At 55.6% G+C, this 56,437-nt stretch carries 55 protein-coding genes and 4 tRNA genes (2 of these 59 only partly in view); 22 read left to right on the top strand and 37 right to left on the bottom strand.

Annotation, left to right across the window (positions count from 1 at the left end; translation table 11 throughout):
- The 3 genes in view from ACZYTD_RS09070 to vnfD are tightly spaced (at most 50 nt apart) and all read right to left on the bottom strand, a layout consistent with a single transcriptional unit that may run on beyond the window.
- A protein-coding gene (locus ACZYTD_RS09070) for a nitrogenase component 1 (protein ID WP_463891415.1) crosses the window boundary here: on the bottom strand, window positions 1–535 show its start. It extends 881 nt beyond the left edge of the window; 535 of the gene's 1,416 nt are visible here — the first part of the coding sequence; the start codon lies at window positions 533–535; its stop codon lies off the left edge, out of view.
- A gap of 50 nt (window positions 536–585) precedes the next feature.
- Complete coding sequence (gene vnfG / locus ACZYTD_RS09065; RefSeq protein WP_463891413.1) at window positions 586–924, bottom strand: V-containing nitrogenase subunit delta; 339 nt, start codon at window positions 922–924, stop codon at window positions 586–588.
- Window positions 925–2,343, bottom strand: coding sequence for a nitrogenase vanadium-iron protein, alpha chain (vnfD, locus tag ACZYTD_RS09060; protein ID WP_463891411.1), 1,419 nt, complete (start codon window positions 2,341–2,343; stop codon window positions 925–927).
- Window positions 2,344–2,884: 541 nt separating this feature from the next.
- Here vnfD and ACZYTD_RS09055 point away from each other — a divergent pair.
- The 6 genes from ACZYTD_RS09055 (at window position 2,885) to nifH (ending at window position 10,195) form a co-directional block, all read left to right on the top strand.
- Window positions 2,885–3,313, top strand: a complete 429-nt coding sequence (locus tag ACZYTD_RS09055) for a TOBE domain-containing protein (protein WP_463891410.1) — start codon at window positions 2,885–2,887, stop codon at window positions 3,311–3,313.
- A gap of 356 nt (window positions 3,314–3,669) precedes the next feature.
- Entirely contained in the window at window positions 3,670–5,316 is a 1,647-nt protein-coding gene (locus ACZYTD_RS09050; protein WP_463891409.1) for a sigma-54 interaction domain-containing protein, read from the top strand.
- A 300-nt stretch (window positions 5,317–5,616) separates the two neighbouring features.
- The gene (gene nifE / locus ACZYTD_RS09045; protein WP_463891408.1) at window positions 5,617–7,035 is read left to right on the top strand and encodes a nitrogenase iron-molybdenum cofactor biosynthesis protein NifE; all 1,419 of its coding nucleotides are present in this window, start codon (window positions 5,617–5,619) and stop codon (window positions 7,033–7,035) included.
- Between the two features lie 11 nt (window positions 7,036–7,046).
- On the top strand, window positions 7,047–8,468 hold the full coding sequence (nifN, locus tag ACZYTD_RS09040) for a nitrogenase iron-molybdenum cofactor biosynthesis protein NifN (RefSeq protein ID WP_463891406.1): 1,422 nt from the start codon (window positions 7,047–7,049) through the stop codon (window positions 8,466–8,468).
- Window positions 8,462–9,013, top strand: a complete 552-nt coding sequence (locus tag ACZYTD_RS09035; RefSeq protein WP_463891405.1) for a NifB/NifX family molybdenum-iron cluster-binding protein — start codon at window positions 8,462–8,464, stop codon at window positions 9,011–9,013. Before nifN ends, ACZYTD_RS09035 begins: the two co-directional genes overlap by 7 nt.
- A gap of 306 nt (window positions 9,014–9,319) precedes the next feature.
- Window positions 9,320–10,195, top strand: coding sequence for a nitrogenase iron protein (gene nifH / locus ACZYTD_RS09030; protein WP_463891404.1), 876 nt, complete (start codon window positions 9,320–9,322; stop codon window positions 10,193–10,195).
- Window positions 10,196–10,341: 146 nt separating this feature from the next.
- Here nifH and ACZYTD_RS09025 read toward each other — a convergent pair.
- From ACZYTD_RS09025 to ACZYTD_RS09010, 4 genes are all read right to left on the bottom strand, one after another.
- A tRNA-Leu gene (locus tag ACZYTD_RS09025) sits at window positions 10,342–10,424 on the bottom strand.
- 55 nt (window positions 10,425–10,479) lie between these two features.
- Window positions 10,480–10,555, bottom strand: a tRNA-His gene (locus ACZYTD_RS09020).
- 45 nt (window positions 10,556–10,600) lie between these two features.
- A tRNA-Arg gene (locus tag ACZYTD_RS09015) sits at window positions 10,601–10,677 on the bottom strand.
- A 16-nt stretch (window positions 10,678–10,693) separates the two neighbouring features.
- Window positions 10,694–10,770, bottom strand: a tRNA-Pro gene (locus ACZYTD_RS09010).
- A 205-nt stretch (window positions 10,771–10,975) separates the two neighbouring features.
- Between ACZYTD_RS09010 and folD the strand changes: the two genes are divergently transcribed.
- Window positions 10,976–11,830 (top strand): bifunctional methylenetetrahydrofolate dehydrogenase/methenyltetrahydrofolate cyclohydrolase FolD, encoded by an 855-nt coding sequence (gene folD / locus ACZYTD_RS09005; protein WP_463891402.1) that lies wholly within the window; start codon window positions 10,976–10,978, stop codon window positions 11,828–11,830.
- A 75-nt stretch (window positions 11,831–11,905) separates the two neighbouring features.
- On the opposite strand, the gene hutZ is transcribed toward folD, so the two are convergent.
- From hutZ to ACZYTD_RS08985, 4 genes are read right to left on the bottom strand one after another with little or no spacing between them, the layout of a single operon-like run.
- The gene (hutZ, locus tag ACZYTD_RS09000; protein ID WP_463891400.1) at window positions 11,906–12,433 is read right to left on the bottom strand and encodes a heme utilization protein HutZ; all 528 of its coding nucleotides are present in this window, start codon (window positions 12,431–12,433) and stop codon (window positions 11,906–11,908) included.
- A 27-nt stretch (window positions 12,434–12,460) separates the two neighbouring features.
- Window positions 12,461–12,973: a heme utilization cystosolic carrier protein HutX gene (gene hutX / locus ACZYTD_RS08995; protein WP_463891399.1), complete on the bottom strand. Its 513-nt coding sequence runs from the start codon at window positions 12,971–12,973 to the stop codon at window positions 12,461–12,463.
- Entirely contained in the window at window positions 12,960–14,369 is a 1,410-nt protein-coding gene (hutW, locus tag ACZYTD_RS08990; protein ID WP_463891397.1) for a heme anaerobic degradation radical SAM methyltransferase ChuW/HutW, read from the bottom strand. The genes hutX and hutW overlap by 14 nt, the downstream gene beginning before the upstream one ends.
- Before the next feature lie 37 nt (window positions 14,370–14,406).
- Window positions 14,407–16,416 carry a TonB-dependent hemoglobin/transferrin/lactoferrin family receptor gene (locus tag ACZYTD_RS08985; protein WP_463891395.1) on the bottom strand — a complete coding sequence of 670 codons (2,010 nt, stop codon included), beginning with the start codon at window positions 16,414–16,416 and terminating at the stop codon, window positions 14,407–14,409.
- A gap of 173 nt (window positions 16,417–16,589) precedes the next feature.
- Between ACZYTD_RS08985 and ACZYTD_RS08980 the strand changes: the two genes are divergently transcribed.
- The 4 genes from ACZYTD_RS08980 to ACZYTD_RS08965 all read left to right on the top strand — a co-directional run bounded on the left by ACZYTD_RS08980 (window position 16,590) and on the right by ACZYTD_RS08965 (window position 20,030).
- The gene (locus tag ACZYTD_RS08980; protein WP_463891394.1) at window positions 16,590–17,333 is read left to right on the top strand and encodes an energy transducer TonB; all 744 of its coding nucleotides are present in this window, start codon (window positions 16,590–16,592) and stop codon (window positions 17,331–17,333) included.
- A gap of 69 nt (window positions 17,334–17,402) precedes the next feature.
- Window positions 17,403–18,257, top strand: a complete 855-nt coding sequence (locus ACZYTD_RS08975; protein ID WP_463891392.1) for a heme/hemin ABC transporter substrate-binding protein — start codon at window positions 17,403–17,405, stop codon at window positions 18,255–18,257.
- 4 nt (window positions 18,258–18,261) lie between these two features.
- Window positions 18,262–19,272: a FecCD family ABC transporter permease gene (locus ACZYTD_RS08970; protein ID WP_463891390.1), complete on the top strand. Its 1,011-nt coding sequence runs from the start codon at window positions 18,262–18,264 to the stop codon at window positions 19,270–19,272.
- Window positions 19,269–20,030: a heme ABC transporter ATP-binding protein gene (locus ACZYTD_RS08965; protein ID WP_463891388.1), complete on the top strand. Its 762-nt coding sequence runs from the start codon at window positions 19,269–19,271 to the stop codon at window positions 20,028–20,030. Before ACZYTD_RS08970 ends, ACZYTD_RS08965 begins: the two co-directional genes overlap by 4 nt.
- A 149-nt stretch (window positions 20,031–20,179) precedes the next feature.
- On the opposite strand, the gene pmrB is transcribed toward ACZYTD_RS08965, so the two are convergent.
- The 7 genes from pmrB to ACZYTD_RS08930 are packed head-to-tail and all read right to left on the bottom strand — an operon-like array spanning window position 20,180 to window position 26,317.
- Window positions 20,180–21,280, bottom strand: coding sequence for a two-component system sensor histidine kinase PmrB (pmrB, locus tag ACZYTD_RS08960; RefSeq protein WP_463891386.1), 1,101 nt, complete (start codon window positions 21,278–21,280; stop codon window positions 20,180–20,182).
- Window positions 21,281–22,024, bottom strand: a complete 744-nt coding sequence (locus ACZYTD_RS08955; protein WP_463891385.1) for a response regulator — start codon at window positions 22,022–22,024, stop codon at window positions 21,281–21,283.
- Complete coding sequence (locus tag ACZYTD_RS08950) at window positions 22,021–22,686, bottom strand: hypothetical protein (RefSeq protein WP_463891384.1); 666 nt, start codon at window positions 22,684–22,686, stop codon at window positions 22,021–22,023. The genes ACZYTD_RS08955 and ACZYTD_RS08950 overlap by 4 nt, the downstream gene beginning before the upstream one ends.
- Window positions 22,683–23,561 (bottom strand): SDR family oxidoreductase, encoded by an 879-nt coding sequence (locus tag ACZYTD_RS08945; protein WP_463891383.1) that lies wholly within the window; start codon window positions 23,559–23,561, stop codon window positions 22,683–22,685. Before ACZYTD_RS08945 ends, ACZYTD_RS08950 begins: the two co-directional genes overlap by 4 nt.
- On the bottom strand, window positions 23,551–24,249 hold the full coding sequence (locus ACZYTD_RS08940; protein WP_463891382.1) for a TenA family transcriptional regulator: 699 nt from the start codon (window positions 24,247–24,249) through the stop codon (window positions 23,551–23,553). The genes ACZYTD_RS08945 and ACZYTD_RS08940 overlap by 11 nt, the downstream gene beginning before the upstream one ends.
- Window positions 24,246–25,676 carry an AMP-binding protein gene (locus tag ACZYTD_RS08935; protein ID WP_463891380.1) on the bottom strand — a complete coding sequence of 477 codons (1,431 nt, stop codon included), beginning with the start codon at window positions 25,674–25,676 and terminating at the stop codon, window positions 24,246–24,248. The genes ACZYTD_RS08940 and ACZYTD_RS08935 overlap by 4 nt, the downstream gene beginning before the upstream one ends.
- Window positions 25,673–26,317, bottom strand: coding sequence for a thermostable hemolysin (locus ACZYTD_RS08930; protein WP_463891379.1), 645 nt, complete (start codon window positions 26,315–26,317; stop codon window positions 25,673–25,675). Before ACZYTD_RS08930 ends, ACZYTD_RS08935 begins: the two co-directional genes overlap by 4 nt.
- A gap of 356 nt (window positions 26,318–26,673) precedes the next feature.
- Between ACZYTD_RS08930 and ACZYTD_RS08925 the strand changes: the two genes are divergently transcribed.
- Complete coding sequence (locus ACZYTD_RS08925; protein ID WP_463891377.1) at window positions 26,674–27,426, top strand: substrate-binding periplasmic protein; 753 nt, start codon at window positions 26,674–26,676, stop codon at window positions 27,424–27,426.
- Between the two features lie 66 nt (window positions 27,427–27,492).
- Here the strand turns inward: ACZYTD_RS08925 and cysS are convergent, their stop codons facing one another.
- The 3 genes from cysS to ACZYTD_RS08910 form a co-directional block, all read right to left on the bottom strand.
- Window positions 27,493–28,872, bottom strand: coding sequence for a cysteine--tRNA ligase (gene cysS / locus ACZYTD_RS08920; protein ID WP_463891375.1), 1,380 nt, complete (start codon window positions 28,870–28,872; stop codon window positions 27,493–27,495).
- Between the two features lie 115 nt (window positions 28,873–28,987).
- Window positions 28,988–29,188 (bottom strand): hypothetical protein, encoded by a 201-nt coding sequence (locus ACZYTD_RS08915; RefSeq protein WP_463891373.1) that lies wholly within the window; start codon window positions 29,186–29,188, stop codon window positions 28,988–28,990.
- Window positions 29,189–29,267: 79 nt separating this feature from the next.
- Entirely contained in the window at window positions 29,268–29,468 is a 201-nt protein-coding gene (locus tag ACZYTD_RS08910) for a hypothetical protein (protein ID WP_463891372.1), read from the bottom strand.
- Between the two features lie 604 nt (window positions 29,469–30,072).
- On the opposite strand from ACZYTD_RS08910, the gene ACZYTD_RS08905 reads away from it, so the two are divergent.
- A complete protein-coding gene (locus ACZYTD_RS08905) occupies window positions 30,073–30,564 on the top strand; it encodes a peptidylprolyl isomerase (protein WP_463891371.1) in 492 nt (163 codons plus the stop codon).
- Between the two features lie 74 nt (window positions 30,565–30,638).
- Window positions 30,639–31,379, top strand: coding sequence for a UDP-2,3-diacylglucosamine diphosphatase (locus ACZYTD_RS08900; protein WP_463891369.1), 741 nt, complete (start codon window positions 30,639–30,641; stop codon window positions 31,377–31,379).
- A 51-nt stretch (window positions 31,380–31,430) separates the two neighbouring features.
- Here the strand turns inward: ACZYTD_RS08900 and tyrR are convergent, their stop codons facing one another.
- Entirely contained in the window at window positions 31,431–32,984 is a 1,554-nt protein-coding gene (gene tyrR / locus ACZYTD_RS08895; RefSeq protein ID WP_463891366.1) for a transcriptional regulator TyrR, read from the bottom strand.
- Between the two features lie 294 nt (window positions 32,985–33,278).
- Here tyrR and rsxA point away from each other — a divergent pair, with 294 nt between their 5' ends.
- The 7 genes from rsxA to nth are packed head-to-tail and all read left to right on the top strand — an operon-like array spanning window position 33,279 to window position 39,538.
- The gene (gene rsxA, locus ACZYTD_RS08890; RefSeq protein WP_463891364.1) at window positions 33,279–33,860 is read left to right on the top strand and encodes an electron transport complex subunit RsxA; all 582 of its coding nucleotides are present in this window, start codon (window positions 33,279–33,281) and stop codon (window positions 33,858–33,860) included.
- Window position 33,861: 1 nt separating this feature from the next.
- Window positions 33,862–34,413, top strand: a complete 552-nt coding sequence (gene rsxB, locus ACZYTD_RS08885) for an electron transport complex subunit RsxB (RefSeq protein WP_463891362.1) — start codon at window positions 33,862–33,864, stop codon at window positions 34,411–34,413.
- A complete protein-coding gene (gene rsxC, locus ACZYTD_RS08880) occupies window positions 34,410–36,431 on the top strand; it encodes an electron transport complex subunit RsxC (RefSeq protein ID WP_463891360.1) in 2,022 nt (673 codons plus the stop codon). Before rsxB ends, rsxC begins: the two co-directional genes overlap by 4 nt.
- A 6-nt stretch (window positions 36,432–36,437) precedes the next feature.
- On the top strand, window positions 36,438–37,523 hold the full coding sequence (gene rsxD / locus ACZYTD_RS08875) for an electron transport complex subunit RsxD (protein WP_463891359.1): 1,086 nt from the start codon (window positions 36,438–36,440) through the stop codon (window positions 37,521–37,523).
- Window position 37,524: 1 nt separating this feature from the next.
- The gene (rsxG, locus tag ACZYTD_RS08870; protein ID WP_463891357.1) at window positions 37,525–38,157 is read left to right on the top strand and encodes an electron transport complex subunit RsxG; all 633 of its coding nucleotides are present in this window, start codon (window positions 37,525–37,527) and stop codon (window positions 38,155–38,157) included.
- Between the two features lie 44 nt (window positions 38,158–38,201).
- The gene (locus ACZYTD_RS08865) at window positions 38,202–38,882 is read left to right on the top strand and encodes an electron transport complex subunit E (protein ID WP_463891522.1); all 681 of its coding nucleotides are present in this window, start codon (window positions 38,202–38,204) and stop codon (window positions 38,880–38,882) included.
- Between the two features lie 20 nt (window positions 38,883–38,902).
- Window positions 38,903–39,538 carry an endonuclease III gene (nth, locus tag ACZYTD_RS08860; RefSeq protein WP_463891356.1) on the top strand — a complete coding sequence of 212 codons (636 nt, stop codon included), beginning with the start codon at window positions 38,903–38,905 and terminating at the stop codon, window positions 39,536–39,538.
- Window positions 39,539–39,610: 72 nt separating this feature from the next.
- Here nth and bioD read toward each other — a convergent pair whose 3' ends face one another.
- From bioD to bioB, 4 genes are read right to left on the bottom strand one after another with little or no spacing between them, the layout of a single operon-like run.
- Window positions 39,611–40,294 (bottom strand): dethiobiotin synthase, encoded by a 684-nt coding sequence (gene bioD / locus ACZYTD_RS08855; protein WP_463891354.1) that lies wholly within the window; start codon window positions 40,292–40,294, stop codon window positions 39,611–39,613.
- On the bottom strand, window positions 40,291–41,073 hold the full coding sequence (gene bioC, locus ACZYTD_RS08850; RefSeq protein ID WP_463891353.1) for a malonyl-ACP O-methyltransferase BioC: 783 nt from the start codon (window positions 41,071–41,073) through the stop codon (window positions 40,291–40,293). The genes bioD and bioC overlap by 4 nt, the downstream gene beginning before the upstream one ends.
- Before the next feature lie 3 nt (window positions 41,074–41,076).
- Window positions 41,077–42,270 carry an 8-amino-7-oxononanoate synthase gene (gene bioF, locus ACZYTD_RS08845; protein ID WP_463891351.1) on the bottom strand — a complete coding sequence of 398 codons (1,194 nt, stop codon included), beginning with the start codon at window positions 42,268–42,270 and terminating at the stop codon, window positions 41,077–41,079.
- Complete coding sequence (gene bioB / locus ACZYTD_RS08840; RefSeq protein WP_463891350.1) at window positions 42,263–43,339, bottom strand: biotin synthase BioB; 1,077 nt, start codon at window positions 43,337–43,339, stop codon at window positions 42,263–42,265. Before bioB ends, bioF begins: the two co-directional genes overlap by 8 nt.
- A gap of 100 nt (window positions 43,340–43,439) precedes the next feature.
- Here bioB and bioA point away from each other — a divergent pair, with 100 nt between their 5' ends.
- Window positions 43,440–44,699, top strand: a complete 1,260-nt coding sequence (gene bioA, locus ACZYTD_RS08835) for an adenosylmethionine--8-amino-7-oxononanoate transaminase (protein ID WP_463891520.1) — start codon at window positions 43,440–43,442, stop codon at window positions 44,697–44,699.
- A gap of 91 nt (window positions 44,700–44,790) precedes the next feature.
- Here bioA and ACZYTD_RS08830 read toward each other — a convergent pair whose 3' ends face one another.
- From ACZYTD_RS08830 to ACZYTD_RS08780, 11 genes are all read right to left on the bottom strand, one after another.
- On the bottom strand, window positions 44,791–46,218 hold the full coding sequence (locus ACZYTD_RS08830) for a phosphomannomutase (protein ID WP_463891348.1): 1,428 nt from the start codon (window positions 46,216–46,218) through the stop codon (window positions 44,791–44,793).
- A 174-nt stretch (window positions 46,219–46,392) separates the two neighbouring features.
- On the bottom strand, window positions 46,393–47,133 hold the full coding sequence (locus ACZYTD_RS08825) for a glycosyltransferase family 2 protein (RefSeq protein ID WP_463891347.1): 741 nt from the start codon (window positions 47,131–47,133) through the stop codon (window positions 46,393–46,395).
- Between the two features lie 2 nt (window positions 47,134–47,135).
- Complete coding sequence (locus ACZYTD_RS08820; RefSeq protein WP_463891346.1) at window positions 47,136–48,173, bottom strand: glycosyltransferase family 4 protein; 1,038 nt, start codon at window positions 48,171–48,173, stop codon at window positions 47,136–47,138.
- Window positions 48,174–48,212: 39 nt separating this feature from the next.
- Entirely contained in the window at window positions 48,213–49,253 is a 1,041-nt protein-coding gene (locus ACZYTD_RS08815; protein WP_463891345.1) for an EpsG family protein, read from the bottom strand.
- An 80-nt stretch (window positions 49,254–49,333) separates the two neighbouring features.
- Window positions 49,334–50,308, bottom strand: a complete 975-nt coding sequence (locus ACZYTD_RS08810; RefSeq protein WP_463891343.1) for a glycosyltransferase family 52 — start codon at window positions 50,306–50,308, stop codon at window positions 49,334–49,336.
- Between the two features lie 414 nt (window positions 50,309–50,722).
- Window positions 50,723–51,859 carry a UDP-N-acetylglucosamine 2-epimerase gene (neuC, locus tag ACZYTD_RS08805; RefSeq protein WP_463891342.1) on the bottom strand — a complete coding sequence of 379 codons (1,137 nt, stop codon included), beginning with the start codon at window positions 51,857–51,859 and terminating at the stop codon, window positions 50,723–50,725.
- 1 nt (window position 51,860) lies between these two features.
- Window positions 51,861–52,907 carry an N-acetylneuraminate synthase family protein gene (locus tag ACZYTD_RS08800; RefSeq protein WP_463891340.1) on the bottom strand — a complete coding sequence of 349 codons (1,047 nt, stop codon included), beginning with the start codon at window positions 52,905–52,907 and terminating at the stop codon, window positions 51,861–51,863.
- Window positions 52,904–53,587 carry an acylneuraminate cytidylyltransferase family protein gene (locus tag ACZYTD_RS08795; RefSeq protein ID WP_463891338.1) on the bottom strand — a complete coding sequence of 228 codons (684 nt, stop codon included), beginning with the start codon at window positions 53,585–53,587 and terminating at the stop codon, window positions 52,904–52,906. Before ACZYTD_RS08795 ends, ACZYTD_RS08800 begins: the two co-directional genes overlap by 4 nt.
- A 4-nt stretch (window positions 53,588–53,591) precedes the next feature.
- Window positions 53,592–54,515, bottom strand: coding sequence for a glycosyltransferase family 2 protein (locus ACZYTD_RS08790; protein WP_463891337.1), 924 nt, complete (start codon window positions 54,513–54,515; stop codon window positions 53,592–53,594).
- Entirely contained in the window at window positions 54,505–55,857 is a 1,353-nt protein-coding gene (locus tag ACZYTD_RS08785) for a lipopolysaccharide biosynthesis protein (RefSeq protein ID WP_463891335.1), read from the bottom strand. Before ACZYTD_RS08785 ends, ACZYTD_RS08790 begins: the two co-directional genes overlap by 11 nt.
- Window positions 55,847–56,437, bottom strand: partial view of an NAD-dependent epimerase/dehydratase family protein gene (locus tag ACZYTD_RS08780; protein WP_463891333.1) — the 3' portion only. The gene runs 438 nt beyond the window's last position; the window shows 591 of its 1,029 coding nt (coding positions 439–1,029); its start codon lies beyond the right edge, outside the window; its stop codon occupies window positions 55,847–55,849. The genes ACZYTD_RS08785 and ACZYTD_RS08780 overlap by 11 nt, the downstream gene beginning before the upstream one ends.

The raw sequence follows: 56,437 nt of genomic DNA, 5'->3' as shown, positions 1-56,437 counted from the left end.
TCGGCTTGCCCTTCTTGGCCAGCGTCTTCACCAGTGAACTCATCGCCTCGTGGTAACCGCTGACATGGCTGCCCTTGAAGCTGGGGGTATGCACCGCCACCAGATGGATCTCCCGCTCCGGGAACTCCTCTTTGAGGGCCTTGTTGGCCATGCGGATGGTGCCTTCGATGTCATCCCCAATGACCTCGGTAGAGCAGGTGGTGATGATGGGGATGATGCGCAGCTCGGGGTAACGTTTGGCCAACACCATGACGCCATCCATGATGCGCTGGGTGCCCCCGAATACCGCCGACTCCTCATGCAGGGATGAAGAGGCAATGTCGAAGTTCTCCTTGAAGTGCTGCGCAAACAGTAGACGGACGAACATGCAGCAGCCCTGGCCACCGTGTACCAGCGGGATACAATCCTTGATGCCGATACAGGCGAACTGGGCGCCCGCGGGCTGGCAGTCGAGCATGGGGTTGATCACCCCGGAGCGCTCCTTCTTCAGAACCTTGACCTCTGCGGCCGATTTTTCTGCAATCTCACAAGACATATTCTGTTCCTTATCTTGATGGGTGTCGGGGCTGAACCCCGCACCGGGAATTAATAGAGGCGGTCGCGTAATTCACGATTCTTGGAGTGGGTGATGGTGGTATCCACCAACTCCGCCTTCAGACCCGCCAGCAGAGCCTTGATCTCTTCGAGACTCGACTCCTTGATCCAGGGAAAGCGACTGCGAAAGTCGGCCACCAAGCTCTTGGCGTCTGCCAAATGGCAGCGGTCGGCTGGCGTGTCATCCTTGGGCGCCAGACCAGCAAACAGCTCTTCGGCCTTGGCCAGGATGCCGTTGATGTTTTCCTCGCGATCCCAGTTCCGCGAGAAGAATTGCCACAGGCAGCGCTCTTGCACATAGCCGTAGAGTTCTTTGATACGAGCGTCCATTTACACAGCCTCCTTCAATGCGGGCTTGGCGCTGAGCTCACGGATATCCTGAGCCGCCAGTTTGTGGATCGGGCTACGACGAGCGTTGAAGATGTCGCGAGCCATGTTGACGAACCCTTCAAAGCCCATGTAGGGGCCATTGTGGTAGGCGTGGCCGTTGATATAGGGAATGTGCAGTTTCTTCACCAACTCACCCACGCGCGGGCCGGTGAAGATGATGTCCGGCTTGGTCAACTCGATGATTTCGAAGAACTCCAGCTCGTTGGCATCATCCAGGTAGTAGGTACCTTCACGACCACGGGCCACCACCTTCTCGAAGTCCTCTTCGTGACCGAACTTGGAGGACATGGCCACCACCTCGATCCCCATGTCATCCTCCACCGACTTGGTCCAGTGCCACAGACGGGGCCCCCCGGTCCAGATGGCCATCTTGGTGCCCTTGAGCTGCTCCTTGTACCAATCCAGCTGCGGCTTCCACTTGGCCTCCTCCTCGGCGATAAGCTCCTCGCCCTTCTCTTCAATCCCGAAGAAGGCACACACCTTGCGGATCCCTTCGGCCATGTAGTTGAAGCCCCAGGTATCGATATCCAGACGCGGGATGCCGTAGCGCTTCTTCAACTCGTTGGCGATGTAACCGGCAGAGCGGGCGCAGTTGACTACGTTGAGCTGAGCCTTGTGCATGGCACGCAGCGAGTCGTAGGTGGAGTTACCGGTAAAGTGGGCTATGACCTGGATGCCCAGGCGATCCCAGTACTTCTGCAGCAGTTGGGTATCGCCCTGGATGTTGTAGTCACCGATGAAGTTGATGGTGTAGGGGCTGGTGATCTCGGGTTCAACCTGACCCACCTTCTCATCCACCCAGCCGATGTTGAGCACATGGTGTCCCTTGGACTGGCTGACGCCGGAGAAACCGGGGCACTCCACGGTAAAGATGTCCACATCGGGCCGCTCTCTCATCACCTTCTTGGCTACGGCCTTGACGTCATCGCCGATGAGCGCGGTCGGGCAAGTGGTATAGAGGAACATGCTCTTGAGTTCCGGCATGGCATCGAAGGCCTCGTGGATGCTCTCCTCCAGGCGCTTCTCACCACCGAAGACGATATGGCTCTCCTTCATGTCGGTGGACCAGACATACTTGAGCGGGAAATGGCCGTTATCGGTGGGATAACGCTTGGTGTGCCAGGTGTCATAGGCACAGCCGATGGGGCCGTGGATCATCTGGATGGCGTCTTTGACCACGCCACCGATCACCAGCTTGGCACCACAGAAGGCACAACCCCGCTCGGAGAGGGTGCCAGGTATGGTGGCCACGTTGGCAATAGGCAGATACTCTTTGGTGCTCTCCTCAGGGGCTTTGAGGTACACATGTTTCTGCCGCTCGGGAATATCCTTGTCACAATTCAATAGAACCATTGGCATTTTGTCAGACTCCTCTAGTGAGTTGGCCAGTCTGGCAACTGGCTTAGCTTCAACCCGGTAAATTTTTGGATTGCCGAAGCCACTAGAGCATCCCTTGTGCCAACTCCATTTCACGCTGACAAAACGGAACTCACCCAAAGCTAAAATTGTTATTTTTCAATTTGTTATCTATTTACCCTCCAGAAGCCCCACCTCGAAAGTCTCGCCAACAAGTGGTCTAAGCCGTACCGCAATGTACAGATGACGAGTGAATGTACTCGCCGGTGCAGTGAGCCAAGGCTGACGCTGATAGCCAGATCCCATTCGATGGTGAGAGGTAACGAAGGGCAGATACGCCCTCCCCTTTCTCCATGCGTGCGGGGGCGGGCTGTACTTGGCGCTGAGAGTTTCGTGCAAAAACTCCATTTACCTTGTCGCTATGGTTGCAATGCTACAGCGCGCGGAAGTAGATTCGATTGGAGTTAGCCCTGGCGTTATGCCGTTACGCTTATAGCGCAGGCAAGCCATTTTACGGATCCCCCTCGATAACAAGGAAAAGAGCATGAAAGTCAGTACCCTGAACGTCTTTGAAGGCACCATCTCTGCCCTGATCAACGGCGCAGTCAATAGTGAAGTAGAATTGACCCTGGCCGGTGGCGACAAGCTGGTCGCTATCGTCACCGAAGGCAGCACCAAAGCCCTGGAGCTGGCCGTGGGTAAGCCCGCCACCGCCCTGGTTAAAGCCCCTTGGGTCATAGTGCTGGCGGGTGAGAGCAGCATGAAGTTCAGCGCCCGTAACCAGTTGAGCGGCAAGGTAAAGAGCATCACCCCAGGCGCGGTGAACACTGAGGTAGCTATCGAATTGCCAGGTGGCAGCCTGGTCTACGCCGTGATCACTAATGACGCGGCCAGCGAACTGCAACTGAGCCTAGGCGCCCCCGCCTCGGCGCTGATCAAGGCCAGCCATGTGGTACTGGGCGTCCCCGCCTAAGAGGCCCCTTTGAAAATCGAAACACCACGTTCTAAATCAAAACGCCAACCCTGGGTTGGCGTTTTTGTTGTCCCGTGATAAACACAATGGCCCCAGCCTGACCCTCCCACCTTATCAAGCTACTCCTCACTCCCAACCCTCACCCCTTGAGCCTCATGCATGCCCTGGCGCCAATTTTGCATTGACTCAGCCATGTAGATGTCATGGGTTCAGTGCACCACGCGCTATATAGCAACAGATACAGCGACTCTTTACTCATCGCTGTATAGCGATAGATATAGCGGTGCACGCAAAATGCGCAACTTGCTCTTCATCAGCGCACGAACTGCATGGATGCCCACGCTTAAGGAGAAGATATGACCCAGATGCTGCAACTTACCAGTGCACTAGCCACAGAGATGCGTCCAGCCTATGGCCGGGATCGCGAGCCAGTCTGTCGCTGCTCTCTGGGCGAATGCCGAACCGAGCTGTTGCCCCTGCTATCGGAAGTGAGCAAAGCCGTGAGCCGGGGGGGGGATCTCCCCTCAACCCTGAATCTGGTGCTACGCCTGATGCAAAAACACATGCAGGTATTGCGGGGTATGGTCTCCCTCTACGATCCCGGTACAGGCCATATCTTTATCCATGAAGGGCTGGGCCTCAGTGAGGAGGAGATAGCCCGAGGCATCTATCAGCCAGGGGAAGGGATCACGGGACGGGTGGTAGAGAGCGGTAAGCCGGTGGTTGTACCCTCCATTGCCGATGAGCCCGCCTTTTTGAATCGTACCGGCAGTTGGAGCAAAGAGGATCAGCCGCTGGCGTTTATCTGTGTCCCCATCATCCGCAGCCAGAAAGTGATGGGCACCATCAGCGTTGAACGCTGTTACGACAACCCCTCCCTGCTGGAACTGGATCGGGAGATACTGGGCATACTGGCGGCCGTCATAGCCCAGGTGGTGGAGCTACACCTGCTAGAGCGGATCCACAAGAGTGCCCTGCTGGATGAAAACCGTCGGCTACGTCATGCCCTGAAGGAAAAATTCAAACCTGGCAACATCATAGGCAACTCCCGGACCATGCAGGAGGTCTACAAGCTGATCGAGAAGGTCAGCCGCTCCAAGACAACCGTGCTGATCCTGGGGGAGAGCGGCGTCGGCAAAGAGCGCGTGGCCAGTGCCATCCACTACCATAGTCCGCAAGCCAGCGGCGCCTTCGTCAAGTTCAACTGTGCCTCGCTGCCGGAGAGCGTCATCGAGAGTGAACTCTTTGGTCACGAGAAGGGGTCGTTTACCGGCGCCACGGCTCGCCGTGCCGGACGCTTCGAAGAGGCCCATGGTGGCACCATATTCCTCGATGAGGTGGGGGAGCTCTCTTTGCCAATGCAGGCCAAACTGCTGCGGGTGTTGCAGGAGCGCAGTTTCGAGCGCGTCGGCAGCAACACCACAATCCGGGTCGATCTGCGTATTCTCGCCGCCACCAACCGCAACTTGCCGGAGATGGTGGCCAAGGGGCTATTTCGCGAGGATCTCTACTATCGCCTCAATGTCTTCCCTATCACTATTCCCCCGCTGCGCGAGCGCGGCAATGACATAGTGACCCTGGCCGATCACTTCGTCGCCCGCTTTGCCCAGGAGCAGGAGGTGGATGTCCCGCGCATCACCACGCCGGCGCTTAACCTGCTGCAGGCCTATCACTGGCCGGGGAATGTGCGCGAGCTGGAGAACCTGATGGAGCGGGCGGTCTTGCTGGCCGAAGAGGGGGTGATCCACGCCTATCATCTGCCCGCCAATCTGCAACCGGCCGTGCTCGATGAGATCACCGCTCAGGGAGGCATGGATGCGCGCATCTCCCAGGTGGAATATGAGCTGATCGTCGAAGCGCTGACCCAGTATCAGGGCAATGTCAGCGAGACAGCCAATCATCTGGGCATGACCCGGCGCATCCTGGGCCTACGCATGAACAAGTACCAGCTTAACTATAAAAACTTCCGCACGCCCGGCGCCGGGCATCAGGGCAAGCCCTAAAAAAGCACGCCAGGGAACAGCCCCGGCGCACTCTGTACCCCCAAGTACAGAATGCGCCAGGGCATACCCCCTCCCCGCCACTCGACTCACGCTCCCCCCTGATTTTTTGGCGCCATTTCCCTGCGCCATGGGCCTATGTCACGCCCGTTTTCCCCGCTTCCATGCGGCAATCACCGGCTTGCGCCGCTATTCGGCCGCGGGAGAGCACATCTGGTACGCCCCTTGCGAGGCAGGGGTAGGCATCAATCAGCAGCAGGCTACCTAGCTCGCCTCAGAGCCAAATGCCGTGAAGGAGTGGATATGGATAAACAGACACTAGACGCCTTACAAAACGAACCGGCCTGTCGCCACAATCAGGGAGGCAAGAGTGGCTGTGCCCGCGCCAAGCCAGGGGCCACCCAGGGGGGGTGTTTCTTCGATGGCGCGCGCAATGCCCTGCTGCCCATTGCCGATGTGGCTCATCTGGTTCATGGCCCCATCAGCTGTGCCGGAAGCTCCTGGGACAGTCGCGGCTCCCGCTCGTCTGGCCCGCTTCTCTATCGCCAGGGCTTCACCACGGATCTGTGCGATATCGACATCATAATGGGACGCGGTGAGGAGCGACTCTTCTTCGCCATAGGCCAGATAGTGGCGCACTACCAACCCGCCGCCGTCTTCATCTACACCACCTGCATCCCCGCCCTGCATGGGGATGATGTGGCCGCCGTAGCCCGCGCCGCCGAGCAGCGCTGGGGCACCCCCGTCATCGCCATCGATTGTGCCGGCTACTATGGCAGCAAGAATCTGGGCAATCGCCAGGGAGGCGAAGTGCTGCTCAATCAGGTGATTGGCCGCCGGGAGCCTGAGCCCTGTCGTTGGACGCCACCCGGCGTCACTCAGGTGCATGACATCGGCATCATTGGTGAGTGGAATGTGGGGGGCGAGTACTGGCAGTTGTTACCCCTGCTCGACGAGCTGGGGTTGCGGGTGCTGGCGACTGTGAGCGGTGATGGGCGCTTTGCGCGGATCCAGACCCTGCACCGGGCCGAGGCCAATCTGCTCATCTGCAGTAAGGCGCTGCTCAATGTGGCGCGCGGGCTGCAGAGCCGTTATGGCACCCCCTATGTGGAGGGGAGCTATTACGGCATGCACAATACCTCCAACGTACTGCGCGCCTTGGCTGGGCTGCTGGCAGATGAGGATCTCCAACAGCGTACCGAGCAGTTAGTGCAGCGCGAAGAGCAGGCACTCCAGCAGGAGCTGGCCCCCACCCTGCCCCTGTTGCAGGGCAAGCGGGTACTCATCTTCAGCGGGGGGTTCAAATCCTGGTCCCTGGTGGCCGCCATGCAGGAGTTGGGGCTGACCGTTGTGGCCACAGGCACCGAAAAATCCACCGAAGAGGATAAGGCCCGGATCCAGGAGTTGATGGGCGAGGCCGCCATTACCCTGGCGGATAACGATCAGCAGGCCATCATAGCGGCCTTCAGCCATTACCAGGCCGATATTCTCATCGCCGGGGATCGCTACATCTACCCCAGTCTCAAGTCCTGCATCCCCTTTTTGGATGTGGACCATGTGCGCCCCCTCGCCTATGCCGGCTACGCTGGCATGCGCGAGCTGGCCTTTCAATTGAGCCGAGCCTTGGCCAACCCGATCTGGCGCCTGGTCCAGGAGCCCGCCCCCTGGGAGCCCAAGCTCCCCGTCCTGGCGCCCGCATCAGACATGAGCCAAGTTGCCTAGAGGAGAAGAAGATGGCCCGTTTGCTTCCATACCATAACCCCTTGAGTATCAACCCGCTGAAGGTAGGTCAGTCTATCGGTGCCTCCCTGGCCTTTCTTGGTCTGGCCGACTGTATGCCACTACAACATGGCGCCCGGGGTTGCACCGCCTTTAACAAGCTCTTCTTCATGCGTCACTTTCGCGACCCCATACCGCTGCAAACCACCGCCATGGAGCTGACGACCGTGGTAATGGGGGCCGATGCCAATGTGGTGGAGGCTCTGCTGACCCTGTGTGAGCGCTACCAGCCTGCGGTGATCGGTCTCTCCACCACGGGCCTCACCGCCACCCAGGGGGCCTCTTTGCAGCACTCGCTTCATCGCTTCCGCCAGGAGTACCCCGAATATGCCCAGATCAGCATCATTCCGGTCGAAACCTGCGATAGCCAGGGGGGGCTGGAAGCGGGGTATGCCCTGGCCCTGCAAGCAATACTGCAGCAGTTGCTGCCCGCCGCCGAGCCGGTGGCCATGGATCCACGCCAGCTCAATGTGCTGATCTCGCCGCTCTTTACCCCAGCCGACGGCGAAGCCCTGCGGGAGTGGATTGAGAGTTTTGGCCTGACGCCTATCATGCTGCCGGATATTAGCCGCTCGCTAGATGGCCACCTACCCCAGCAGGGCTACCAGCCCCTAACCCAAGGCGGCACCACACGCCAGGAGATCGCCCTCATGCGCCGCAGCTGCGCCACCCTGGTGTTGGGTGCCAGCCTGCAGGGGGTCGCCGACTGGCTCAATCAGCAGACCGGCATCCCCGACCACCGTTTTGCCGGTTTGCATGATCTGCAGCAGTGTGATCGCCTGAACCAACTGCTCAGTCGCCTTTCGGGCCAAGCCGTCCCCATCAAACAGCAGCGCCAACGCCGCCAACTGCTGGATGCCATGCTCGATTGCCAATTTCGGCTCGGGGTCTCCCGCATTGCCCTGGCGGCCGAGTGTGATCTGTTGCTGGCGTTGGCGCCCGCCCTAGCGCAAGTGGGGGCTGAGCTGGTCAGTGCCGTCATTCCCACGGCCCCGCCAACGCTGGATCTGACCGCTACCCGCCAAGCCATAGCCCAACTGCCTTGTCCTGAGCTGAGGATCGGCGATCTGGATCTGCTGGCCAGCCAGGCCCGCACCCATCAGGCGGATCTGCTGATCAGCAACTCCCATGCCCTTGAGCTCGCTGATGAGCTGGGTATCGGGCTACTCCCGGCCGGTTATCCCTTACATCGCCATGCTGGGGCTCAGGCACGCCAATGGATAGGTTACTCAGGCTGCCGCCAGTTGCTCTATGACCTGGATAACCTGCTGGCGCGCCATCAGCGCCTACAGACCCCCTATCACTCCCGTTTCTGGCCCGAGCCAGAGACAAGCTTCCAGCCATTACCTGCCTCACAAGGAGAGCGTGTATGTTGAAAATTGCATTTGCCAGTATGGATGGCAACCAGGTGGATCAACACTTCGGGGCCAGTGAACAGTTGATGATCTACTCGGTTCGACCTGGCGAGGCAGATCTGCTGCAGATAGGCCACTTTGAGCAAGCCACCATGAAGGGGGAACACAAAGATAAAGCCCTGGGCCATGAAACCGAGTCGAACCCACTAGAGCCCAGCACAGAGCCTGAGCCAGCCGAGCTGATGAGTGAAGACAAGGTGATCGCCAAGATAGAGTTTATCGGCGAGTGTGCGGCCGTCTATGCCGCCTCCATCGGCACCTCCTCCATCCGTCGCCTGATGCAGGCTGGGATCCAACCCGTGATTGTCGACTATGGCCACGAGGTGGTGGACTTGCTCAATGAGGTGAGTTTTGCCCTGGTCCAGGGCGGCCTCTCCTGGGTCGATCGCGCCAAGGCCAAACAGAAATCACCCGACCGTTTCGATGAGATGGGGCGCCGAGAGTGGCACACGAACCAAGGGGCGGCAACGCCACTACATGCCCTGCTGACCGAGCTTCCCGACTAACCATTAGCTTCACACTGCTGCGAGTTTGGCACCCTTAGCGCTCTTGAGCACGGGGTGCCTTTTTTCGTCTTACCGGCTTTGGCCGCTGGCTCGTCTTGCAACTGGCCCCTCGTTTCCCCGGTTGCTATACAGCGCTTATTACCCAGAGGAACAATTGGCCCGGCTTTGTACTTCCAGGAACGGCCAAACGAAGCAAAAACGGCACATAACGACAGTTTATCTATATAAAACAGCAGGTTAAAAACATGGCACACGCATTGCGTTACTGAATATGGAAACTAATTCCATATCAACAGGAGGTTTATCGTGGCTATTCGTCAATGTGCCATTTATGGCAAGGGTGGGATCGGCAAGTCGACCACCACTCAAAATCTGGTTGCGGCCCTGGCCGAGATGGGTAAAAAGGTAATGATCATCGGTTGCGATCCCAAGGCTGATTCCACTCGCCTGATCCTGCACTCCAAAGCCCAAACCACCGTCATGCATCTGGCCGCGGAAGCCGGCTCGGTGGACGATCTGGAACTCGAACAGGTCATGCAGGTGGGTTACGGCGATGTACGTTGTGTCGAGTCAGGTGGTCCTGAGCCAGGAGTCGGTTGCGCCGGTCGTGGCGTGATCACCGCCATCAACTTCCTGGAAGAGGAAGGTGCCTATGCTCCCGAGCTCGATTTCGTCTTCTACGATGTACTGGGTGACGTGGTCTGTGGTGGCTTCGCCATGCCCATCCGTGAAAACAAGGCTCAGGAGATCTACATAGTCTGCTCTGGCGAAATGATGGCCATGTTTGCCGCCAACAACATCTCCAAGGGGATAGTGAAATACGCCAAGTCCGGTAGTGTGCGCCTGGCGGGTCTGATCTGTAACTCACGTCAAACCGATCGGGAAGATGAACTCATCATAGCCCTAGCCGATAAGCTGGGTACCCAGATGATCCACTTCGTCCCCCGTGACAACATGGTGCAGCATGCCGAGATCCGCCGCATGACCGTCATCGAATACAATCCCAAGTGCACCCAAGCCGATGAATATCGCTCCCTGGCCCGCAAGGTGGTAGACAACAAGATGTTTGTCATCCCCACCCCACTGGAGATGGAAGAGCTCGAAGAGTTGCTGATGGAATTTGGCATCATGGAAAAAGAGGATGAATCCATCATAGGCCAGACCGCTGAGGCGACCGCATAACCCGTTCGGGTTCGTTTGTCTTGTGGTGACAGTTGACGCTTACACCCAAGCACTCTACCCAGCAAAAGCCGGAGCCCAGCTCCGGCTTTTGCTTTCTGATCCAGGTAAAGCAAAAACCCCGGCACTAGGGCCGGGGTTTTGTTTTATGGTGCGGAAGGAGAGACTCGAACTCTCATGCCTAAGCGCCAGAACCTAAATCTGGTGCGTCTACCAATTTCGCCACTTCCGCTAAGAGGGCTTGGTTTTCATCATCTTACATTAAGACAACGCCAACCTGGTAATGATGGGGTGGCTGATGGGGCTCGAACCCACGACAACAGGAATCACAATCCTGGACTCTACCAACTGAGCTACAGCCACCACTGAGTTTTATAACTATTACCGCATGGATAGTCAGTAACAGTATGGTACGCCCTACAGGAATCGAACCTGTGACCCACGGCTTAGAAGGCCGTTGCTCTATCCGACTGAGCTAAGGGCGCATTGCCTTGGGAAGCGTGGTCGGTGATAGAGGATTCGAACCTCTGACCCTCTGGTCCCAAACCAGATGCGCTACCAGACTGCGCTAATCACCGACATGTGTCTAGACGTACCGACAACGGGGCCGAATATTACCTATATGCCCCTGTAGCGTCAAACACTTTTTCCCATCAATGATTCAGTCGCTCACTTCTTATTCGCCCTGCCGACCCCACCCATTTTTCGCCGTGAGCCGGGCTAACGATCCAAGAAAAAAAATGCGACAATGCGCGCCACGACTACGCAAGGTGAGAAGGAAGCATGTCAGCCAAGATTATCGATGGGAAAACGATTGCCCAGTCTGTTCGGACGGAAGTCGCCACCAAGGTTCAGGAACGCATCGCCAAGGGATTGCGTGCTCCCGGCCTGGCCGTTGTGCTGGTAGGTGAAGATGCCGCATCACAGGTGTATGTGGGGAGCAAGCGACGCGCTTGTGAAGAGGTGGGTTTTATCTCCCGCTCCTACGACCTGCCGATCGATACCGATCAAACCACCTTGCTGACCCTTATTGATGAGCTCAATAGCGATGCCAGTGTAGATGGCATTCTGGTGCAGCTCCCCTTGCCTGGTCATATCGATTCGACTCAGGTGATTGAACGCATCCGCCCTGACAAGGATGTGGATGGTTTTCACCCCTACAACGTCGGTCGCCTGGCTCAACGCATTCCGGCACTGCGCCCCTGCACCCCCAAAGGGATCATGACCCTGATCCAGCATACCGGTGTCGATACCTATGGCCTCAACGCCGTAATAGTCGGTGCCTCCAATATCGTTGGTCGCCCCATGACCCTGGAACTGCTGCTGGCTGGCTGCACCACCATCACCACCCACAGATTCACCAAGGATCTGGAATCCTTCGTGCGCCAGGCCGACCTCTTGGTCGTGGCCGTCGGCAAACCGGAATTTATCCCGGGTGAGTGGATCAAACCGGGCGCCATCGTCATCGATGTGGGTATCAACCGCCTGGCGGATGGGCGTCTGGTGGGCGATGTGGCCTATGCAGTCGCAGCCGAGCGCGCCAGCTTTATCACCCCTGTGCCGGGTGGCGTAGGTCCCATGACGGTCGCCAGCCTGATTGAAAATACCCTGGAAGCCTGCGAGCAGTACCATAGCTGATCAGCGCCAGGTTGCCGAATACATAGAGGGCTGTCTTGGACAGCCCTCTGTTTTTTTATTCAAGCCTCTACGCCATTACCCTTGGCCATTTAGCGGCTTATGACCCTGATCCAGGTGCAACACGGCTACCAGATCGTTTGGATCGACCCGATAGGCCTGACCAAACCCTTTCACATAGAGTCCCTGCTCGGGCTTAAAACAGAAGAGGCTGAAATCGGCCATCTTGGTCAAGTTGCTGATGATCTCCCCATGACGCTGCTGCAGCGCCGCTGTTCCCTCCAGCCACTGTACGCAATCGCGCTCGACCAGCTGGACGGCTGCATCAAAGGTTAGACGTTGCCGGGCATAGATCTGGCGGCAGCTAGCCTCATCTTCGATCAGCATAAGGGAGACCCTGGGTATCTGCTTGAGATTGCGGGCATGGCGCGCAATATCGGAAATCAGCACATAGTAGCCCCCATCACCCAGCGCGAACGGCGCATAGCTGACGTTGGGTGTCCCTTCACTATCCCGGGTAGCCAGCACCAGAGTTTGGCACTGATCGCGGAATGCCTGGATCTCCGGCTCAAGACGTTGTTGCAAGCGCTGTTGTTTATCCTGCACGATTTTTTCTCCTCGATAGATGGCGGCTTAGTTCACGGGTAAGGCATCATGCTGGCGCCAGGCCAGGAAGCGTTGCTGCTGCTCGGGCAGAAGGCGGCGCTTCTCGTCGCGGCCCAAGTAGACCTTGAAGGCAGAGCGCCCTTCCGAGGCGATGAAGACAAAGGCGTGACTCTCGGTGCCCATGAAGGGTTTGCTCAACAAAGCGATATGCGCGATGTCGTCCAGCTTGAGGTGGCCATGCAGCCCCTCATCCCCCAGCAGATTGTAATAACCGCGCGCCACGCGACCGGATGGCATGGGCCCCTTGAATTCGAAGATAGAGCCACACGACTCAACTATGGTGGTCAGCTTGCCCCAACTGGCCAGTTGCGTCAGCAGTGCCTCGCTCTGACTACCTGGCCACAGCGTCACCATCTCGTTAGGCAGGGCACGGATCACCTCCCCCTCTGTGATGCCCAGCGCCTGAGCCATCGCCAGTGTGTTCTGTGCAGGATCGTTTGCCAGCAGATCGCTGACCGCCTGATTATTAATGCGGGACATGTTGCTTCTCCATGGAGTGAGTATGGGCGGGTTGAAAATGGGCAGGCGGCATGTGAGCCGCTTGCGGTGGACTCAGCGCCATCAGGGCCGCCTGAGCCAGATTGACGTTCCAGAAACGGCCAGCCAGCGTCAGCTCGGCCTTGTTGCCTTGCAGGGTCAGTAGCCCTCGCTCCTGCCAGGCCTGTAGTAAGGGCGTCAGTGTGGTAAACAGCTCCGGCTGTCCCCCCGCCTGCCAGAGACGAGCGTCGAGCCGCCCCTTGTCGAACGCCGACTTGAGTAAACCATCGCGCTGATAGTGAGGGGATGCCGCCATCATCATGGCCACAGGCCACTGACCAGACTCGCAGGCCGATTGGTAGGGCTCCAGTTCTCGATGCTGCATCACCGAGATGCCCTGGATCGAGCCACCGGCTCCGGCCCCCAACGGCAGCACATCGGCACTGCTCTTGGCCAGGGCGTTGTAGCAGCTGCGCTCGCGAGGGTCGCGCGCCCAATGGCACGAGCTCAACCGGGTCAAACCGGCCTGCTCGAGGGCGGTAGCGCCATAACCATAGAGACGAGCCTTGAGTGGGGTGTCCGCCGGAGGCGGCTGCTTGCCCTGCTCCACCAGTCGCGCCATGGGCGTCCCTTGCATCTCGATGAGCTGATAGAGATCGACACCGTGAGCTCCCGAATCGAGAAAATCGGCGATATCACGCTGCCAGCAGGCCTCATCCTGATAGGGCAAACCAAACAGCAGATCGAGTATGATGGGCGCCTCATCCCCCCGGGTCAGCTCACTGAGCCGCTGCAAAACCTGTTCGCGCTCATCGAGTCGTTTGGCCGCTCGACGCACCTTGCTATCAAAACTCTGGACCCCAAATGAGAAACGGTTGAAGCCCCCCTCAAGCGCCGCCTGATACTTCTCCTCATCAAAACCATTCAAACGCCCTTCGAGGGTCAGCTCACAATCATGACTAAGCGGAAATAAGCGCCGCAGGCGATGGCCCAATTCGCGGATCTGGGGCGCCGTCATGTCGGTCGGCGTGCCACCACCTATATAGACGGCATCAAAGGGTGCAGCTTGTACCCAAGGCATCGCCGCCTTGGCCTCCATCTCACGCCACAACTGCTGCAGATAGTTCTCGATCCAGGCCGGACTAGCGGCATACTGAAAAAATGAGCAGAAGGTGCAACGCACCCGACAAAACGGAATGTGCAAGTAAAGACAGCGGGCCCGCCCCGGCTCTGGCTCGCCGCGGAGCAAGCCACTGAACATCGCCTGCTGCTGCACCGGATCCAGGATCGGACGACCGCCACGACCCGCATGGGCGCTCTTTTTACCGGAAAAGGCAAACTGCAACGGATCCGGTGTCAAACGCCCAAGAATTGAGTCGTCAAAACGTGAAATATCCATAGTGATTTGGCCCCGATATCGGGGCCTTTCCCCCTTATCAGAACTGGTAGGCGACGGACAACTTGCCGTTACGGCCTGGCGCATAGAGCTGGTTGAATGCAGGCATGTAGAACTGATCGGTCAGGTTGTCGAGAGCCAGATTGACGCGCCAGTTCTGCCAACCGTTCTGCTTGGGCTGCCAGCGCATGGCCAGATCGACCAGGGTATAGCCGTCGTAGCTGGCCACGTCATTGCTCGCCGGAACCCGATCCTGCTGGCCATAGTGGGAAACACGAGCCCCCACAGTGACCTGATCCATCCACAGTCCTTGGTTCACACCAAACACCCACTTATCAGCCGGAATGCCGGAGAGGGCTTCGCCCGTGGTCTTGTTGGTGCCGCGGGTCTGACCATAACCCAGGTTCGCCGTCAGACTCTGCCACCCATATTCCGCCGCCAGCTCATAACCGCGAAGCTGAGCTTGGGAGACGTTGTTGTAGCGGGTCTCGAAGATCATGTTGCGGAAGTCGTTGATCACCTGCTGTTCGATAAAGTTGTCGACATCGTTATCAAACCAGCTGGCATTCAGAGCCAGTCGATCCTCACTGAGCACATTCTCAAAGGCCAGGCGAGCCGAAAGCTCCTTGTTCTTGGCGGTTTCCGCCTTCAGATCCGGATTGGGTTGGAAGGTGTTGCACATCGTCGGCCCCATGCAGAAATGGGTTCCCGAGGTGTAGAGCTCTTCACTGGTTGGCGCCCGGAACGCCTCATCATAACGAGCCCCCAGGGTCAGCCAGCGCGTTGCGGTCCAAGCCAAACCAACGGATGGTGACCAGTTATCATCGGTACGGGCCGAACCGGCTTGCTGCTTATCTTCGGTATGGAACTGGTCAAAGCGGATACCCGGCGTCAGAGTCCAGTCGGTGAGGAACGGCAACTCATACTGGGCAAAGGCACCCCAGACTCGAGAACGACCATCGGAGGGGATCGGTCGGTTGGCCCCTTCGCGGCTGCCATCTGTCTTGTCGACATAGAGGTCAACCCCGGTCAACAGGTTGCCAATCGGCAACTCGGCGCGGTTGTTGGCATTGAGGCCAACAGTCTGGAAGTTGACCTCGTCCTGTTGCGCCTTGACGATGCGATACTCATCGAAGTTGGTCTTGTTGTAGTAGGTCGTCACCCGGCTGTCGATCAGCGGGTTCTCGGGTGTGTAGTGATAATCCAGAGTGGCATTGAAATCCTTGGTCTGTTGCTCGACCAAAGGAACCGAGGAGCTCACATTCTCACTCGGGTTGCTCGGTGCATTCTGGTTAGATTCGCTATGACGCAGGGATAGCTCGAGGCGTTGTGCATCATCCGGGTTCCAGCCGAACTTGCCCGCGGCCCCTTGCTGACGGGCCGCCGAGTCTTGCAACGATTCCCCATTACCCAGACGAATATTGTTGCTGTCGTTGTAATAACCATTCAGCAACCAATCGCCCTCCTTGCCATCGGTGCGCCCATAGACGGCGCCGCTGGTCAGGGACTTGTCATCGGCGGAGTGATAGCCCTGTTTGACGTAACCGCCCAGATCCTGATCGGCTTTCAACAGATCATTGGCGCCTCGCGTACGAGTCGAGACAACACCGCCCAAAGCCCCACTGCCCCACAGGGAGCTGGATGGTCCCTTGACCACATCAACCTGCTGCACCAGCTCAGGGTCGATAAAGTAGGTGCCACGATGGCCCGAGCGGGTGTTCTGCCGTACCCCATCGACAACCTGCAACACGCGATCCCCGCTCAGACCACGGATCACCGGATCTTGTGCGCCGGGGCGACTGCCGCCGATATTCTCGATGTTGCTCTCGTATTTGAGACTTTCGACGACAGAGTCGACTTGGCGAGTCTCGATCTCTTCACGTTTTACGAGCGCAACCTGGCGTTGCTGCTGTTCGACCGGCTTGTTGTCTCGTGTTGCCGAGACAGTGACGAGCTCCAGCGTATGTGATTCCTCTTCGGCAGCTTGGACTTGCGCCGCAGAGGTGAGTACGGCACAAACCGCCATAGCCACTTTGGATATATCGTTCACTTTTGACTCCTTTCCCATGATTCTTAGCTGAAACCGGCGAAAAGAGTAAAACGACAAGGGCGCCAATGCAAACGATTCTCATTTGCTGTTGATTGGAATTTTAAGTAGTATGCCTCCCAGAACAGTGACGTATGGACTCGACCTAGCGACAGAGTCCGAGGAGGAGACCCTCAATGCGCAAACTCATAATCTGGCTTTCGGCTATCACCTCAATAGGGGTCCACTTCGGGCTCCTGACCCTGTTATACCAAGCCCAGGCTATGCCCAAACAACCACAGCCAGCCCCAGCAAACACCCTATCGGTCACATTCACCGAGGGCAGCATGCCTGTTGCTGCCACACCACTGCCGCAGCCGCCGCAAGCCAAACCCGCCCTCATGGCAAACCAACCGCATGTCGCGAAAAAGCCTACGGCACAACCCACTGCAGCCAAGGCAAGCCAAACAGCTAAGGCAACCCGTGTTCAGGCGACTAAGGCGCATGCTGAGGCCCGCCGTCCCAACCCAGCTAAGTTTCATGACCACTCGGCACCCAAAGCCTTCAACTCAGCGTCACCCCAAACGCGGCTCTCTGCCGGGGACACCCAAGCGACGGGAGCAAGCGACAAGCCACCAAAGAGTACGGCTCGGCCAGAAGACGCGGTACCGGCTAGCTACCCACCCCGCTATCGCGGCCCCCAACCAGCCCCAGACTATCCACGGATGGCTCGGCGACGCGGTCTGGAAGGCTCCTGCCTCATAGAGGTGCTCATGGATACCCGGGGAGATGTCATCACCCTGGCACTCAAACAGAGTACGGGTCATTCCGTGCTGGATCAGGCCGCACTGGCTGCGGTTAAGAGCTGGAAATTTATCGCCCCATCCGGCATGACCGGAGCCAGTAAGGCCCTGGTGCCTGTCCGTTTTAATCTGACCTGACCTGTCAGCGTCACGGCTCACCCCAGGGCTGGCCATGCCAGCCACTATTCCCCAACTGATGGAGATATCATGAAAAGATCACTTATCGCGCTGCTGACTCTGCTCCCCCTGCTGCCTCTGCAGGCAAAAACGTCAGACTCACAGCCGCGTATCATCAGCGCCGGTGCTGGTATCACAGAACTGGTTCTCAAACTCGGCAGTGGCGACCAGCTAGTCGCCGTCGACTCCAGCAGCCGATTACCGCAAGGCATGACGCTGCCCGTGGTCGGTTATCATAGGCAGTTGGCCAGTGAGGGGCTGCTGTCGCTCAAACCAAGCCTGCTGGTTGGTAGCGATGAGATGGGGCCTGATACCACGCTGCAGCAATTGCAACAGGCTGGGGTAAAGGTCGAGCGACTCTCAAGCCGTGCCGATGTGGCAACGTTGCAGCAGAACATCGATACCCTGGGCGCACTGCTGGGCAAGTCCGCGGCCGCCACCGAACTCAAAGAGAGTATCGATACCCAAATCACCAGGTTGCAGCAGGGAGCCAAGGAGCTCAGCAAACCACCCCGCCTCCTCTACCTGATGACCCATCCGGGTCGGCCGGCCATGGTGGCCGGTGGCAATACGGCGGCCTCCACCTTGATCACCTTAGCTGGCGGTGAAAATCCGGCGGCCAGCCTGAGTAACTACCAGCAACTCAACCTGGAATCGCTCTTGGCCATGAAGCCAGATGGCATACTGGTCAGCCAACGCAGCCTGCAACAGGATCCGAAACTGCTGGAACATGCCCTGCCACAGATAGTCAACCATCCCGATCTGCAACAACTACCGCTCTATCCGGTCTCGGGGCAGGCATTGATTGCCGGGCTCAACCTCAGCACATTGCAGGCGGCCCAGACGCTGCAGCAGCAACTGCTCCCAACCAGCCAGGAGCACTAAACCGATGCGACTTCCCACGCACTGGTCGCTCTCGCTACTAGGTGGGCCACTGCTACTGCTAACCCTGCTGTCACTGCTCTGCGGCGCTATGCCGTTGACCATTAACGACATCTGGCTGACGCTCTGGGGTCAGGGCGACCCGACCCATCAACTGGTGCTTTGGCAGATCCGTCTGCCTCGCAGCTTGATGGCCATGGCCGTGGGTGCCCTACTGGCCCTAAGTGGTGCCGTGCTCCAGGGGCTGTTCCGCAATCCGCTGGCCGATCCTGGCATCATAGGGGTCAGCGGGGGTGCCGCCCTCGGCGCCGGGCTGGCAATCGTGCTGCTTCCGACCCTCACCCTGCCCTGGTTGACATTAGGCTCCACTACGCTGCTGGCGTTTATCGGTGGCATGCTGACCACACTGCTGGTCTACCGTCTTGGTCGCAGCAGCCTGGGCACCTCCATGCTCATGATGCTGCTGGCTGGCGTTGCCGTCGGAGCCATTGCCTTCTCTGTGCTGGGACTACTCAACTATGTGGCAGACGATGAACAGCTGCGGGATCTTTCACTGTGGCAGATGGGCTCCATCGCGGGGGCCAACTGGCCGCGTGTCATGCTCTCTACCCTGATGGCAGGGCTCTTCTGGGGCTGGTGTCAGCAGCAAGCTGGCGCGCTCAATGCCCTGCTGCTGGGTGAGGCCGAGGCGCGCCATCTGGGGGTGAATGTGGAGCGGCTCAAGCGTTACGCCATCTTTATGTGCGCACTGGCCGTCGGTATCGCTGTTGCATCCGCCGGCATGATTGGCTTTGTTGGTCTGATGGTGCCGCATCTGGTGCGTCTGATGAGTGGCCCCGATTACCGCAAGCTACTGCCGTTGTCGGCACTCGGGGGCGCGCTACTGCTGCTGTTGGCCGATCTGTTGGCGCGGCAACTGGCCCCGCCTGCCGAGGTGCCAGTCGGGCTCATTACTGCGCTGCTAGGTGCCCCCTTCTTCTTATGGTTGCTGCAACAACAGCGTGGAGGAAGTCGATGAATGCCCTGACCATTACCGATCTGACACTGCAACTCGGAGTTCGCTCTTTGTTTGACCGCTTTGCCTTGTCATTGCGAACCGGCGAGCTCACCGTCTTGCTCGGCCCCAATGGCTGTGGCAAATCGACCCTGTTAAGAGCCATCACAGGCGAGATAGCCACTCAAGCCAAAATCTCTCTGTTTGGCACGCCACGAACTCGCTGGCCCGCGCAACAATTGGCTCAGCGTCTGGTGGTGCTGCCCCAGAGCTCCACCTTGAGCTTCGATTTTCTCGCCCGCGAGGTGGTCGAGTTAGGTCGCCTGCCCTGGCGAACCGACCCGGCCACCCACCGGGAGCGAGTCGAGCGCTGCATGCGAGAACTGGATGTCTGGGAGCTGCGGGATGCCCCCTATCTGCAACTCTCGGGGGGCGAGCGGCAACGCCTTCACTTTGCCCGGATCCTGACCCAGATCGACCCCTCACAGCCAGGCATTCTGTTGCTGGACGAGCCGACGTCGGCGCTCGACCCTGGCCACCAGCACCAAAGCCTGCAATTGGCTCAAGCTCAGGCTCGGGCTGGTCACGCCGTGCTGATAGTGCTGCATGATCTGAACCTGGCTTCCCGCTATGCCGATCGCGTGCTGTTGATGCAACAGGGGCAACTGCTGGCCGATGGCTCCCCTCGCGACACCATGACGGCCCCGCTGCTGCATAGGCTGTACGGGGTTGGCCCCGAGCTGTGGCATCATCCGCTGGATGGCCGACCACTGGTGGTCTGACCCCCTATTAGTCTGACCCTGGCCTAGAAACAACAACGCCCTCAGAGGAGGGCGTTGTTGTAATGGGGTTTGAGCGGCTGACCTCATGGCTTCTTAAGCCAGCAGAGCGCCTGTGGCCACCAGAGCGGCTGAGGCAACCAGAGGATTCGTTATGCCAAGGGCAATAACACTCGCACCCTCAGGCCCCGTGGCTTATAGCAGTTTTCAAACGAGAGTTGCGCCTGGTGCAACTCACAGATACGCGCCACTATGTTGAGCCCTAGCCCTACCCCGCCCCCGCGGGAATCGAGGCGAGAGTAGGCATCCGTCAATTGCACTAGGCGTTGGGGATCCACGCCGGGCCCCACATCCTGCACCGTGAGCTCTGCCCACTCCCGCTCGCGACCCTGCACCGTCTCGCGAACTCGCTGCACCCGCAGTGAAACCTCACTGTGAGGCTCGGCATAACGACCGCAATTCTCCAGCAGGTTGCGAACCAGAGTGCGCAGTAACGCCGCCTCCCCCTTCAAGATCACGGGCTCTAGTTGTGTACTCAAACGCAGCCGATCCCGCGCCAGCATCTCGCGACACTCCGACTCCATAGGTGCCAGGACATCGCGGGTTAACTCCAGCTCCCCGCTTACGCCTGTGATGATATTGCGCTCCAATCTGGCCATAGCAAGCAACTGCTCTACGGTACGGTGCAAGCCATCCAGGCGCTCGAGCAAAGGCGTAATCTCAGCAACCCCCTCTTGCTGCAACAGCTCAAGATTGAGGCGAATACCCGCCAGCGGCGTGCGCAACTCATGGGCTACATCGGCGCTAAACTGCCGCTCTCGATTAATCGCCAGGCTGAGCCGGGCCAACAAGTCATTCAACGCCTCAGTGACGGCGGTGATCTCGCTGCTGGTATCATCCATGACAATAGGCTGCAAATTGCTGTGGGAGCGATCCATCAGGCGCCGCGTCAACCTGGCCAGCGGGCGCGTGACCCAGCTGATGGCCACATAGGCGACCAGCAGACTCATGATCCCCTGCACCAGCGAGGGAATAAAGAGCGCCTCTATGGTCTCCCGCTCCTCCTTCTGCAACTCATGCAGGGAGTGGCCCGGCTCCTGGGCCAATTTAACCAGCTCCACCACCTGCTCTTGGCTCTCATGCCAGAGCCACAGAATGGAGATGCTCTGGGTGACAAACAAGATAGTGGCCAGCATCAGCAACAGGCGACTACGCAGGCTACTGAACTGTTTTGTCTTCCATTTCGTCAACAATTAGGGACCCTTATTACCGTCGATGTGGTCATGACGGGTATGGTTCAACACATCAAGCACATACCCTTCCCCTCGCAGGGTGCGGATCCGTTCACTGCCCAGCTTGCGTCGCAAATGGTGGATGTGTACCTCCAGCGTGTTAGAGCCAATCTCATCCTGCCAGTCGTAGAGATCTTCCTGCAGCCGCTCTCGGCTTACCACCTTACCCACCTGAATCGCCAGGCAGCGTAACAGGGCAAATTCCCGACGGGTCAGAGTCACCTCTTTGCCGGCCAGCAAGACGCATTTGGTCTCCAGATCCAGCTGCAACTCTCCGCAGACAAGCTGATTACTGGCCTTGCCATGATCCCGGCGTAATAGCGCCCGCACCCGCGCCAGCAACTCCGCCAACGAGAAGGGTTTGACCATATAATCGTCGGCCCCAAAATCCAGACCGGCCACCTTGTTATCCGTGCCATCCCGTGCCGTGAGGATCAACACGGGCTGGCTGAGCCCCCGCTGACGCCAGCGCTTGAGTAGCACTAATCCATCCAGGTCAGGTAATCCCAGATCGAGGATAATGAGCCCATACTCACTGACTCGTAGCAGGGCGTCAGCCTCGGCCCCATTGGTCGCCACATCACAGCTGTATTGCTCATTACCCAGCGCTTTTTGCACCCCCTGCCTGAGCAGCAGATCATCTTCCACCACCATTATCTTCATGCCCGTATCCCGTACTGTCAGGTTATCGGGCCATAGTATCATTCGGTTAACTTCTGCTGTAACCGCTGGATCTCACTCTGACGCCCGGCATCAGCTACTTCCCGCCCAGGACGCGGTGCCGCCTGTAGCGCCTTTTGCAGATAGGGCTTAGCCTCGGCTGGCTTGCCTTGGCTTATCAGATAATCGGCATAGAAGTAGTTGCTGTCGATGCCATCCGGGTTGAAGTTAAGCCCGCGCTTGAGCAGGAATGCCGCCTTCTCCTCATCCCCAAACCCCAGCGGCCAACCTGGCACCCGGTAATAGAGTACCCCCAGCGAAGTGAGCGCCGAGCCATTGAGGGTGCTGGCATCCTTGGCGATCACCGCCTCATAGTCACTCTTGGCTTCCTTGGCCAGCCCCAACGCCCCTAGCCCGCCTTTGGCACCGGCATAACTGCCAATAATGATCCCGGCCCAGGTTTTGAGCTTGAGATCCTCAGGGTGAGCCAGGGCCGCGTTGCGCACCTCGGCCGCCAAGGTAGCCAGAGCCTGCTCTTGGGCATCACCCGTCTGCTGATACTGGGCCAACTCCCACTTATGTTGGTAAACCTGATAAGGCTCGAGTTCAGCCGCCATGACCTCTGCCGCCATAACCAAAAAAGCCCCCCCCAATGCGGCCAGGGCCCCCATCTTGCCCATGCCAGCCAGATAGCGCGTAATCTTCATGATTGTTTCTCCTGTGCGTTGTGTTTCGAGCAAGTAGACGCCCCCACCTTCCAAGCCAGGGCCGAGCGGGCGAAGTGACGAATTTGCTCCAGTTGCCCCGCTATCGCCCTGTCGACCACCCCAGGTAACAGGCCATTGAGCCGGACGAACAGCTTTTCCGGCCAACCTATGTAGCGCTCCCGCCCCCGGTCACCAAGCAGCTGCATCAGCTCATTCGCCACAGACTCAGGGCTGTCCACCCCATTTTTCAGCGCCTGATTGAGTGCATCCACAGCCCCATGGTTAAGCTCGGTGGCGGTCGCCCGTGGCGCCAACAGACAGATCCGTGGCCCCTGCGAGCCCAGCTCCCGCGCCAGGGCCTCGGTGAAGCCCCGTAACCCGGCCTTGGTGGCGCAATAGATGCTAAAGCCCGGATAGCCTATGGCCCCAAAGGTGGAGCCCACATTTACCACTGTGCTCTGGGCCCCCAGCAGCGGCAATAGGGCTCGGGTGAGCCGGATCGGAGCCAGCAGATTTAGACTCACCTGCTGCTGGAGTGCGGCTTCATCCTGCTCGGCAAGCCAGGCAAACCGCTGCGTGCCCGCCGCATGGATCAGCAGATCCAGCCGTGGGGTGCATGCTTGCAGATAGGCCAGCAGCGCCTGGGCCGACTCGGCCTGGGTCAAATCCAGTGGCACGGTCGCCACCGTGCCAGCCCCGGGTGTGCTAGCCAGCAACTCGGCCTGCAACGACTCCAGTTGAGCCAGGCCTCGAGCCACCAGCACCAGGCTCCACCCCTCCTGGCGCAACCGCCGGCAGATGGCAGCCCCTATGCCGCCACTGGCCCCAGTCACCAGGGCTAATTTTCCCGTTACACTCCCACTGTTAGCGACCATGCGGTACTCCTTTGCCTTCATCCATCACGGCTGATATTTCATCCATGGGCAAGCTGCGAAAAACATTGCCATAAAGCTGGAACATCACCTTGGCCATATGGATCACGGCCGCCTGATCCACCGGATCGTCGAGTTTCTCCATCAGGGTGCGGAAGAACTGGATATGCTCCTGATCCAGGGAGCCGTGAGAGTAGAGGTAACTCATGGCCTGCTCGGGCAGCGCCAACTTCTGCTGGATCAATTGCGCCATGGGGGTGGCCAGATTGACGCTGGTGCCCTCCAGCACATAGACCATGCCAAAGAAGGAGACCGGATTGCCGCGCATCACGCTATCCCAGGCGTAACTAACCATGAGCTCGGTGGCCAGGCTGGGTTGGCCGTGGTAGACCCCATCGGCATCGGCGCCACAGGCTTGGATGTCATTGAGGATCCAGCGATCGTGGCCCCGCTCCTCCTCGATATATTCGGTGATGGCATCCTGTAACCAGCGATGGGATTCACCCAAGCGACTGCCACAGGCCATCAAGAGCGGCACTGTATGGCGAACATGGTGATAGGCCTCGGTCAGGAAGGCCACATAACGGCCAAGTGACACCTCACCACGCTGGCACGCCAGTATGATAGGTGCCGACAGCAGGTAAGCACGCTCGGCTTGGGTGGCCTCGACCAATTGGGCAAAAAAACTCATGACAACACCTCGGATAGGACATGTTTTGCAAAAATGACATCGCGGCGCAGGCGGCCATTGGCTGTCAGCTCACCGCTCGCGGCAGTAAAGGGGAGAGGGATAAAGCGCCACTCCGTCAGCCTGGCATACTCAGGAAGGTTTTGATTTCGCTCTGTGATTATCTGCTCGGCCTCACCCCGAGCCTGCAAACCAGGGGCAAACAGCAGCGCCTGTAACCCCAGCGCTTCATCACCATAGACAAACACCTGCAACACACCGGGCAGCGCAGCGAGTTCCGCCTCCAGCCACTCGGGAGCCACATTGCGGCCAAAGCCGGTGACGATAGTCGACTTCTTGCGTCCCTGAATGAAGAGAAAGCCGTCGGCATCAAACTCGCCCCAATCCCCAGTGGCGAGCCACGCCTCGTCAGTCACCGAGCGTGGCTCCCCCAGATAGCCCAGCATGGCGTTGCCACGGATCAGCACCTCGCCATCGGCGGCCAGTTTCATCTGCAGATGCGTCAAGGGCCGGCCGACCGAGCCCAAGCGACGCGCCAGAGGGCCATTCAAGGCGGCCACCGATCCCACTTCAGAGAGGCCATACCCTTCAAACACCGGCAGTCCCAGCTCATCGGCCTGAGTCAGCAGGGCATGGCTGCTCTTGCCGCCCCCCAGCGCCAGCAAGCGCCACTGTTGCGCCGAGATCCCCCCTTGCGCGACGCCGGCCACCAGCCAGCTTAAGGTGGCGGGCAAGAGGATGGCACTATCGGCACCGCTTGCCGCCAGCGCCGTGATAAAACGCCCCGGCTCAGGTTGCTGCAGGGAGCCAAGCCCCAGCTCGGCTAGCGGCAGCAGGCTCACCTGTTTGCCCAAGCTAAGGGGCAGATAAACACCCGCCAAGTTCTCCAATAACACCGCCAGGGGCAGGGTGCAGAGGTGATGCGTCACCCCCAGCTCGCCTACGCGCTCGGCCAGCGCCAGCACCGTCTGGTCAATTTGCTCACCACTGAGGCAGACCCCCTTGGGGGTGCCTGTGGTCCCCGAGGTATAGGTGATCTTCACGCAACCCGTCGGTAGCGCAGGCGCGCCGGGAACAGCTGGCAGCGGTTGGTGCTGCAACTGGCCCTGCTGGAGCATGAGCACTCCGGCGCAGCCACTATGTTGCAGCAGATGCTGCCGCTGCTGCTCGTTGAAAAAGGGGGGCACAGGCACACAGGGGCGCTGGGCCAAGGCACAGGCCAGATCAGTGATCACCCAGGCCAGTCCATTATCGCCCAACAGCGCTAACGGACGCTCCGCGTGTGGATACCAGAGCCGCAGCTGCTCGGCTGTCGCCTGGATCTGCTGCCAGAGCTCGCCATAACTGAGTGACTGCCCGACCGCCTTCAGGGCTGGCCGCGCCGGATCCTGGGCCGCATACTCGGCCAGCCGTAGTAAAATCTGCTTCATTGACCCCGATCTCCTGGTAAATCGTTGTCCCCTAACGGCAACTGACTCAGCAGCGCCTGCATCCTCGGCATGGCCTGCAACTGCGTCCAGCCAGAGCGGATCTCCCCGGCCAGCACCTGGGGGGTATGCTGATAGTAGAGCCCCCAGCTCTGTGGATCCGGCACCCGGTCGGGGGTGGCCTCCTGCAGGTAGAGCGGCGCCAACCCCACCCGCGCAAACAGCTGTTGCACCTGATCGGTCGCGGTAAACACCACATAGCGAAAACGCTGCTCAGCCAGATAACGGATCAGGCTCAATACCAGCCAACGGGCTCGCCCCTTTTCTGCCGCCAGGTTGCCTATCTCCAGGATCTCGTGGCGCGCCACCGGCTGTTGCAGACGCGCGGCCAGCTGCTGCTCCACCGGCGCAGATAAGTAATACTCCAAAAACAGGGGGCCTGAGGCCGCCGAGCGTAATCCGGCACTGGCCAGCAGGCGCCCGTCACCATCGCGGAGCCCACATTGCCAAGGCAGCAGCTGAGCCACTTGGGCACCATGCTCCTGCGCAAAACGCTGGCAGACAAAGCGTTGAATATCGGCAGGCGGTGTCATATGCACCGAGAGGTGGAGTCTTGCGGGTTCAAACTGTGTTGCAGCTTCCATCATTTCCCCTTACCCGGCGCGTAGCGCCCTTCAGGACTGTGGCTACTCCTATCCATCCACTAAACAGACAGGAGATATACACCTTATAAAATTGAGAGTAGAGGGCCTACCTTAAGCAGGGATTAAGACGGCGAAGAATGCGTTAATAATCTGCATGAATGGATAGCGAAAGCGGTTGCCCGGAACGATAGCGTGGTTCGGCAGGAGAGGTTTGTACGTAGAAGCGCTGGGGTGCTGCTACGCTTTTAGTAAGCAGGCTCTGAGCTAATCGAATCCTGTCCGTCAGGGAGCCAGGCTGTTGAAGGTTAGACGGGACAACTGCCACTGAGAAAAACGACGCCAAGCCAGGAGGCACCATGTTACGGATCACGCTCTTGTTGCTGCTATTGTTCGGGAACGCCAGGGCCACCGAGCCCTTTCCCGCCTTGAACTACTATACCGAGCAGGCGCCACCCTATAATTTTCAAGCGGGAAAAGGGCCAATCGATGGCTTTAGCGTGCGCCTGCTGGAGCTGGTCCTGCAGGAACTAGGGGCTCCGCCCCCCAAGATCCAACTGCTTGCCTGGGATCGCGCCTACTACCTGCTCACCCAACAACCCGATGCCGTGTTATTTACCCTATCCCGGACCCCGCACCGCTCCCCCCAATTCAAGTGGGCCTGCCCCATCAGTCGCAGCCGAGTGGTTATCTTGGGCAAGGCTGACAACTCACCCAAGCTGGAGCAACTCACTGACCTGAAGGCGCAAAAAATTGGCGCCATACGAGCAGACGTCGGGGAGCAATTACTCTTGAACCAGCAGGTTAGCGAGCAACAGATAGTCGCCACACAAAATATGCATCAACTACTGCGCCTGTTTGTGGCCAATAGGCTGCCCTTTATCGCCGTCCATGAGATCACTGCACAATACGAACTAAGCCAGCTGGGACAGAAGCCACAAACCTTTCATTCTGCGCTAATCCTGGCCACCCTGGATGATTGCTATGCCTTCAACGCTGCCATCAGTGATGAGGTGGTCCAGCGCTTCCAGCAGGCCTTGCGGCAATTGCAACAACGCCCCGAGTTTGGCCAGCTGCAAGCTGAATACCAACTGATCTCAGTCCCGGATTAGGGGGGCCCAGCGCCAAAGACGACAAAGGCTGCCAAGGCAGCCTTTGTCGTTACTTGATAACCTCAGCTACTTGCGCCGCCAGTTGGTACCCTGCGGGCCATCTTCCAGTACTATCCCCATCTCGGTCAGGCGATTACGAGCGACGTCGGCGGCAGGCCAATCTTTGGCCGCGCGGGCATCGTTACGCGCCTGGATCAGCGCTTCGATCTCGGCCACCTCGTCATCGCCTCCGGCAGAGCTCTGAAGGAATGCTTCGGCATCCTGCTCCAGCAGACCCAGCACCCCCCCCAACTGACGCAGACGCCCAGCTAGGCTAGCAGCAGAGGCCGCCCCCTCGCCCTTGAGACGGTTGAGCTCTCTGGCCAGTTCAAACAGCACGGAATAGGCTTCTGGGGTATTGAAATCATCATCCATAGCCGCCTGGAAGCGCGCCACATACTCCTCGCCACCGGCTGCCGCAACCACAGGCAGCCCCCGCAGCGCCGTGTAGAGACGCTCCAGTGCCGTCCGGGCCTGATTGAGATTTTCATCGGAGTAGTTGAGCTGGCTACGATAGTGACCGGACATCAGGAAGTAGCGCACTGTCTCGGCGTCGTAGACCTTGAGCACATCTCGGATGGTGAAGAAATTGCCCAACGACTTGGACATCTTGACCGTATCCACCATCACCATACCCGTGTGCATCCAGGTATTGACGTAGGCAGTGTGGTGCGCACAGCAGCTTTGGGCTATCTCATTCTCATGGTGGGGGAACATCAGATCCGAACCACCACCGTGAATATCAAAATGGTTGCCCAGATGTTTGGAGTTCATGGCCGAGCACTCTATGTGCCAACCAGGACGACCCGCGCCCCAGGGCGAATCCCAGGTGGGCTCACCTGGCTTCGACATCTTCCACAACACAAAGTCCAGCGGGTTGCGTTTAGTCTCCTCCACCGAGACCCGGGCCCCCGCCTGTAGTTGCTCCAGATCCTGCCCGGAGAGTCGGCCATATTCCGGGAAGCTGTCGATGGCAAACAGCACATCGCCGTTAGCAGCCACATAGGCGTTACCGTTATCCAGCAACTGCTGCACCAGGGTGAGGATCTCGGCAATATGTAACGTGGCTCTGGGCTCAATGTCCGGGTGCTGCAGGTTCAGGGCGTCGAAATCGGCATGCATCTCGCCAATGAGCCGCTCGGTCAACGCCTCACAAGACTCCTGGTTTTCGGCGGCGCGCTTGATGATCTTGTCATCCACATCCGTGATGTTACGGACGAAGGTCAGCTCATAGCCGAGGTAACGCAGATAACGCACCACCACATCGAAGCCGACAAAGGTACGGCCATGGCCGATATGACACAGGTCATAGATAGTGACTCCACACACATACATACCGACTTTGCCAGGACGGATGGGTTTGAACTCTTCTTTTTGCCGCGTGAGGGAGTTGTAAATCTTCAGCATGACCTAACCTGTGTCGAAAAAAACGAAGGGCCATTCTAGCGATTCTTGCCGTCGTTGACGAGAGGCAGAGCCCGAGGGCGCCGCCTGATTGAAGGGGATAATCAGCGAGCGGTGATCAAAGCTGCCACCCCTGAAACAGTCCGTGCTGTCGCGCCTGGGCCAAGGTGAGTCGCACCTTCTCTTCCGGTTCACAGTAACCATATTCCAGGCAATCGGCTGGCATGCCCAGCTCGGCACAGAGCCCGTCCCAATCATGGCATTCGTCATGCACATAATAGAGGGGCAATTCGATGATAACGTCACTCGCTTTGAGCATGATGAAATCTCCCGAAATACAACTGCTGTGCAGTTTGAATCAGGTGGCGCTCGAACATAATCCGTCATGCCGCAACAGCCTAGAGCCACCACTCCTGACAGAGGCCATAGCGTTTGGCTTGAGCCAGATCCAGGCTAACCCTGTCACTGGGCAGATAGATGGCTCGTTCCAAACCATTCGCCTCAAGATCTAGCTCCTTGCATAACTGCGCCCATGCCGTGCAATGCTCACGAACATAAGCAATGGGAAGTTCAATACTCACATCACTGTCCTGGTACATGGTCACCTCCGGCCTGAGGCCCGATCACGGCGTCAAGTTAAGTATAGAACATGGCCAACAGAGGCACAGAGGCGGCGTTCAGGAAGAGACTGAATTGCACAAAGGGAACCAACGCGAGTAAAAAGGGAAGGTGTTGAGGGGGAACAAACGGTAACACCGCGCAACCCGTGCGCGGTAACTGGGATCATTTATGGGGAATGGTCAACAGGGACAACCAGATCACACTGCCACCCACCCCGCAGACCAAGAACAACAGCATGGAAAGGCAAAGAAGATTATCGCTCATATGTCACCTCTCATTTCTGTCAGGTTGTACTTAGTCTAACAGTCAGAACGTGAAAAATTGTCGACAGGATCAAAGATCCTCGCCCGCTGGCAGAGTAAAGGCCAATAGCTTGAAGCCCATCACGTATTGATAGTTCTATTTTTAACGGCCTAACTCAGCAATGGCGTCACAAGGAACCCGCCGCAAAGCCAAGGCGTGAAAAGTGTTGGACTCCCGCCTGGCTAAGCTGCAGAATTTCCGCCTCAGAGTAGAGTTGAAACTGGCTGAGTGATGGCGCCATTTGGCCATGACTCATCAATACGTTATAGAGGAAATTGCATGATCACCCTGCACACCAACCATGGCGATATCAAAATTGAACTGTTCGCCGACAAGGCGCCGCTCACCTGTGCCAACTTCGAGCAATACTGCCGTGACGGCCACTACAACGGCACCCTGTTTCACCGGGTGATCAACGGCTTCATGATCCAAGGTGGTGGGTATCTGACCGGTTTTGCCGAAAAAGAGACCCGCGCCCCCATCAAAAACGAGGCCAACAATGGCCTGGCCAACAAGGTTGGCACCCTGGCCATGGCGCGTACCAATGATCCCCACTCTGCCACCGCCCAGTTCTTCATCAACGTGGCCGATAACGATTTCCTGGACTTCAAAAATGAGTCGATTCAAGGCTGGGGCTACTGTGTCTTCGCCGCGGTTGTCGATGGCATGGATGTCGTTAACCAGATCAAGGCCGTGAAGACCGGGAGAGCAGGCGGGCATGCCGATGTTCCCAAGGAAGAGGTGATCATCGAACGCGTCACCGTCGCCTAACGCGTGACGCCGAGGGAGGCAACTCCCTCACTTTCCCCTATCTCTTGCCTTGTGCCTTATCCAGTCGAGCCCCCATGAAGACCCTGTTTATCTCCGATCTCCACCTGAGTGAGCTCAGACCCGATCTGACCGCCGCCTTCATTCACTTCCTGGAGCAGGAAGCGCCTAGCGCAGAGGCCCTCTATATCTTGGGTGATCTCTTCGAGTTCTGGATTGGTGACGATGAATGCTCCCCCTTGCAACTGCAGGTAGCCGAGGCGCTGGCCGCCCTGAATCGCCGAGGCACAGCGCTCTACTTTATCCATGGCAATCGGGACTTCATGATAGGCAAGGCCTTTGCCCGCGCCTCAGGCATGACCCTACTCCCCTCTGTGCATCCGCTAGCCCTCTATGGCCGTCAGGTGGTGTTGCTGCATGGGGATCTGCTCTGCACCCTGGATGAAAAATATCAACGTTTCCGCCGTATCACGGCCATCGGCTGGCTGCGCTGGCTATTCCTACGCCTGCCACTTTCTAAACGATTGGAGATAGCCGGGCGCATGCGCCAGGGTAAACAGGGAAAGTCCTTGATGTTGATGGATGTCACCCCGGAGGCGGTACAAGCTTTGCTCGAAGAGCATGACGCCAGCGTGATGATCCATGGCCATACCCACAAGCCGGCCGTTCATCCCCTGGATTTCGCCATTCAGGATAGAGTCAGTGGTCTTAACCAACGTGCCGAGCGCATAGTGCTGGGGGATTGGGATCGTAGCCTAAGTGTGCTGGAAGCCAGCCCGGATGGCCTACGGCTCAAGAGCCTGCCCCTACAGGCCTAAACCATCTTGCGGCTGATGTGGGGCGTCACTCTGCATCAGCCACGAGATGAGCTACGCCTCCTTCTTGCCAATCGCAAATTCGCGCAGCTTGTTGGCCACCGCAGTGTGACTCACCCCCAAGCGCTGTGCCAACTGGCGGCTGGAGGGGTAAAGCGGATAGAGCCGCTCGAGCATGGCTTTCTCAAACCGCTTGCTCGCCTCGTGTAAGGAGCCCTCGAACCACTGCTCAGCCCCTGCCGCAGAGGGCTCCATATGGGGCAATCGCAGATCCCGCGGCTCTAGCTCCTCCCCCTCCAGCAGGGTCAGCGCCTGATAGAGGGCATTACGCAGCTGCCGCACATTGCCAGACCAGGAATAACCCAGCAGAAATTCGTCAAGATGGCGGGAGAAGCGCGGACGACTGCGTTGTAGTTCATCACAGATCCGCACCACAAACTGCTGGGCCAGTGGCAAGATGTCGGCCTGACGCTGACGCAGCGGTGGCATCTCCAACTGCAACACACTCAAGCGAAAGAAGAGATCTTCCCGAAACAGCCCCTGTCGCACCCGCGCCACCAAGGGCTGACGGCTGGTGCAGAGGATGCGCACATCCACCAGCTCCTCCTCGGTCTGCCCCACCCGGTGAAACCGACCATCCTGTAACACCCGCAGCAGCTTGCTCTGCAGCAGAGGCGACATCTCAGCCACCTCATCCAGCAAGAAGGAACCGCCACTGGCCTGGGCCAGCAAGCCTATCTTACCCGGCCACTCAGGGCCAAAGGCGCCAGGGGCCGAGCCAAACAACTCATGTTCAGCCACCTCATCAGGCAGGGCGGCACAATTGAGGGTCAACAAGGGGCCACTGGCCCGTAGACTGCCGCGGTGACAGGCCCGAGCCAACATCTCCTTGCCGGAGCCCGTCTCGCCTTGGATCAGCAGGGGGAGATCCTGCATGGCCAGGCGTCTGGCTTGGTGCAGCAGATCCTGCATCGTCTGACTCTGGGCGGTAAAGAGATCGAAACGGCTATCATCATGGGCGTGCATCAGATTGAAGTAATGACCCACCCTCCGTGCCGACTTGAGGATCACCAGGGCACAGGCCAGGGCCACGCCCCCATCGGCCTCGGGAATCGTGACCGGCAGAATATCGGCCAGGTAATCCTCACTGGCAAAGCTGAGTTTGCACGTTTCCGCCTGGCGCGCCCCCTCCCCCAGCCACTGTAAAAAACCAAAGCCCTTGATAAAGGAGCCCACCTGCAGACCGAGAATATCCTTGAGATCCAGACGCAAGATGTTAAGCACGGCCTCGTTAACATGAGTAATGCGCCCCCGGGTATCTAGGGTGAAGATGAGATCCGGCAACGCCTTCATCAAGGCCTGGACCTGATGATGCTCCCGCTCCGAAGGCATGAAGGCCACCGTCTTCACATCCAGCACCCCCTTGATGCGGCGGATCTCCGGCATCAACTGCTGTAACCGCTCGAACCCCAGCTCGGGAAAATGCAGATAGATGACCCCCGAGACATCGAGCTCGATCCCCCGCAAGTCGATGGCATTCTCCTCCAGCCGCGCCAACAACTCGCGGGTGAGACCAATTCTGTCCTGACAACTGACCTGTAGACGCATGGGGTTCCTGCTAAGCGCTTCCCTTCGGAGACCCGAAGGCAAGAGAAAATAATCAAAGTGACGATGGTAAGGCGCCACAGCCAAAGAAGAAAGCCTAACCCCAACCCTCACCCTGGAAAAGCGAGGGAGAGCGCCACCCCTGGCAAGAGGCAGCCTGAGAGGAGAGGCCCTGGCGTTAGCCACGACAGCCCAGGCAGAAAGCTAATCCCATACCATTGTTATACGTTTTTTGAGGTTGTTATGGGGCAGTCAAGGGCCGATAATAGCCGCCATTTTTCTTGGTAAAGCATCCAGATGACTGAGTATCTTCTTCTGTTGATTAGCACGGTTTTAGTCAATAATTTTGTGCTGGTGAAATTCCTGGGACTCTGCCCCTTCATGGGCGTCTCCAAAAAACTCGAGCCCGCCATCGGCATGGGTCTGGCCACAGCGTTTGTCCTGACCCTGACCTCGGCCTTCTCCTATCTGGTGGACCACCTCTTGTTGATGCCACTGGATATCGGCTACCTGCGTACCATGGCCTTCATCCTGGTCATAGCCGTAGTAGTCCAGTTCACCGAGATGGTGGTGCATAAGACCAGCCCGGATCTCTACCGACTGCTCGGCATCTACCTGCCACTCATCACCACCAACTGCATAGTGCTGGGGCTGGCGTTGTTGAATGTCACCGAGCAACACAACTTTCTGGCTAGCCTTATCTACGGACTGGGCGGCGGGATAGGGTTTTGCCTGGTACTGGCGCTGTTTGCCACCCTGCGTGAGCGACTGGCCGCCGCCGATGTTCCCCTGCCGTTTCGTGGCATCTCTATCGCCATGATCACCGCGGGGTTGATGTCTTTGGCCTTCATGGGCTTCACCGGCCTGATCAAGTCTTGATATGAATCACATCCTGATAGTCGTTCTCATCTTTGCCGCCCTGGCCCTGCTGTTTGGTCTGCTGCTTGGCTATGCCGCCGTCCGTTTCAAGGTAGAGGCCGACCCCATAGTTGAAAAGCTCGATGCCCTCTTGCCCCAGACCCAGTGCGGCCAGTGTGGTTACCCAGGCTGTAAACCCTATGCCCAGGCCATCGCCGATGGCGATAGCATCAACAAGTGTGTGCCTGGCGGCGACCCCACCATCAAGCGCATCGCCGAACTGATGGGCGTGGAGGTGCCCGTAGATGGGCCGATTGAACCGCCAATCAAACAGGTCGCCTTCATTCACGAGGATCTGTGCATCGGCTGTACCAAGTGCATCCAGGCCTGCCCTGTGGATGCCATAGTCGGAGCCGCCAAGCTGATGCATACCGTGCTCAAGCGAGAGTGTACCGGCTGTGATCTCTGCGTGGCCCCCTGCCCTACGGACTGTATCGAGATGATTGATGTGCCAACCACCCCCGACACCTGGAACTGGGATCTGGAAACCATCCCCGTAAGGATGGTCAAATGAGCCTATCTCGTGTCATCGACAAGATCCGCAACGGCAAGCTATGGGACTTCCATGGCGGTATTCACCCGGATGAGCACAAGCGTGAGTCCAGTGAAGCGCCGCTAGTACATGCGGCCATCCCCCCCCTGCTGGTACTGCCGCTCAAGCAACATATTGGCTCCAGTGCCGAGGTGATAGTGCAACCCGGGGAGCGGGTACTGGCTGGCCAGCCGCTGACACGCCCAGAATCGCGGATGCAGGTACCCATTCATGCCCCCACCTCAGGCCTCATCTCCAGCATCGAGATGCACACGGTCGCCCACCCCTCCGGGCTGAGTGAACCCTGCATTCATCTCAAGCCCGATGGGCTAAATGAGTGGCGTACGCGCCATCCGCTCGCCGACTACCAGCAACTGACCCCGGTCGAGCTGGTCAAACGCATCCACGAAGCGGGGATTGTGGGTCTGGGCGGCGCCGGGTTTCCGACCGATGTGAAACTGGCCACAGGTCGCGAGAAGGTCGAGATCCTGATCATCAACGGGGCCGAGTGTGAACCCTACATCAGCTGTGATGATCGCCTCATGCGGGAAGAGGCGGTGCGCATTGCCGAAGGGATAGAGGTGATGCGCCACATCCTCAAGCCACGCCTGGTGCTGATTGCCATCGAAGATAACAAACCTGAGGCCATAGCCGCCATGCAGGCTGCCGTCGACGGCGAGCAGGTACAGGTGCGAGTCATCCCCACCAAGTATCCCTCCGGCGCCGCGCGTCAGCTGATCGAAATACTGACCGGCAAGCAGGTGCCCTCGGGTAAACGCTCCCTCACCCTGGGGGTGATCATGCTCAACGTGGGGACTGTCTTTGCGGTACGCCAGGCCATCGTAGAAGATGAGCCGCTGATCCGCCGAGTCGTCACCCTGACAGGCCAGCGCTTCGGCAAACCGGGCAACGCCTGGGTACTGCTGGGCACCTCGGTGCGTTGGTTGCTGGGCCAATTTGAGCTCAAACCCGAACCTCGGCAGCGCATCATAATGGGTGGCCCCATGATGGGCTTCACCCTGCCCCACGCCGATGTGCCCATAGTCAAGATCAGCAACTGCCTGATGGCCCCCAGTCAGCAGGAGTTGCCATCGCGAGATGATGAACTCAACTGCATTCGTTGCAGCCAGTGTGCCGATGCCTGCCCTGTCACCCTGCTGCCGCAACAGCTCTACTGGTACAGCAGGGCTGGCGATCATGACAAGGCACAGGAGTACCATATCGATGACTGCATCGAATGTGGTGCCTGCGCCTGGGTCTGCCCCAGCAACATTCCCCTGGTACAGTACTACCGGGAGGAGAAGGCCGAGCTGGGTCGTCTGGCATTGGAAGCCGAGCAGGCCGAACGCGCCAGGCAGCGCTTCGAGGCGAAAAAACAGCGCCTGGAAGAGGAGCGTCTACAACGTGAGGCCCGCCACCAGCAGGCCAGTGCCCAACGCCGGGAGCAGATGAGTAGCGAGGCCGGAGGGGTCGACCCGATCGCCGCGGCGCTGGCCCGCGTCAAGGCCAAGCAGATCGCTGGCAGCACTCCGGCTTCCCAACCAGCCCCCCACCAGGCTGGCGCCGAGATGCTCAGCCCTGAAACCATGCAGGCCCTGCGTATCGCCCGTAAAGAGCAGGCCATAGCTCGGCAGCGTGAGCGCCAGGCCCAGCCAGAGTCAAGCGCCACCCCAAACAACGGCAGCGCGATAGAATCTAACTCAGATACCCAGCAGGATGCCAAACAGGCAGCCGTCGCCGCCGCTATCGCCCGCGCCAAGGCGCGCAAACTGGCTCAATCTGCGGATATGCCGACGCAGCAGGCCATGGACAGCGCCCCAGTCAGCGGAGCCGTCGCGGCAACCGCACTCGAGCCTGACAGCGCTGCGGAGGATCCCAAGAAGGCAGCCGTCGCCGCCGCCATTGCCCGCGCCAAGGCACGCAAGCTGGCCCAGCAATCGGCAACCGGGCCGGCCATCGGGGATACCAAGCCCCCCCTCACCACAGATAAGAGTGAATAACTGACTATGGCTTTTACCATCGCAAGCGCCCCTCATGGCCACAGCCAGCAGACGACAACCACCATGATGCGGCTGGTGATGCTGGCCATGGTGCCAGCCATCTGGGTACAGGTGCACTTCTTCGGGTTTGGCGTCGTGATCCAGTTGCTGCTGGCTCTGCTCACCGCCCTGCTCAGCGAGTCGGTTGTGCTGATCCTGCGCCGTCGCCCCGTCATGAAATCACTGGCTGACAGCAGTGCCCTGCTCACCGGTGCCCTGCTGGCCGTCTCCCTACCCCCTCTGGCCCCCTGGTGGTTGGTGGTGCTGGGTACCGCCTTTGCCATCATAGTGGCCAAGCAACTCTATGGCGGGCTGGGCCATAACCCCTTCAACCCGGCCATGGTCGCCTATGTACTGCTGCTGGTCTCCTTTCCCAGCCACATGACAACCTGGATGCCCCCCGCCGGAATAGCCCAACATCTGCCCTCACTGGCTGAGGCGGTCAACATCATATTTAATAAGGTGTTACACCAGGGGCCAACCCTGCATCAGTTGCTACTGGATGTGGATGGCCTCACCACGGCCACCCCGCTCGATAGCGTCAAAACCCAGCTCGGTCTGGGTAAAAGCGTCAGCCAGATCCGAACTGACCCCCTGTTCAGCAGCTATGGTGCTTTAGGCTGGCAGTGGGTGAATCTGGCTTTCCTGGCGGGTGGCCTGTTCCTGATACTGATCGGCACGCTCGCTTGGCAGATCCCGACCGCCTTGTTGCTGACTCTAGCCGCCTGCAGTGGCTTGGCCTGGCATCTGGATCCCTTGCATCACCTGCCACCCAGTATGCAGTTGCTCTCTGGCGCCACCATGCTGGGCGCCTTCTTCATCGCCACCGATCCGGTTACCGCAGCCACGACCCCCAGAGGACGTCTGCTGTTTGGCGCGCTGGTTGGCCTGCTGATCTTCGTGATCCGCACCTGGGGCGGCTACCCGGATGGTGTCGCCTTCGCCGTGCTGCTGGCGAATATCTGCACCCCTTTGCTAGATACCCTGACTCGCCCCCGGGTCTATGGCACACAGAGCAACAATCATCAGAAAAACCATAATAAGAGGGCCTGACATGCTAGCCTCCATGCAAAAAAATGGCCTGCGCCTGGCACTGTTTGCCTGCGCCTGCACCGCCTTAGTGGCGCTTATCGATCAGGTCACACGCCCGCTTATCGCCAAACAGAGCGATGCCCAACTGCAACGCACCCTCAGTCAGCTATTGCCAGCCGAGCTATATGATAACGATCTGGGCAAGAGCTGCCTTCAGCTCCGCCTGCCCAGCCTACTGGGCGATGATAAGCCCCACCCTGTGTATGTGGCACGGCGGGGAGATAAGGTCACCGGATATATCATTGAGTCTGTGGCTCCCCATGGTTACTCCGGGGCCATCCGCCTGCTGACCGCCATCAGCACAGATGGCTCGGTGCAAAAGGTGCAAGTCTTGATGCACAAAGAGACGCCGGGGTTAGGGGATAAGATAGAGCGCAGCAAGTCCAACTGGATCGACAGCTTCAATGGCCAGCAACTGCACGGCGAGACAGACCCACGCTGGGCGGTGAAGAAAGATAGCGGTATGTTCGACTCCTTTACCGGCGCCACTATCACACCACGCGCCGTGGTCTCCGGGGTGAAGAATGCCTTACTGGTGTTGCAAGCCCACCAAACCGAATTAGCCCAGGCCCCCGCCTGCGAGGAGCAGCCATGAGTGGACACCATGCCAGTGAACCCCCAATCGCCGCCACATCAGGCATGGGTGATATTGCCAAGCAGGGATTGTGGAAGAATAATCCGGCACTGGTACAGGTGCTGGGGCTCTGCCCTACACTGGCGGTCACCACCTCGGCAACCAATGCTCTGGGGTTGGGGCTGGCCACGGCAGCCGTGCTGATGATGAGCAATCTGGCCATCTCACTGGTACGCAATTGGGTGCCTAGCGAGATCCGTATTCCCATCTATGTGATGATCATAGCCGCCCTGGTAACCGGAGTTCAGCTGGTGATGAACGCCTATGTGTATGGCCTCTACCAGGCCCTCGGCATCTTCATCGCCCTGATTGTCACTAACTGCATCATCATTGGCCGCGCCGAAGCCTTTGCCAGTCGCAACTCACCGCTGCTGGCCCTGTTTGATGGCCTGATGATGGGGCTGGGGTTTACCCTAGTGTTGCTGATCCTGGGCTCTGTACGCGAAATACTGGGGCAAGGCACGCTGTTTGCCGGAGCCGAGCTGCTGCTGGGTCCTTGGGCGGCCAGTCTTAAGCTACAGATCTTTGCGGCCGATAGTGGTTTCCTGCTGGCGATCCTCCCCCCTGGCGCCTTTCTAGCCTTGGGTTTTCTTATCGCCATCAAGAATGTGATCGATGCGAGCCTCTCCCGTCGCAAGGTGGTAGTGAAGGTACAAGTCGAACGAGCCCGCATGACCACACTGTAACTCGCACCGGCCGATGAATGATGAATAATGGAAAACGCCGCCAGATACTGGAGCGGTTGCGGACCGCTAACCCGCACCCCACGACCGAGCTGCACTACAGTTCGCCCTTCGAGCTGCTGATTGCCGTTATTCTCTCGGCCCAGGCAACCGACGTGGGGGTCAACAAGGCAACAGCCCGCCTCTATCCCGTTGCCAATACCCCGGCGGCTATCCTGGCCTTGGGCGTGGAGGGGCTCAAGGCATACATCAAGACCATAGGGCTCTACAACGCCAAGGCCGAAAACATCATCAAGAGCTGTGCCCAGCTGCTGGCCAAACATGATGGCCAGGTGCCAGAAAACCGCGAAGCCCTGGAGGCACTGCCCGGCGTCGGCCGCAAGACCGCCAATGTGGTTCTCAACACCGCCTTTGGCTGGCCCACCATAGCCGTAGACACCCATATCTTTCGAGTCGCCAATCGCACCGGCTTTGCCCCTGGCAAAAACGTAGAAGCGGTAGAGCAGAAACTACTCAAAACCGTCCCGGCTGAGTTCAAACTGGATGTGCACCACTGGCTGATCCTCCATGGCCGCTACACCTGTATCGCCCGCAAGCCCAGGTGTGGCTCCTGCCTGATTGAAGATCTGTGTGAATTCAAAGAAAAGAGCGAGATCTGAGCAAGAAGAAGCCAGCAGCGTGGAAAACAAAACGCGGCCTATGGGGCCGCGTTTTGTATTGGCATCAACTGATTATTTCAGCAAGGGCGAGAGATCCAGGTACTGACCCAGATCTGATTCAAACGGTCTGGCTAAGTAGGGGATCTCCCCCAAAAAAGGCGCCTGGATCAGGCTCTTCAGGGTTTCCACGTTGGAGTGGTAGTGACTCATGCCCGGATGAACCCGGTTCACACACCAACCAGCCACCTGAAGATGATCATGGCAGATCGCCTCGTAGGTGAGCATGGCATGGTTGAGACAACCCAACTTGGCCCCCACCACCAGGATCACCGGCAGGTTCTCATGCCGCACCCAGTCGGAGAGGAACTGGCCATTACCCAGTGGCAGACGCCACCCCCCGGCCCCTTCGACAAAGATCACATCGGCATCGGTATCGCGCAGGTGGTCCAAGCCCTTGCTCAACACCTCGAGCTGGATCGGGATGCCACACTCCTCCGAGGCAATATGCGGGGCAATATGGGGTTCAAAACAGTAGCCCACCACATCCTCATAGGCTTGCCTGAGGCTGGCATTTTTCTGCAACAGGATCACATCTTGATTGCAGAGCCCCTCCTCCATCAGATCACAACCCGAAGCCACAGGCTTATAAGCCACAGCCAACAGGTTGCGTTTGGCCGCCGCACGCAACAAGGCGACCGTGGAGACGGTTTTACCTACTTCGGTATCAGTACCTGTAATGAAGAAGGTCTTAGTCATCGCATCAAAACTCCGTAGCAAACTTCATAGCTCACCGGTAACAGACCGGTAGGCTCTTGCATCTTTCCATAAGCCTGCTCAAGACAGTGCAAGCGTTTACGCCCACCCAACCCGGCGGCGCGAGCCCCTGTTACCTGATTGGCTCCAATTCCTTTGAGGCTCATGAGTACCCCATGTAACGAGGGATAATGCAAAGTATGAGAACGACTCAGCCAAACAAGGGATGAGAATCCATGCTCTGAGCATAAGTATTGCAGTGTATTGGCAGTAATAAAGGGATTTACATGATCCAGGTGATCTACTTCACGCCAGGCTGCCCGTAATTCGGACAGGCTCTCGGCCCCCAGGGTAGAAAAGGCGAAAAAACCACCAGGTCGCAGCACGCGATGAATTTCAGACAGTGCTTGGGGCAAAGAGGCACACCACTGCAGGGCCAGGCTGGAGTAGATCAGATCCAAGGAGCCACTGGCAAAGGGTAACTGCTCGGCATCACCACAGATCAGCTGTGCACTCCCCAACTTATGCCGCGCCACCTGCAACATACCCGGGGCCAGATCCAAGCCCAGCAGGCTAGCACAGCGCTTGGCCAACTCAGGTAAAAAATAACCTGTGCCACAGCCCAGATCCAACCCCCGCTCAAACGACACCTCAGGCAGCAGAGCCAGTAGTTCGGCCCCCACCTGCTGTTGCAACCGTGCCAGACGATCATAATCGGGGGCCGCCTTGCCAAAACGCTCGGCCAGATCCCGCTTGTCTACCGACAAAGACCAATCACTCATCTGTCACCCTCCCGATCCTGGCACTGGGCTCATGCACTGAGTCAAGGCGGCCAGCAAGCGCTCAACATCTGCCTCACTATGAGCCGCAGTCAGGGTAATACGCAAGCGAGCCGAGCCCACGGGGACAGTCGGTGGCCGGATGGCCGAAACCCAACAGCCCAATTCACGCAGTCGGTTCGCCATAGCCACAGCCGCCTCACTCTGACCGACGATCAGTGGCTGGATCGCCGTTTGTGAAGGCATAAGCGCCAGGCCTAGCGCTTGCGCCCCCTGCTGAAATTGGCCGATCACGCGCTGCAACTGCAGACGCTCTGCATCAGCCTGCTGCACCCAAGCCAGAGCCGCCAAGGTCGCCTGCGCCTGAGCCGCCGGCATATGGGTGCTATAGACATAATCCCGGGCAAAGTTGATGAGGTAAGTGATCAGGGTGCGCGAGCCCGCCACAAAGGCGCCGGCCGTACCAAAGGCCTTACCGAAGGTACCCACCAGGATATCAACCTGCGCCGGGGCAATCCCCTGCTTATCCAGTGTGCCCCGTCCCTGGCTGCCATGGACACCAAAGCCGTGGGCATCATCAAGCATCAACCAGTTGCCACTGTGCTTGGCCTGACTCAGCAACTGGGCACAGGGGGATTCATCCCCATCCATGCTGAACACCCCTTCGCTGACGATGAGCCCCTGCTGGTGGGTGAGCTGACTGGCAAGATGCGCCATATCGTTGTGGCGAAAACGGCGCATCCTAGCGGGGCTCAGGGCCCCCGCCTCTTGCAGCGAAGCATGATTGAGCCTGTCCTGCCACAGCTCGTGTCGCTCGGTGAGCAGAGCCTTGAGCACGGCCTGATTGGCGGCAAACCCGGTGGAGAAGAGCAGCACGGCCTCCACCCCCAACCAGGCGGCCAGCGCCTCTTCGAGTGCGGCATGGGCATCGGTATAGCCTGTCACCAGAGGTGAGGAGCCGGAGCCCGCTCCCCAGCGCGCCACGCCGGCCTGCCAAGCGGCGATGATCTCGGGCTGGGCCGCCGCCCCCAGATAATCGTTGGAGGAAAAGTTGAGATACTCACGCTCGCCTAACAGGATGCGAGCCCCCTGGGGCGAGCCTAACCGTTGACGACAGCGCAGCAAACCCTGCCCGGCACGTTCGTCCAGGGCCAGTTGCAAATCAAAGGGGGTGACCTCAGAGCGCAGAGCCTCAGCCATTGACACCCACCTTGGGCTTACGCGGCTTGGTGGCGTCATAGAAGAGCTCACTCTCCTCGGTCTGCTCCAATACCGCCTCGCGGATAGCCTGCTCCTGCATCAGATCGGGTTTTTGCACCCGCTGCTCAGGCTGAATGCCCAAACGCTTAAACAGCTGCATGTCACTGTTCTCATCCGGGTTGGTGGTGGTGAGCAATTTGCAACCGTAGAAGATGGAGTTGGCGCCCGCCATGAAGCAGAGAGCCTGCATCTGATCGTTCATCTTTTCGCGACCGGCAGAGAGGCGGACATGGGAAGCCGGCAACATGATGCGCGCCACGGCTATGATGCGGATAAAGTCGAAGGGATCGACCTCCTTCTCATGCTCCAGCGGCGTGCCCTTGACCTTGACCAGCATATTGATGGGCACAGACTCAGGCTGCGGGCTCAGCGCCGCCAGTTGCACCAGCAAACCGGCTCTATCATTGGCACTCTCGCCCATGCCGATAATACCGCCGGAGCACACTTTCATCCCGGCCGCACGCACGTGCTGCAGGGTATCGAGGCGATCCTGGTAGGTGCGGGTGGTAATGATGTCGCCATAAAACTCCGGCGAGGTATCCAGGTTGTGGTTGTAGTAGTCAAGCCCGGCCCCGGCCAATTGCCCCGCCTGATCGGCAGTGAGCATGCCCAGGGTCATGCAGGTTTCCATGCCCATGGATTTAACTTCCTGCACCATACGCAACAGATAAGGCATATCCCGCTCTCGCGGATTGCGCCAGGCGGCCCCCATACAGAAACGGGAGGAGCCCGCAGCCTTGGCCTCTTTGGCACGCTCCAGCACCTTCTCTACTTCCAGCAGACGCTCGGACTCAAGTCCCGTCTGATAGCGCGCACTCTGGGGGCAATATTTGCAATCTTCCGGGCAGGCGCCGGTCTTGATGGAGAGCAGTGTACTGACCTGAACCTCGTTGGGATTAAAATGGCGACGATGGACAGTCTGGGCTTGAAAAAGCAGGTCGTTGAATGGCAGTTCGAAGAGGGCTCGGACCTCCTCCACTTGCCAGTTGTGGCGGATTTCGGCTTGCATGGCTGACTCTCAGAAAATGGAAATTGACTTGGCTAGTCTAGGGATGGGTCGTATGCTGTCAACCAAAAGCACACAATTTAACTTTACGTCAGCTTACTCTATGACCAATCAGCAATTTGATCGCGACCATATCTGGCACCCCTACACCTCCCTTACCCGCCCGCTGCCCACCTATGAAGTGGTCTCAGCCGCCGGGGTCCATCTGCAGTTGGCCGATGGCCGCCGTTTGGTGGATGGCATGTCCTCCTGGTGGGCCTGCCTGCACGGTTACAATGTGCCAGAACTCAATGCCGCCATCGAAAAACAGCTCAAGAAGGTGGCCCATGTGATGTTTGGCGGCATCACCCATGAACCCGCCATCGACTTATGCCGCAAGCTGGTGGCGCTCACCCCGGCCGGGCTGGATCGCGTTTTTCTGGCCGACTCCGGCTCGGTAGCCGTTGAAGTGGCGCTCAAAATGGCGCTGCAATACTGGCAGAGCCAAGGCACCCCTCGCAGCCGTTTCATCGCCCTGCGGCAGGGTTACCACGGCGATACCTTCGGCGCCATGAGCATTACTGACCCGGATGGCAGCATGCATAAGCTCTATCAGGGCTTCTTGCCCCAGCATGAGTTTATCCCCGCCCCCCAGAGCCAATTCACTGGCCCCTGGCAGCCGGAAGAGATGGAGCCGTTGGCCAGGCTGCTCGCCGAACGCCACCAGGAGTTTGCCGCCGTGGTACTCGAGCCCATAGTGCAGGGTGCCGGCGGCATGCGTTTTTACCACCCGGAATATCTGCGCCAGGTTCGCGCCTTGTGTGATGAGTATGGCGTGCTGTTGATCGCCGATGAAATTGCCACCGGCTTTGGCAGGACAGGCAAGTTGTTCGCCTGTGAATGGGCGGGAATAAGCCCGGATATTCTCTGTGTAGGCAAGGCGCTGACCGGCGGCTACATGACGCTCTCGGCCACCCTGACCAACCAGAAAGTGATGACGGGAATATGTGAGGGGGAAGCCGGTGTGCTGATGCACGGCCCGACCTTTATGGGCAATCCACTGGCCTGCAGCGTGGCCAATGCCTCTATCGATCTGCTGCTCGCCTCCCCCTGGCAAGCCCGCGTAGCCACCATCGAAGCCCAGCTCAAAGCCGAACTCAAGCCCCTGGCCAGCCATCCCAGCGTCAAGGAGGTACGGGTACTCGGCGCCATAGGTGTGGTCGAATTGCACCAAGCCGTCGACTCAGCGGCGTTGCAAGCCCGCTTTGTCGAGCTCGGCGTCTGGATCCGCCCCTTCGGCAAGCTGGTCTACTTGATGCCCCCCCTGGTGATCCAGAGTGACGAGTTAAGCCAACTCACAGCCGCCATAGCCAAGGCGCTGTGACTCCAGCACAAACAAAAAAGGAGACCCATCTGGTAAAGATGGGTCTCCTATTCGTAGAGAGTGAGTAGTTCCGAGCTAATCTACTCTTGGATCAAGCGAGCGCCTTGATACGTGACAAGCTCTGCTCGACGCAGAGTTGCGCCACATCAACGCTATCGGCTTCGGCATAGCAGCGCAGCTCAGGAGCATTGCCGGAGGGGCGCAAGTGAACGATACGCCCATCGTTAAGCGTCATACGCAAACCATCCGTCACATCCACCTGCTGCACCTTGGCATCAGCAAAACCCAGACGCGCCAGCAAGCTTTGCGGATCGGCTTGCCCTTCGGCCAGAATGGCCTGGCTACGAGCGGTGGGGAAATCCTTGATGCGATCAGAGTGAGTAAAACGCTTAGGTAACGCCGCCACCAAAGGCGCGATACCCTGCTGGCCTGCTGCCAGCACCATCAAAGCGGGTAACACGGCATCACGGGTCGGCAGCGCAGCCAGGGGCTTGCCATTAAGCTCGATATCGCTGCCCAGCAAGAAGCCACCGTTGGCTTCAAAGCCGGCAATGCGGCTGTACTCTTTGGCCAGGATGGCAAACTCGGCAATCACATAGGGTGAACCTATCCTGGTCAATGCCACCTTGGTAAAACGACCACTGCTGGCCACCGCCGTATTACAGCTAACCGGGATCGCCACCGCCTCTATCGCCAAGGCATCGGCACAGAGCAGGCCCAGGATATCGCCACGCAACCATTCGCCCTGTTCATCCGCCACCAGTGGACGATCCCCATCCCCATCGGTAGAGAAAAGGGCATCCAGCTTATGCTCTTTAGACCAGCGACGCGCCTTGGCTTTGTCCTCTTCCCCTACCGCTTCGGTATCAATGGGCACAAATTCATCGCTGCGCTCAAGTGAAACCACCTCAGCACCCAGTTGCTTGAACAAGGGAGCATAGAGATCACGGCCCGCACTGGAGTGCTCATAAATACCAATGCGCTTGCCGGCCAGCAGCTTACTGGAGAAGAGCGAGGTATAGCGTTGCAGATAGGCGTCAGCCGCCTCGGAACGCGCCACCAGATCCGGCAAGGGGGGCAAAGCGGCAAAGGAGACATCCGCAGCGAGGATCGCCTGCTCATCGGCCTTGGTGATTTCGCCATCGGGGCGGTAGAATTTCAAGCCATTGCGATCGAACGGGATATGACTACCGGTCACCATAATGCAGGGCATGTCATCCTGCATGGCCTTGTAAGCCAGTGCAGGAGTCGGCACCACACCGTAATAGATAGGCTCTACGCCTGCCTGTTGCAATGCAGCCGCACAGGCCATCGCCATGCCATAGCTGCTAGGGCGGTTATCAATAGCCAGAGCCATTTGGCTGACATCAAACTCTTGTTTTACCACTTTAACAAAAGCATGCGCGAAGGCCGCACATACCTCAGGGGTGAAATCCACCACCAGACCACGAGCCCCACTGGTGCCAAAGGCAACGCCACTAGTGGCAATGATCTGTGAACTATTTTCCATAACTGTCATCAGGCTAAATCCTCAAGATTCCACAATGCGCTCTGGTAGACACAATATCATTTTCCCTAAGTCAGGTGCCAGAGTGCGCCTAACTATCTCGGCGCCCCGAGCCAGATCAACGGCCCGGCAGAGCAGAACAGTAGCGCTACTCACTGCCAAATAGATCGCAGGTATGAATGTGACTCAAAGACCTCTCACAACAGCAGCAAAGATGTAATGTAGCCAGTAATATGCACTGGGTAATAAGCCTATGCCTAAGTGCTTGCGGTATATTTCCCACTGCCAAACAGCCGCGCGCAGTTTATTGGACGATATGGAGTGACTCGACACGCGATATCGGGCCAGTACAGATTGAACACACGCCCCCTTGCCTGCTCGTCGGATCAACTCCAGCCACATGACATAATCTTCATGTCCACAACGCTTTTGCTGGCACTTGCCAAGATTGCGTTGATTATAGATACCGGTCAGATTACCGATGCAGTTGCCGCGTAACATGCGGGCATAAGTCAAATCGAATGGATAGCGACGAGTGGCGATGACATTAGCTGGATTATCGGTAAAAACAGAGTAATGGGCACAGACGACATCATAGCCCTGCTCCAATAAACATATCTGTTGTTCCAGTTTCTCTGGCTCCCAGAGATCATCACTATCAAGAAAAGCAATATAGGTGCCTTGCGCCCGTTCGATACCCGCATTCCTGGCTGTCGCTACACCTCCATTCTGGATTAGCCTAAGGTACTCGATCCGCGGATCGTCAAAGCCCTTCACGACAGCGGCAGTATTATCGCTGGAGGCATCGTCAACCACATATAAACGCCAATCGCCGTATCTCTGCGCCAAAACGGATCTGATACTCTGCTCAATAAACTGTTCGGCATTGAAGGCGGGCATAATAATGGAAACTGTTTCAACAGCCATGCTTATATCAGCTCCAACCACTGTTTGATAATAGCCTCACCTGAGTAGGCTCTGGAATGATCCAGTGCCGCTAACTGCATTCCATGCCGCAGCTCTGCATCACTCATCAAGCTAACGAGCCGACCACGGTACGCCAGCTCATCCCCCTCTGGCACCAAAAAACCATCCACGCCCTCTTCTATCACTTCGCGCGGCCCGGTTTTACAATCAAATGCCACAGCTGGCAAACCAAATGATTTGGCTTCAATTAGCACAAGCGGCAACCCCTCATAACGTGAGGTCATGGCCAACAGACTAGCACGCTGATACTCCTCGGCGATGGCTTTTGAAGCCGGGATCAGAAATGCACAGTCAGTGATCCCCAATGCTGTGATCAACCCTTGTAGCTCGTCCCTCGCCTCGCCATCACCCACAATCCGCAAGGTCCAGCCATTCCGCTCGGGCAGTGAAGCCCAAAGGCGGATCAGACGCTCAAACGCCTTTTGATAAGTAAGGCGGCCCACCGCAAGCACTATCTTCTCCTTGTGTGTCAACGACGAAGCCTCACAGCGCGGAAAACTACTGGCATTGCTGATCACCCGGGTACACGCCCGCACTCTAGGGTGCAACAAACGATAGTCATGTTGGGTTAGTAGAACTAAATCATCCGCTCTCTGATAACTCAACCACTTCAGGCTGCGGATCCACCAGGGGGAGGTTTCGTAGGCAACATGCTCACTCAAAACCAGTCGGGCTCGTAGTCTTAATAGCGTATGCAATAGTGCCAATGTAAATGAGAGACGCCCCATCGAAATGGAAATCAGCACATGGCAGGGATGAGCCCGTAAAAAACGAGCCAGAGCCAACAGTGAAGAAGAGCCCACCACCTGATAACCCACATTGGTATTGAGTGGATAGTAAGGCACCCCCTGCTTACAAGTCCGTGACACCAGCGTCACCCGTCTTCCAGCCGCCGCCAGATTGTTGGCCAAAAATGTAGCCACCCTCTCTGTACCGCCCGAGCGGGAGATATCGTCAATGAATATAAATGAACCGCTCATTGTACAATCCCAATATTATAAATATGAACTAAAGACCAATCAAACATTTAGTGGAGTAAAGTATAAATCGATTAGATATGGCGCCTGAAAACCTAATGACACAATTAATTGAATAATGAAAATAACAAAACAGATAAAAACACATATCCGAGGCGAAAATCTACTCATGATTACTATTGGCAGCAAGAAAACCTCAGCATATGAAAATGCAGTCGATAACCTACCGCTCAATATAGCAAAATCCACAAAGCCAAGCCTAACTGAAATAGCTACAGACTGTAAAAAGAATAAAAACCTGAAAAATGAATTACCCCAAAGAACCTTAGGGGCAAAAACCATAGAAAAAATTAAAATAAAAACAGTTCTAACAACAGGAAGACTTAACAAACCAACAGATTCAGAAAACTTCTCTGATGCAGCATAACTTTGCAAACGAACTGAAAAACCGACAAGAAAATCAAGGAGATAATATTTAAAAAACAAAGAGAAACACAATATTAAACATATGCACCATAGAGAAAAAAAACGCCCCCTAGCAAGATAAAATGAATTTAGCAAAAAGAAAAAAACAGAAAAAACAAGAAACAACAAAACAGACTGATGGAAGATTAATGCAACAAGAAAATAAAAAATCAAACTGGGAAGGTGATGCTTGTGAATGTAATTAACAACCGCATACATCACAACACTAATTGCCAACCCTTGGCGCATTTGCATAAATTGCTGCATAAAGAAATACGAGCTAGAAGCATAAATAAGAAACACGAGATTATATTTTACATTTATCACCTGCGAAGACTTATAGATAAATGCAAAATTGAGCAACGAAAACAATGAAAACAAAACAAATGAATCGCTGGAGAAAATCGAAATTAAATAAGCATACCAACCAAAACCAATTTCCACACTTGCTTCACTATAGAACCTAAGTGGATCAAAAAGTGCAAAACCATTTATTTTACGGAATATGTCGTAATAAGTCTGAGTATCTGGCGTAGCCCCCCTCATCCCAACCAAAATAGCAATCGGCAACGTCAGAAGGAAAAACCAAAAAAATTTTTTACTTAATTTTAAAGTCATCTGAGCCGACCGTCCAACTTAATGATAACGCATAGTAAAACATATAAAATCACATCATTAAATTTTCAACATTAATCAATTCAATCAAGGTCCACCACATCGAAATAAGATGGTAAAAACCCACTGGTCACTATCGTTCGAAACGTCGGTATCAAGCTCACTGAATTAAACACATGATTAACAATTCTTGGCTCAGACGCCAAATTAAACTGACAAGAGCTCATGAAACCATAAAGATTCACCTGCTCGTACCTTTCCAGCAACTCCAACACCTCATTTTCCGCAATTGACTTCGGTTTAATCCAAATAATGTCATTGAAAAACCCATCTTGGCGCTCTCTTGGATGTGGAATGTAAAAATTCGGATATCCATTCTCCGCTATTAACAGCTCACAGCGGCGCAAGATAGGAGCAATATCAACGCAGGGTTCAAACAAAAAAGAGTACACAGAACCTAACATGACATTGCAAGCTTTAGCCTTTACCCCAGCGTCAATATCTAGCCCAGAACTTGAATTCATTTTGGTTGTCATCAACGAAATGGCATAAATACGTTCGCTGATGTTTTTAAACCCAGGGTAAATTGTAAAGTGACGCAGGGATAATGATTTAATATCAGGCATAGTGAAGCGGATGCCGAGAGCATTACGGTATATGACTTGAGCCAAGCTCATGTGAGAGTTCGCATAGTAAATGCTGTCTGGAAAAATATTAGCTGTACCATCATCAAAAGAATAAAGATGTTCAAATTTTATATGAGATAGAATAAAATGCATTATGACATTGTCAATGGAAGCTAGATAAACAGACTGATATCGCCGCCTAAAAAAACGGAACAGCAGCGCTGTGAAATACAGTGGGTACTTAAACCTCATATGCAAAAACTGAACATTAGCACTAAGTTCAGACAGCTCGGAAATCATGTTTCTCGCAACCAAGCCGTCTACTTTACTAATATAAAAAACCTCGACAAGTTCTCTTTTAAGCTTAAGTTCTTTAATTATTTTAGAAACAATAAATAATTGCAACGGCGTATAACAAAGGAACAGATTCATAACCATAAACCATCTAAATATTACTAAATTAAAATGAGAAAGTTCACATTTACAGTCAAAGATTTACTTTACACTTTCGGTAACTGATTAAAGCCATCAACTGTATAAATGGTCAAAAACCCAACCGCGCCAGGTTTATATATTCATTTTTCATCCAGAGCCACACTGGTTAGCCAGAAAAAAACAGACGCGCTATGCGCAACATGAAACGACCACCGACTTACCTGTAGCGACAAGATCAAAACCAGAAAGAGCATTTACCACGACCACGTAACTACATAATAAGTATATATATCAGCGATATACGGTCCGGGAAACGCATATTGTGTTAGACTATATCAGCCATGCGTTTGTGCCCACCAACGCATGGAACTGGCAGTCAAATTGACAATTTTATATTTTGTAAAAATCGCCTTATCCAGATTTCTGGGTAAAATCAACAAATAGTTTTTGTTTAGATGCAAGCCATAATTTAGATTCCATGATATGAGCCAAAAACCTCTCATCACTACTTCCATCACCAAATTCACGCACTGGCTCAAAACGCATACCGATGGCCGCATGTATCGCATCAAGGATATCGGATTTTTTCTCGGCCACATTAAAAATGGAAATCGCAGCAGAACGATTATCCTGTCGAGTTCCCAAATTTATCGAAGGTTTGCCATAAAAAGGAACCTCACGCACACCGGCCGAAGAATTACCAACCATCAGGGCTGCATTTTTCAACAATGTCAGAAAATATTCAAAGCGAATACTTGGGAAGATCCTGAAACGCGGGTTCTCCACCAAACGACTCAATTCATTGATGATAACCTCGGAACCATGGTCATTATTTGGATAGATAACAACGTAGTTTCTTTCACTCTCAATCAGTGCATCGACAATTTGCCTGATATTTTCGGCAAGGTTATCAAGATCGGTCGTAACTGGGTGGTACATGAAAACAACATACTCATCAAAATCAATCTCATAACGCGTTTTGACATCGGCGAGAGAAGGCAAACGTGGTGATGTCATGATATCGATGTCAGGAGAGCCGATCACATATATACTCTCCTCTTTCTCACCCAATTGAATCAACCTCACTCTGGCTTGCTCATTCGAAACAAAATGCAGGTGTGACATTTTAGATACAGCATGACGGATCAGCTCATCAATAGTTCCTGATACCTCTCCACCTTCAATGTGTGCGACCAGAATATTATTCAGAGCCCCAACAATGGCACCTGCCATGGCCTCGACCCGGTCACCATGCACGACCAGCATATCTGGCTTTAGCTCTTTTACATAATCAGACAAGCCCAGGATCGTTTTCGCTAAAATTACATCCATGGAGTCATGACTATTTTGATTGATATATTTGTAAATAGACCTAAAACCACATTTTTCCACCTCAATAGCTGTCATGCCATATTTTGCAATCATATGCATTCCGGTCACAAAAATATGAGCTTCCAGATCTGGTGCGTCATCAATCTTCTGGATCAAGCTTTTTAGCTTGCCAAAGTCTGCCCGCGTTCCTGTCAGGAATAATAATTTTTTCGACATATCAGCAATCCACATATTCTTTTTTAAGCTGAACATCGACCGGAATATCACAAAGAGCCGTCTGACCTAACAGGCTTTCATAATCGACGGCTAAAAAGTCACCCGTACCCGGACGCTTGACCCACAAATTATCCCTGGTAAAAGCATCGCCCATCTTGATCGGCTTGATGGTGACTACACTGGCATAAGCAAAATCGATAGTGACCTGCTCTTCGGCTACAGCACCCTTCTTGCCACCACGCATTTTTGCCATCCGCTTGGACTGTGCAATCAAATCAGCACACTCTTTCCCATCCATTGAGCAGCAAATATCTGGCCCCGGACGTTCCTTGCTATCAGTAAAATGACGCTCCAGCACTGAAGCGCCTGCCGCTACCGCGCCCAAGCAGGCAAGGTTATCAATACTGTGGTCAGACAAACCAACTACTGCATCAGGGAAAGCACGAGCAAGTTCCTCCATGGCACCGATACGGATTAAATTATCCGGTGTCGGATACAAATTGGTGGTATGCAGCAGACAGAATGGGGTCTTGTGGCGGCGGAAAATATCCACTGCTTTCTGAATAGAGGGAATATCATTCATTCCGGTGCTCAGAATAATTGGCTTGCCAAAACTGGCGATCAATTCCAAGAGCGGATAATTATTACACTCTCCAGAACCAATCTTATATGCAGGTACATTCATGCGCTCCAGACGCAAAGCCGCAGCCCTTGAGAACGGAGTGCTGATGAAGATAGCGCCCTTAGATTCAACATATTTTTTAAGTTTAATTTCATCTTCTTCATTCAGCGCACAGCGGGCCATGATCTCGTAAATAGAAACATCAGCATTGCCGGGGATAACGCTTTTAGCCTCACCACTCATCTCATCCTCAACGACATGAGTCTGGTGCTTGATGATTTCAGCACCAGCCGCTACCGCTGCATCAACCATCTCGAAAGCAACCTGTAATGAGCCCTCATGGTTAATGCCAATTTCCGCAATTACCAAAGGATCATGATCTAAACCAACTTCACGTGACAAAATTTTGAATACAGGATTACTCATTTTTTACCTCTCATAATCGTTTCTGCCGAACGAAGATCGTCCTGCGTATCTATATCGATGGACTCCAGCTCAGACATTATGAGCGGGAACACATTCAGTCGGGGGATCTGCTCATTTAACATGAAACTACCTGCAGCAAAAAGGTAGATGCCACCATTAGGCTGATACGTTCTTGGCAAATCTTGCCGCCGACAGTAAGGAGCATCAGGGAAAAGAAGGCCGGTAATGGAGCCATCAGCTTGCTGCTGGTAAGCCTTAGCCGCACTGTGTCGTGGTTCAAAAACACTTAAAACACAACTGGCTTGCTTTTCATAAAATAGATTAAACGCGGAATCAATATGTAAATGGTCACGTAATGGGGATGTAGGTTGCAGCAGACATACATTGTCTACACTCTGTCCCGCATTCAGCAAGGAAGTGATAGCGTGGGCAATAACTGGCTCACTGCTGCTTGTGTCCTGCGCCAACGCTAATGGACGATCAATAACCAAAGCACCACATTCAATACTGATCTTTGCAATTTCACTGTCCTCCGTTGACACAAATACTGCATCAATGTAGCTAGAGTCTTGTGCGGCTTTGATAGTCCAGTATATTAACGGCTTGCCATCTAGAGGAAGTATATTTTTCCGGGGCAGCCCTTTAGAGCCCCCCCTGGCAGTAATAAGTCCGATGTTCATAATTTCAACCCATATTATTTTTAATTTTCTTTACAAAGCGGGAAAGAAGGTGCCAGTAAAATTTAATCCCAATACGGCTGAAAGTAACTGATATCAAGTACTGAAGCATGCCACTATGTCTTAATCGTACTGAACGTAAATTGTGGTAAAAAACCACGGCAGCATACCTTGCCAAGGCTGAAAGGACCACTTGATTAAAAGTCGTATCGAACTCCAATCGCTTAATGACCCTCAGATAACGATGCATTAACAATGCTCGGGCAGCATACCGATCATACTTCAACTCGATATACGTATCTGACTCCACGGCCTGACCTTGCTTACAACATATCGCATCAGAAATAAGCAATTGCCCTCCAGCAAAGAGGCATTGCAAGAAAAATATTTCGTGGGGATACAATATTATACTTTCATCTTTTGTAGATGATATAAACTTTGGGATGTCAAGAAATTGTTTATTAACAATTAATCCACTCATATAGCCATGAGTAAATGCATAGCGAGACACAGCATCGAATTTGTCACTAATAAGACTGTGAGCATAACGATGCATGGCCTTATTAGCTGTTGAAACCTCAGTAAAGACCACGCCTATCTCTGCTTCCATTCCAGTAATCTGGGTAATAACTTTTTCAATGCCGTCTACTTCAACAATATCTTCGTCACTAATGAAATAAATGAAATCCGTTTTTGCCAACTCGATGAGTTTCAGCATGTTCCCCGTAAAGCCAAGATTGCTATCGTTTCTATTAACAGTCAATCGATCATCAGCGAACTGGCTTAAAATAGTCGATGTATCGTCCGACGAGCCATTATCCGAAACAATTATATCCACCGCCAAATCTGTTGCTAGCAACTGCTTGAGATTACATCCAATTACTGCCGCACGATTATAGGTTGGAATTGCTATCGTAAGGTTATGACTCATTACTTCTCCTGAATTTCAAGTAAATCAAAAGCGAATGCGGATACGCAAACAGGATGACAATACACGCGTAAGATATCACATAATAAGAACTGGTCAGGTAGTTAGCCGAAAATAGCAGCACCGAGACAGTTAATAATCCAGTCATGATGGAATTTATACTATGCTTCTCTTGTTTAAAGCTGCGAACATAGCAAGCATGACAATTAATCAAATTACGGAGAAATGTCATCACCAACAAGATGGAGAGAAGGTCTATAGGTAGCAGCCTATCCACATAACTGATTTCATATGCCTTAAAAAACATCAAAGAGAAGATCAGTCCGAATGACATCACTATGAAAAAGATGGATGACGCAAATTCGATTATTTTGTATGTTTTATTTAATGTTTCGTAATCTTTCATGGAAATTAGCTGACCAAAATACGGCATTTTGGTGGCAATAAGTGATGCACTCATCGCCAGAATCAAATTAATAACTTGAAATGAAAGGCCAAGCTGGCCAGAAAACTCAGGCCCATAGTATTTAAATGCGATAGGATTAACTATATAAAAAATAAAATACCCGCCAAGCCATGAAATGGCAACACGCCATTGAACTGGCCAAATATCAGTCTTCCATTTGGTTTGGTAGACCATGTAGCCTGGCCTAGCGTTGACACGGTATGCTTGAATAAATGTTCTGCCAAAATACTTCCACCCCCAGTAGGCAACACATACAAAGTTACATGCATTTAATATCAGAGGTGCATATAAACCATATCCTGCAAACAAAACAGTCCATACAGCGACGCTGGAAAAAACTGTAGATATCAGCAGCACTTTTTTTACTCGGCTGATGAAACCTAAGCCTTCAAGGATGGCGGTTACAACAGAAATAAAACAATTAAGCGTAGAAAAAAACACCAACATAACCCATGGCATTTCCCAATTTATAATTTCTGCAGAGCCTGAGTCAGAAAAAAACAATAGTCCGGCCGGCGTAATAACAATCAAAATGCAAAAACAAATTAATGTGTAAATCTTTAAAGACTTCATCACTAACTTCAGCAATTTGACGCGAAGTTCCTGTTTGCCTTTTATATATCCATCTTTCGTCATTGTCAGATGAGCCATATCATGGCTAATAAACTGACGAATAATAGTAGTTAGCCCTAGCTCAAAAATCATCTGAATGCCGATCAAACTCGAGAATGCATAATAAAATCCAAGTTCGACTTTTGACAGGAACTTAACCAGCAAGAATAAAGTTATTAAACCAGCAATTGAAGACCAGCCGCGCTGCAATATTACATATATTACAGCGCCATCGATGCCTTTACTTTTCAAAAAATCAAATTTCATTTTTATAAAATTTCATTGTCTTTTCGATGGCCAATCCAAGAGAAATAGATTGTGAAACACCTAGCTCATTTCTTATCTTACCAGTAAATGGTACATATTGACTAACTCGTCCATTAACATCGGCCGCACCATGGAGGACAATTTTATTCTTGCTTTTTGTAACACACAGCATTTTTTCTGCAAGTTGGCGTATGCTTATAGCCTCCTCAGAGCCAATGTTATATATATTTCTGTTCCGCCCCTTCACCAAAGCTTGCAGCAACCATATAACTAAATCTGACGCATATAAATAAGACCTTAACGGTGCCCCGTCTCCTTTTATATTGATATCCCTATTGTTTAGAATATCATATATAAAATTACCAAACGCGTAGGATCCATTTAACGGTAGGTAGGGACCAGAGAATGCAAAACACCTAGCAACAACCACTTCGCACGGTGCATTTTCAATAAAATGTGTTTCTGAATCTCGTTTTGCCAAACCATAAAAATCTTGTGGTGAAAATACTTCATCACCAATACTTGACTCATCAATCTTATCTAGTTTAGCAATCAGAGAGCCATATGCCGCACCAGAGCT

It is taken from the genome of Pseudaeromonas sp. HNCC25DJ180 (genome assembly GCF_055413345.1).
Note: the sequence above shows the minus strand (reverse complement) of the source record. Positions and strands in the feature narration are given on the sequence as shown.

Excerpts from the sequence above, each read along its gene's own strand:
- ACZYTD_RS08865 (WP_463891522.1), top strand. The coding sequence starts at position 38,202 with ATGGGTGATATTGCCAAGCAGGGATTGTGGAAGAATAATCCGGCACTG.
- vnfG (WP_463891413.1), bottom strand. The coding sequence starts at position 924 with ATGGACGCTCGTATCAAAGAACTCTACGGCTATGTGCAAGAGCGCTGC.
- rsxA (WP_463891364.1), top strand. The coding sequence starts at position 33,279 with ATGACTGAGTATCTTCTTCTGTTGATTAGCACGGTTTTAGTCAATAAT.
- ACZYTD_RS08945 (WP_463891383.1), bottom strand. The coding sequence starts at position 23,561 with ATGGTCGCTAACAGTGGGAGTGTAACGGGAAAATTAGCCCTGGTGACT.
- ACZYTD_RS08910 (WP_463891372.1), bottom strand. The coding sequence starts at position 29,468 with ATGTACCAGGACAGTGATGTGAGTATTGAACTTCCCATTGCTTATGTT.
- nifE (WP_463891408.1), top strand. The coding sequence starts at position 5,617 with ATGGATAAACAGACACTAGACGCCTTACAAAACGAACCGGCCTGTCGC.
- ACZYTD_RS08810 (WP_463891343.1), bottom strand. The coding sequence starts at position 50,308 with ATGAATCTGTTCCTTTGTTATACGCCGTTGCAATTATTTATTGTTTCT.
- ACZYTD_RS08830 (WP_463891348.1), bottom strand. The coding sequence starts at position 46,218 with ATGACAGTTATGGAAAATAGTTCACAGATCATTGCCACTAGTGGCGTT.
- ACZYTD_RS08940 (WP_463891382.1), bottom strand. The coding sequence starts at position 24,249 with ATGAGTTTTTTTGCCCAATTGGTCGAGGCCACCCAAGCCGAGCGTGCT.
- ACZYTD_RS08950 (WP_463891384.1), bottom strand. The coding sequence starts at position 22,686 with ATGAAGATTACGCGCTATCTGGCTGGCATGGGCAAGATGGGGGCCCTG.
- ACZYTD_RS08800 (WP_463891340.1), bottom strand. The coding sequence starts at position 52,907 with ATGAGTAATCCTGTATTCAAAATTTTGTCACGTGAAGTTGGTTTAGAT.
- ACZYTD_RS08790 (WP_463891337.1), bottom strand. The coding sequence starts at position 54,515 with ATGAGTCATAACCTTACGATAGCAATTCCAACCTATAATCGTGCGGCA.
- ACZYTD_RS08820 (WP_463891346.1), bottom strand. The coding sequence starts at position 48,173 with ATGAGCGGTTCATTTATATTCATTGACGATATCTCCCGCTCGGGCGGT.
- bioA (WP_463891520.1), top strand. The coding sequence starts at position 43,440 with ATGACCAATCAGCAATTTGATCGCGACCATATCTGGCACCCCTACACC.
- ACZYTD_RS08795 (WP_463891338.1), bottom strand. The coding sequence starts at position 53,587 with ATGAACATCGGACTTATTACTGCCAGGGGGGGCTCTAAAGGGCTGCCC.
- folD (WP_463891402.1), top strand. The coding sequence starts at position 10,976 with ATGTCAGCCAAGATTATCGATGGGAAAACGATTGCCCAGTCTGTTCGG.
- ACZYTD_RS08905 (WP_463891371.1), top strand. The coding sequence starts at position 30,073 with ATGATCACCCTGCACACCAACCATGGCGATATCAAAATTGAACTGTTC.
- ACZYTD_RS08955 (WP_463891385.1), bottom strand. The coding sequence starts at position 22,024 with ATGATACTATGGCCCGATAACCTGACAGTACGGGATACGGGCATGAAG.
- ACZYTD_RS08975 (WP_463891392.1), top strand. The coding sequence starts at position 17,403 with ATGAAAAGATCACTTATCGCGCTGCTGACTCTGCTCCCCCTGCTGCCT.
- bioB (WP_463891350.1), bottom strand. The coding sequence starts at position 43,339 with ATGCAAGCCGAAATCCGCCACAACTGGCAAGTGGAGGAGGTCCGAGCC.
- hutW (WP_463891397.1), bottom strand. The coding sequence starts at position 14,369 with ATGGATATTTCACGTTTTGACGACTCAATTCTTGGGCGTTTGACACCG.
- ACZYTD_RS08925 (WP_463891377.1), top strand. The coding sequence starts at position 26,674 with ATGTTACGGATCACGCTCTTGTTGCTGCTATTGTTCGGGAACGCCAGG.
- ACZYTD_RS09055 (WP_463891410.1), top strand. The coding sequence starts at position 2,885 with ATGAAAGTCAGTACCCTGAACGTCTTTGAAGGCACCATCTCTGCCCTG.
- nifN (WP_463891406.1), top strand. The coding sequence starts at position 7,047 with ATGGCCCGTTTGCTTCCATACCATAACCCCTTGAGTATCAACCCGCTG.
- ACZYTD_RS08930 (WP_463891379.1), bottom strand. The coding sequence starts at position 26,317 with ATGGAAGCTGCAACACAGTTTGAACCCGCAAGACTCCACCTCTCGGTG.
- ACZYTD_RS08935 (WP_463891380.1), bottom strand. The coding sequence starts at position 25,676 with ATGAAGCAGATTTTACTACGGCTGGCCGAGTATGCGGCCCAGGATCCG.
- ACZYTD_RS09035 (WP_463891405.1), top strand. The coding sequence starts at position 8,462 with ATGTTGAAAATTGCATTTGCCAGTATGGATGGCAACCAGGTGGATCAA.
- neuC (WP_463891342.1), bottom strand. The coding sequence starts at position 51,859 with ATGTCGAAAAAATTATTATTCCTGACAGGAACGCGGGCAGACTTTGGC.
- tyrR (WP_463891366.1), bottom strand. The coding sequence starts at position 32,984 with ATGCGTCTACAGGTCAGTTGTCAGGACAGAATTGGTCTCACCCGCGAG.
- ACZYTD_RS09050 (WP_463891409.1), top strand. The coding sequence starts at position 3,670 with ATGACCCAGATGCTGCAACTTACCAGTGCACTAGCCACAGAGATGCGT.
- ACZYTD_RS08900 (WP_463891369.1), top strand. The coding sequence starts at position 30,639 with ATGAAGACCCTGTTTATCTCCGATCTCCACCTGAGTGAGCTCAGACCC.
- ACZYTD_RS08785 (WP_463891335.1), bottom strand. The coding sequence starts at position 55,857 with ATGAAATTTGATTTTTTGAAAAGTAAAGGCATCGATGGCGCTGTAATA.
- rsxC (WP_463891360.1), top strand. The coding sequence starts at position 34,410 with ATGAGCCTATCTCGTGTCATCGACAAGATCCGCAACGGCAAGCTATGG.
- nth (WP_463891356.1), top strand. The coding sequence starts at position 38,903 with ATGAATAATGGAAAACGCCGCCAGATACTGGAGCGGTTGCGGACCGCT.
- bioC (WP_463891353.1), bottom strand. The coding sequence starts at position 41,073 with ATGAGTGATTGGTCTTTGTCGGTAGACAAGCGGGATCTGGCCGAGCGT.
- ACZYTD_RS08915 (WP_463891373.1), bottom strand. The coding sequence starts at position 29,188 with ATGCTCAAAGCGAGTGACGTTATCATCGAATTGCCCCTCTATTATGTG.
- ACZYTD_RS08980 (WP_463891394.1), top strand. The coding sequence starts at position 16,590 with ATGCGCAAACTCATAATCTGGCTTTCGGCTATCACCTCAATAGGGGTC.
- ACZYTD_RS08965 (WP_463891388.1), top strand. The coding sequence starts at position 19,269 with ATGAATGCCCTGACCATTACCGATCTGACACTGCAACTCGGAGTTCGC.
- ACZYTD_RS08815 (WP_463891345.1), bottom strand. The coding sequence starts at position 49,253 with ATGACTTTAAAATTAAGTAAAAAATTTTTTTGGTTTTTCCTTCTGACG.
- rsxD (WP_463891359.1), top strand. The coding sequence starts at position 36,438 with ATGGCTTTTACCATCGCAAGCGCCCCTCATGGCCACAGCCAGCAGACG.
- cysS (WP_463891375.1), bottom strand. The coding sequence starts at position 28,872 with ATGCTGAAGATTTACAACTCCCTCACGCGGCAAAAAGAAGAGTTCAAA.
- rsxB (WP_463891362.1), top strand. The coding sequence starts at position 33,862 with ATGAATCACATCCTGATAGTCGTTCTCATCTTTGCCGCCCTGGCCCTG.
- vnfD (WP_463891411.1), bottom strand. The coding sequence starts at position 2,343 with ATGCCAATGGTTCTATTGAATTGTGACAAGGATATTCCCGAGCGGCAG.
- bioD (WP_463891354.1), bottom strand. The coding sequence starts at position 40,294 with ATGACTAAGACCTTCTTCATTACAGGTACTGATACCGAAGTAGGTAAA.
- rsxG (WP_463891357.1), top strand. The coding sequence starts at position 37,525 with ATGCTAGCCTCCATGCAAAAAAATGGCCTGCGCCTGGCACTGTTTGCC.
- bioF (WP_463891351.1), bottom strand. The coding sequence starts at position 42,270 with ATGGCTGAGGCTCTGCGCTCTGAGGTCACCCCCTTTGATTTGCAACTG.
- ACZYTD_RS08970 (WP_463891390.1), top strand. The coding sequence starts at position 18,262 with ATGCGACTTCCCACGCACTGGTCGCTCTCGCTACTAGGTGGGCCACTG.
- ACZYTD_RS08825 (WP_463891347.1), bottom strand. The coding sequence starts at position 47,133 with ATGGCTGTTGAAACAGTTTCCATTATTATGCCCGCCTTCAATGCCGAA.
- hutX (WP_463891399.1), bottom strand. The coding sequence starts at position 12,973 with ATGTCCCGCATTAATAATCAGGCGGTCAGCGATCTGCTGGCAAACGAT.